46 protein-coding genes, 3 pseudogenes and 1 riboswitch are annotated in these 57671 nt (G+C 70.1%); of the genes and pseudogenes, 36 read left to right on the forward strand and 13 right to left on the reverse strand.

Translation table 11 applies throughout. From position 1 onward, the window contains the following. Positions 1-172: 172 nt before the first annotated feature. The 5 genes and pseudogenes from ABIA32_RS22555 to ABIA32_RS22575 form a co-directional block, all read left to right on the forward strand. A pseudogene (locus ABIA32_RS22555) lies at positions 173-238 on the forward strand (hypothetical protein); the annotation flags it as partial. A gap of 297 nt (positions 239-535) precedes the next feature. Continuing rightward, a complete protein-coding gene (locus ABIA32_RS22560) occupies positions 536-1156 on the forward strand; it encodes a hypothetical protein (RefSeq protein ID WP_370098370.1) in 621 nt (206 codons plus the stop codon). Between the two features lie 188 nt (positions 1157-1344). Further along, positions 1345-1797, forward strand: coding sequence for a hypothetical protein (locus ABIA32_RS22565; protein ID WP_370098373.1), 453 nt, complete (start codon positions 1345-1347; stop codon positions 1795-1797). A 727-nt stretch (positions 1798-2524) separates the two neighbouring features. Continuing rightward, a pseudogene (locus tag ABIA32_RS22570) lies at positions 2525-2650 on the forward strand (recombinase family protein); the annotation flags it as partial. Between the two features lie 19 nt (positions 2651-2669). After that, positions 2670-2924: a recombinase family protein gene (locus ABIA32_RS22575; RefSeq protein WP_370098712.1), complete on the forward strand. Its 255-nt coding sequence runs from the start codon at positions 2670-2672 to the stop codon at positions 2922-2924. A 406-nt stretch (positions 2925-3330) separates the two neighbouring features. On the opposite strand, the gene ABIA32_RS22580 is transcribed toward ABIA32_RS22575, so the two are convergent. From ABIA32_RS22580 to gcvT, 4 genes are all read right to left on the reverse strand, one after another. Further along, positions 3331-4698 (reverse strand): L-serine ammonia-lyase, encoded by a 1368-nt coding sequence (locus ABIA32_RS22580; protein ID WP_370098376.1) that lies wholly within the window; start codon positions 4696-4698, stop codon positions 3331-3333. Positions 4699-4859: 161 nt separating this feature from the next. Continuing rightward, positions 4860-6128 carry a serine hydroxymethyltransferase gene (gene glyA / locus ABIA32_RS22585; RefSeq protein ID WP_370098379.1) on the reverse strand — a complete coding sequence of 423 codons (1269 nt, stop codon included), beginning with the start codon at positions 6126-6128 and terminating at the stop codon, positions 4860-4862. 48 nt (positions 6129-6176) lie between these two features. Continuing rightward, entirely contained in the window at positions 6177-6554 is a 378-nt protein-coding gene (gcvH, locus tag ABIA32_RS22590) for a glycine cleavage system protein GcvH (RefSeq protein ID WP_370098382.1), read from the reverse strand. A gap of 86 nt (positions 6555-6640) precedes the next feature. Next, positions 6641-7759, reverse strand: a complete 1119-nt coding sequence (gene gcvT, locus ABIA32_RS22595; protein WP_370098385.1) for a glycine cleavage system aminomethyltransferase GcvT — start codon at positions 7757-7759, stop codon at positions 6641-6643. A gap of 149 nt (positions 7760-7908) precedes the next feature. After that, positions 7909-8017, reverse strand: a riboswitch (glycine riboswitch). Between the two features lie 75 nt (positions 8018-8092). On the opposite strand from gcvT, the gene ABIA32_RS22600 reads away from it, so the two are divergent. The 8 genes from ABIA32_RS22600 to ABIA32_RS22635 all read left to right on the forward strand — a co-directional run bounded on the left by ABIA32_RS22600 (position 8093) and on the right by ABIA32_RS22635 (position 17140). Further along, positions 8093-8848, forward strand: coding sequence for an enhanced serine sensitivity protein SseB C-terminal domain-containing protein (locus tag ABIA32_RS22600; RefSeq protein WP_370098388.1), 756 nt, complete (start codon positions 8093-8095; stop codon positions 8846-8848). Positions 8849-9037: 189 nt separating this feature from the next. Next, a complete protein-coding gene (locus ABIA32_RS22605; RefSeq protein ID WP_370098391.1) occupies positions 9038-9769 on the forward strand; it encodes an enhanced serine sensitivity protein SseB C-terminal domain-containing protein in 732 nt (243 codons plus the stop codon). 507 nt (positions 9770-10276) lie between these two features. After that, complete coding sequence (locus tag ABIA32_RS22610; RefSeq protein ID WP_370098393.1) at positions 10277-11269, forward strand: ABC transporter permease; 993 nt, start codon at positions 10277-10279, stop codon at positions 11267-11269. A gap of 111 nt (positions 11270-11380) precedes the next feature. Continuing rightward, positions 11381-13147, forward strand: a complete 1767-nt coding sequence (locus ABIA32_RS22615; RefSeq protein WP_370098396.1) for an ABC transporter substrate-binding protein — start codon at positions 11381-11383, stop codon at positions 13145-13147. 110 nt (positions 13148-13257) lie between these two features. Continuing rightward, the gene (locus ABIA32_RS22620) at positions 13258-14259 is read left to right on the forward strand and encodes an ABC transporter permease (protein ID WP_370098398.1); all 1002 of its coding nucleotides are present in this window, start codon (positions 13258-13260) and stop codon (positions 14257-14259) included. Beyond that, positions 14256-15362 (forward strand): ABC transporter ATP-binding protein, encoded by a 1107-nt coding sequence (locus ABIA32_RS22625; protein ID WP_370098401.1) that lies wholly within the window; start codon positions 14256-14258, stop codon positions 15360-15362. Before ABIA32_RS22620 ends, ABIA32_RS22625 begins: the two co-directional genes overlap by 4 nt. A 30-nt stretch (positions 15363-15392) precedes the next feature. Continuing rightward, positions 15393-16430: an ABC transporter ATP-binding protein gene (locus tag ABIA32_RS22630; protein ID WP_370098404.1), complete on the forward strand. Its 1038-nt coding sequence runs from the start codon at positions 15393-15395 to the stop codon at positions 16428-16430. 50 nt (positions 16431-16480) lie between these two features. Next, positions 16481-17140 (forward strand): trimeric intracellular cation channel family protein, encoded by a 660-nt coding sequence (locus ABIA32_RS22635; RefSeq protein WP_370098407.1) that lies wholly within the window; start codon positions 16481-16483, stop codon positions 17138-17140. A 169-nt stretch (positions 17141-17309) separates the two neighbouring features. Here ABIA32_RS22635 and ABIA32_RS22640 read toward each other — a convergent pair whose 3' ends face one another. After that, the gene (locus tag ABIA32_RS22640; protein ID WP_370098410.1) at positions 17310-18053 is read right to left on the reverse strand and encodes an IclR family transcriptional regulator; all 744 of its coding nucleotides are present in this window, start codon (positions 18051-18053) and stop codon (positions 17310-17312) included. A 167-nt stretch (positions 18054-18220) separates the two neighbouring features. Here ABIA32_RS22640 and ABIA32_RS22645 point away from each other — a divergent pair, with 167 nt between their 5' ends. From ABIA32_RS22645 to ABIA32_RS22655, 3 genes are all read left to right on the forward strand, one after another. Beyond that, positions 18221-19399: a cysteine desulfurase family protein gene (locus ABIA32_RS22645; protein ID WP_370098413.1), complete on the forward strand. Its 1179-nt coding sequence runs from the start codon at positions 18221-18223 to the stop codon at positions 19397-19399. Positions 19400-19623: 224 nt separating this feature from the next. Next, positions 19624-20781, forward strand: coding sequence for a tRNA 2-thiouridine(34) synthase MnmA (gene mnmA / locus ABIA32_RS22650; RefSeq protein ID WP_370098415.1), 1158 nt, complete (start codon positions 19624-19626; stop codon positions 20779-20781). Between the two features lie 10 nt (positions 20782-20791). Next, positions 20792-21322 (forward strand): TIGR00730 family Rossman fold protein, encoded by a 531-nt coding sequence (locus ABIA32_RS22655; RefSeq protein ID WP_370098418.1) that lies wholly within the window; start codon positions 20792-20794, stop codon positions 21320-21322. Here the strand turns inward: ABIA32_RS22655 and ABIA32_RS22660 are convergent. Continuing rightward, positions 21301-23061 (reverse strand): NAD-binding protein, encoded by a 1761-nt coding sequence (locus ABIA32_RS22660; protein ID WP_370098420.1) that lies wholly within the window; start codon positions 23059-23061, stop codon positions 21301-21303. The genes ABIA32_RS22655 and ABIA32_RS22660 overlap by 22 nt on opposite strands. A 77-nt stretch (positions 23062-23138) precedes the next feature. On the opposite strand from ABIA32_RS22660, the gene ABIA32_RS22665 reads away from it, so the two are divergent. The 16 genes and pseudogenes from ABIA32_RS22665 (at position 23139) to serA (ending at position 46114) form a co-directional block, all read left to right on the forward strand. Continuing rightward, on the forward strand, positions 23139-23828 hold the full coding sequence (locus tag ABIA32_RS22665; protein WP_370098423.1) for an SDR family oxidoreductase: 690 nt from the start codon (positions 23139-23141) through the stop codon (positions 23826-23828). Further along, a complete protein-coding gene (locus ABIA32_RS22670) occupies positions 23825-24841 on the forward strand; it encodes a methionine synthase (protein WP_370098424.1) in 1017 nt (338 codons plus the stop codon). The genes ABIA32_RS22665 and ABIA32_RS22670 overlap by 4 nt, the downstream gene beginning before the upstream one ends. A gap of 20 nt (positions 24842-24861) precedes the next feature. Next, a complete protein-coding gene (gene ligA, locus ABIA32_RS22675) occupies positions 24862-27027 on the forward strand; it encodes an NAD-dependent DNA ligase LigA (RefSeq protein WP_370098427.1) in 2166 nt (721 codons plus the stop codon). A gap of 228 nt (positions 27028-27255) precedes the next feature. Next, positions 27256-28758, forward strand: a pseudogene (locus ABIA32_RS22680) (putative bifunctional diguanylate cyclase/phosphodiesterase); the annotation flags it as partial. 283 nt (positions 28759-29041) lie between these two features. Next, on the forward strand, positions 29042-29338 hold the full coding sequence (gatC, locus tag ABIA32_RS22685) for an Asp-tRNA(Asn)/Glu-tRNA(Gln) amidotransferase subunit GatC (protein WP_037607666.1): 297 nt from the start codon (positions 29042-29044) through the stop codon (positions 29336-29338). Between the two features lie 5 nt (positions 29339-29343). Beyond that, on the forward strand, positions 29344-30837 hold the full coding sequence (gatA, locus tag ABIA32_RS22690; RefSeq protein ID WP_370098430.1) for an Asp-tRNA(Asn)/Glu-tRNA(Gln) amidotransferase subunit GatA: 1494 nt from the start codon (positions 29344-29346) through the stop codon (positions 30835-30837). Next, positions 30834-31082, forward strand: a complete 249-nt coding sequence (locus tag ABIA32_RS22695) for a hypothetical protein (protein ID WP_370098433.1) — start codon at positions 30834-30836, stop codon at positions 31080-31082. The genes gatA and ABIA32_RS22695 overlap by 4 nt, the downstream gene beginning before the upstream one ends. Positions 31083-31116: 34 nt before the next feature. After that, positions 31117-32628 carry an Asp-tRNA(Asn)/Glu-tRNA(Gln) amidotransferase subunit GatB gene (gene gatB / locus ABIA32_RS22700; RefSeq protein WP_370098436.1) on the forward strand — a complete coding sequence of 504 codons (1512 nt, stop codon included), beginning with the start codon at positions 31117-31119 and terminating at the stop codon, positions 32626-32628. Positions 32629-32864: 236 nt separating this feature from the next. Continuing rightward, a complete protein-coding gene (locus ABIA32_RS22705) occupies positions 32865-33038 on the forward strand; it encodes a hypothetical protein (RefSeq protein WP_370098438.1) in 174 nt (57 codons plus the stop codon). A 31-nt stretch (positions 33039-33069) separates the two neighbouring features. Then, positions 33070-36102, forward strand: a complete 3033-nt coding sequence (locus tag ABIA32_RS22710; protein WP_370098441.1) for an AAA family ATPase — start codon at positions 33070-33072, stop codon at positions 36100-36102. 282 nt (positions 36103-36384) lie between these two features. After that, entirely contained in the window at positions 36385-37296 is a 912-nt protein-coding gene (locus tag ABIA32_RS22715; protein WP_370098444.1) for a 2-hydroxyacid dehydrogenase, read from the forward strand. 237 nt (positions 37297-37533) lie between these two features. After that, positions 37534-40446: a putative bifunctional diguanylate cyclase/phosphodiesterase gene (locus ABIA32_RS22720; RefSeq protein ID WP_370098447.1), complete on the forward strand. Its 2913-nt coding sequence runs from the start codon at positions 37534-37536 to the stop codon at positions 40444-40446. A 252-nt stretch (positions 40447-40698) separates the two neighbouring features. Beyond that, positions 40699-42534: an acetolactate synthase large subunit gene (locus ABIA32_RS22725; RefSeq protein ID WP_370098450.1), complete on the forward strand. Its 1836-nt coding sequence runs from the start codon at positions 40699-40701 to the stop codon at positions 42532-42534. Positions 42535-42550: 16 nt separating this feature from the next. After that, positions 42551-43075, forward strand: a complete 525-nt coding sequence (gene ilvN, locus ABIA32_RS22730; protein ID WP_037607658.1) for an acetolactate synthase small subunit — start codon at positions 42551-42553, stop codon at positions 43073-43075. A 189-nt stretch (positions 43076-43264) separates the two neighbouring features. Further along, on the forward strand, positions 43265-44263 hold the full coding sequence (gene ilvC, locus ABIA32_RS22735; protein ID WP_370098454.1) for a ketol-acid reductoisomerase: 999 nt from the start codon (positions 43265-43267) through the stop codon (positions 44261-44263). A 258-nt stretch (positions 44264-44521) separates the two neighbouring features. After that, positions 44522-46114 carry a phosphoglycerate dehydrogenase gene (serA, locus tag ABIA32_RS22740; RefSeq protein WP_370098457.1) on the forward strand — a complete coding sequence of 531 codons (1593 nt, stop codon included), beginning with the start codon at positions 44522-44524 and terminating at the stop codon, positions 46112-46114. Positions 46115-46252: 138 nt separating this feature from the next. Here the strand turns inward: serA and ABIA32_RS22745 are convergent, their stop codons facing one another. Continuing rightward, entirely contained in the window at positions 46253-46876 is a 624-nt protein-coding gene (locus ABIA32_RS22745; protein WP_370098460.1) for a DUF2461 domain-containing protein, read from the reverse strand. A 215-nt stretch (positions 46877-47091) separates the two neighbouring features. On the opposite strand from ABIA32_RS22745, the gene ABIA32_RS22750 reads away from it, so the two are divergent. From ABIA32_RS22750 to cimA, 4 genes are all read left to right on the forward strand, one after another. After that, the gene (locus ABIA32_RS22750) at positions 47092-47250 is read left to right on the forward strand and encodes a hypothetical protein (RefSeq protein ID WP_370098463.1); all 159 of its coding nucleotides are present in this window, start codon (positions 47092-47094) and stop codon (positions 47248-47250) included. Between the two features lie 79 nt (positions 47251-47329). Then, positions 47330-48376, forward strand: coding sequence for a 3-isopropylmalate dehydrogenase (locus tag ABIA32_RS22755; RefSeq protein WP_370098466.1), 1047 nt, complete (start codon positions 47330-47332; stop codon positions 48374-48376). 182 nt (positions 48377-48558) lie between these two features. Then, a complete protein-coding gene (locus ABIA32_RS22760) occupies positions 48559-49656 on the forward strand; it encodes a branched-chain amino acid aminotransferase (RefSeq protein WP_370098469.1) in 1098 nt (365 codons plus the stop codon). A gap of 233 nt (positions 49657-49889) precedes the next feature. Next, entirely contained in the window at positions 49890-51482 is a 1593-nt protein-coding gene (cimA, locus tag ABIA32_RS22765; RefSeq protein ID WP_370098472.1) for a citramalate synthase, read from the forward strand. 82 nt (positions 51483-51564) lie between these two features. On the opposite strand, the gene ABIA32_RS22770 is transcribed toward cimA, so the two are convergent. The 6 genes from ABIA32_RS22770 to ABIA32_RS22795 form a co-directional block, all read right to left on the reverse strand. After that, positions 51565-52167: an ATP/GTP-binding protein gene (locus tag ABIA32_RS22770; RefSeq protein ID WP_084714710.1), complete on the reverse strand. Its 603-nt coding sequence runs from the start codon at positions 52165-52167 to the stop codon at positions 51565-51567. Continuing rightward, complete coding sequence (locus tag ABIA32_RS22775; protein WP_370098475.1) at positions 52148-52732, reverse strand: DUF742 domain-containing protein; 585 nt, start codon at positions 52730-52732, stop codon at positions 52148-52150. Before ABIA32_RS22775 ends, ABIA32_RS22770 begins: the two co-directional genes overlap by 20 nt. A gap of 67 nt (positions 52733-52799) precedes the next feature. Continuing rightward, entirely contained in the window at positions 52800-53213 is a 414-nt protein-coding gene (locus ABIA32_RS22780) for a roadblock/LC7 domain-containing protein (protein ID WP_037610761.1), read from the reverse strand. A 15-nt stretch (positions 53214-53228) separates the two neighbouring features. Then, on the reverse strand, positions 53229-56429 hold the full coding sequence (locus ABIA32_RS22785) for a nitrate- and nitrite sensing domain-containing protein (RefSeq protein ID WP_370098478.1): 3201 nt from the start codon (positions 56427-56429) through the stop codon (positions 53229-53231). Positions 56430-56729: 300 nt separating this feature from the next. Continuing rightward, the gene (locus ABIA32_RS22790; protein WP_370098480.1) at positions 56730-57314 is read right to left on the reverse strand and encodes an ATP/GTP-binding protein; all 585 of its coding nucleotides are present in this window, start codon (positions 57312-57314) and stop codon (positions 56730-56732) included. Beyond that, positions 57295-57669 carry a DUF742 domain-containing protein gene (locus ABIA32_RS22795; RefSeq protein ID WP_370098483.1) on the reverse strand — a complete coding sequence of 125 codons (375 nt, stop codon included), beginning with the start codon at positions 57667-57669 and terminating at the stop codon, positions 57295-57297. Before ABIA32_RS22795 ends, ABIA32_RS22790 begins: the two co-directional genes overlap by 20 nt. Between the last annotated feature and the right edge of the window lie 2 nt (positions 57670-57671).

A 57671-nucleotide genomic window follows, 5' to 3' on the forward strand; every position in this document is an offset into this window, starting at 1 on the left:
CGGATCCCGCGAATCCGACCCCATCAGGGGACGCTTGCCCACGGCCATCGGAAACTCCTTCGAGTGGTCTCACCCACCACATCCCTGACAGTCCCCCTGGGTCGACGGCCGCGGCTACCTCAACCAGCCCGCCGACCCCGCCACCAGCTACAGCCTCCTCGGGGCCCGCAACTTCGACCCCACCACCGGCCGCTTCCTCCAAGCCGACCCGCTTCTCGAAGCAGCCGACCCCAACCAGCTCGGTGGCTACACCTACGCTGCCAACGACCCCGTCAACGGCGCCGACCCCAACGGCCTCCGCGACGACCAGTGTGCTCAATCCGGCTGGTCCTGCTCTGGAAACACCATCACCGAGCCGACCGGCCAAATCGACAACGTCCACACCGGACAGATCCTCGGCCACACCTCCCCGCCCCATACCTGTGGCGTCGGCAGCTGCGACCCCAGTGAATGGGGCGACAGCAGCGGATTCGCCGGACGCCACCACATCTGGGACAACGCCACGAACCAGCGCTGGGACGCCTACTGGGCCCAGGTGGCTCTCGCAGCTAAGCAAACCGCCGAGGCGACCTATCGCGCTCAGCAGAATTCGATGGCAGCGCAGCAGGCGCGCGAGCTGCGCCAGGCCCTCACCAGTTACAACCCCTACCTCCAGGACCCGACCTGTGGTGTGAGCCATGCCCCATGCAGCGGCATCAGTGGTGTGGCATGGGGCGGAGCAATTGCCCAGGGAACGATGTCGGCATTCGGATCGGGCATTCCTCAAAGGAGGCCGGGGCCGTATGGCTATACGCTCGCCAGCGATGGGACCAAGGTGCCCGTGGGGCAGACGCTCAGGAATGTGAAATTTGGCCAGTATGCAGGTGTGGCAGACAAGTTCGCGACGCCTCTCACGATCCTCGGCGCTGGAGCATCGGCCTATGGCGGATATCTGTCCGCTCAGGACAACGGTGAATCCACGGGTGACGCCATTGCTACTGGTGCGTCCGAAGGCGTGGGTGACACCGTGATCGGAGTGGCCACGGTCGCTAATACGGCAGCCATTGGTTTCATGGTGGCTGGGCCTGCGGGTGCGGCCGCCGGAGCCCTGGTTGGGATCGGTATTTCAATCTTCGCTGACAACTCCTTTAATGACGCGATTTCGGGTTGGTTCTGACTGAGGCTCGGGTTCAGCGACAGATGACTGAAAGCTGGACCCCTCAACAGATGATTCCCGGCTGGATTTCCTCATAGTCCGCGATGCTGCGGCCAGGTCGACCTGGCCGCAGCACCACAGCCACCCCTCGGGGCCCTCCAGTTCGGGCCGCGCCCCTGTTGTCTGCTTTGCTGAGTTAGGATGCCATCATGGACGAGCTCATGCTGACCCTCACGGCTGCAGAGCGCCGGGAGTACCGTCAGATTATGGCGATCGCGCTCGGCGTATTGTGCCTTCTTGGATTGTTGATCGGTCGATCTTTCGGCTCATTTGCGGTTGCCGCGTACGCCATCGTTTTTGTCGTGCTAATCGCGTTGGCCTGGTCTGCCAATGAAGGATGGACGCGTATTGGCAAGCGTGGAATTGTTGTAAAGCGGGCACTTCTTCCTGGTCGCACTATTTCATGGGATGAGGTGGCATCTGTATATGTCAAGCGAACGGAAGTTCCGTTTTTTGGATCGACCAGTACTATAAGGATCAGGATGGTCAGCGGCAGGCAAGTCCGGCTTCTTGGGGTCGAGCGAAGCCTGCGGAGGCCGGACGTCCATTTTGATGAGAAGTTCGCACAAATTTGCAGATTGCGTGACGCATCGACCGACTGAAGGCGCTGACGAGCAAGTGCGGAAGTCACGCTCTTCCGGCCGTGGTCCCCTCGGGGGACTTCCCGCTCGACGTGGACAGTCAGAGGGGGGAGTGGGGGCATCTGGTTGGGCGTGCTCTGGAAGGAGAGGGACGCGGCGAAGGCGGCCGGGGCGCCTGGGGTGGTGCCGCCGAGCGCTGGTTTGTCCCACGGACAGGCATCGCGGCCCTGGAGCTCAGCACGCTGCCGGACGTCGGCGTCGCCGTCGCTCCGGGCAGTAGCAGCGACGGACTCGCGTGTGCCTGGACCCTGGGGCGGGGCGGTGTCCTCGCGTCTGTCTTTCTCCCCGAGCACGGAGCAGATGTCCGGGTTGCAGGCGCCGACTACGGCGACGCTCTGGCGGCCCGCGAGCAGTTCGCCAAGGCCACGGGCGCGCTCACGTACGACGTCGACGAAGACCCGCTCATCGCTGCAGGCGCCGGTACGGTGCTGGGCGCATGGCGTCACCGCGCACCGCCGGATCACTCCGACACCGCAGGACTTCGAGCGGATCCTCGACCTCGCCGTCGACCTCACCCCCACCGTCGAGCAGCTGCCGCCGGACGCCTTCCTCCTCGACGTCGCGGGAGCGCTACGGTTCTTCGGCCGGGGACCGGCCGACCTGGCGGCCCGGCTGTCACGTGCGCGCGCTCGCCCTGCACGACCTCGACCTGACCATCGGCGCCGCCACCAACCCCCTGCTCGCCCGCATGGCCTGCCACCAGGGCGTCGCCCGCGAAGGCGACCAGCTCGTCGGCACCGCGCTCGACCGTTTCGGCCGCTCCCTGGGGAACCTCATCGAGCTCTCGAAGGAGCTGCAGGAGCGCCGGGTCGGCATCGTCGTCCTGGACCGCCATCGACACCACCACGGCCGTCGGGCGCATGTTCTTCCAGATCCTCGGTGCGATCGCCGAATTCGAGCACGCCCTCATGTCCGAGCGCACCATGGACGGCCTGGCCGCCGCCCGGGGCCGGACCGGCGGCCAGATCCTGAAGCATCGGGAGGAACGGGGGCGTGACGCGTCGGCGGCTGGCCGGACGGTCGCTACTCGCAAGGGTCCGTGGCGTGGGGGAAGGCCGGTAGGTGGCGGCGCCGCAGAGCGGTCTTGAGCGCGCAGGCGGATGTATCGGTACCCGGCCTGGAGCGGGTGAGGTGCTTGATCAGCTTGGGGGTGGGCAGTGCCGGGGGGCCAAAGGCTGGGTGGCGGCGTCAACGGGCGCGCAAGCAAGGAGCAGAAGCCGCAGCAGATCACTCAACGTGACATGCTGCGGCATCTGTCGAAGCCTTGCCGCTTGGCTGGGCCGGTCGACGCTCCCCAAGGACGAGCCCTACCCCCGGGTAGCGGTGGACGGACGGCAGGCCCAGGCCAGAGGCTGTGCGACCCGTGTTTCGCCAGGGACTTTTCAGGGACTTTCTGCTTCGTCCGAGGGACTTTTCAGGGACTTTTCGCGGTGCAAACAGGGAAGGCCCTGACAGCCCTGAAAGAGGCAAAGCCGCAGATCAGAGTGTGTTTCGTCAGCACTCGATCACGTTGACCGCGAGTCCTCCGCGACTCGTCTCCTTGTATTTGATCTTCATATCCGCGCCGGTCTCCTTCATCGTCTTGATCGCCTTGTCCAGCGAGACGTGGTGTCGCCCGTCGCCGCGCAGCGCCATGCGCGCAGCGGTGACGGCCTTGACGGCCGCCATGCCGTTGCGTTCGATGCACGGGATCTGGACCAGGCCGCCGACCGGGTCGCAGGTGAGGCCGAGGTTGTGCTCGATGCCGATCTCCGCCGCGTTCTCGACCTGTTCCGGCGTGCCGCCGAGGACCTCGGCCAGGCCGCCCGCGGCCATGGAGCAGGCGGAGCCGACCTCTCCCTGGCAGCCGACCTCGGCGCCGGAGATGGAGGCGTTCTCCTTGAAGAGCATGCCGACCGCGCCCGCGGTCAGCAGGAAGCGGACGATGCCGTCCTCGTCCGCGCTGGGGATGAAGTTCAGGAAGTAGTGCAGGACCGCCGGGATGATCCCCGCCGCGCCGTTGGTCGGCGCGGTCACCACGCGGCCGCCGGCCGCGTTCTCCTCGTTGACCGCCATCGCGTAGAGGGTGACCCACTCCATCGCGTTCGCCGGACCGATGCCCTCGACGCGCAGCGCCCGTGCGCCGCTCGCCGCGCGGCGGCGGACCTTGAGGCCGCCGGGGAGGATGCCCTCGTGGTTCATGCCGTTGCGGACGCACTCCTGCATCACGGACCAGATCTCCAGCAGCCCGGTGCGGATCTCCGCCTCGGTCCGCCAGGCCTTCTCGTTCTCCAGCATCAGCGAGGAGATGGAGAGGCCGGTCTCGTTCGTGAGCCGGAGCAGCTCGGCGCCGGTGCGGAAGGGGTACTTCAGCACGGTGTCGTCGGGCACCACCCGGTCCGCGCCGATCGCGTCCTCGTCGACGACGAAGCCGCCGCCGACCGAGTAGTAGGTCTTCTCCAGCAGCGGGGTCCTGGCCGCGTCGTAGGCGCAGAGCGTCATGCCGTTCGCGTGGTACGGCAGCGAGCGGCGGCGGTGCAGGACCAGCTCGCTGTCCGGGTCGAAGGCGATCTCCTGCGTGCCGAGCAGGGAGAGCCGCTTGGTGGCCTTGATCCGCGCGACGTCGAGATCCGCCTGCTCGATGTCGACCGTCCGCGGCGAGTTGCCCGCCAGGCCGAGCAACACGGCCTTCGGGGTGCCGTGGCCGTGGCCGGTCGCGCCGAGCGAGCCGAAGAGCTCGGCCCGCACCGAGTGGACGTCGGCCAGCAGGCCCTCCGACTTCAGCCGGCGCGCGAACATGCGGGCCGCCCGCATCGGGCCGACCGTGTGGGAGCTGGACGGGCCGATGCCGATGGAGAAGAGGTCGAAGACGCTGATGGCCACGAGGACGCCCTTGTCTTGTGGTGAGGGACGAACGGAGGAAGACACGCCGGGGCACCGCGCGCCACCGTCTGGTTCCAGTGTGCGCGGTGCCCCGCCGTTATGAGATGCCCCGCCGTTATGGAAGGACAGGCAGGCCCGGAAACTTCCGGGCCCCGGAAGACCTACAGGTCCGGGTAGAGCGGGTGCTTCGCCGCCAGCGCGCTGACGCGCGCCGCGAGCTCGGCGGACTTGGCGTCGTCGAAGGACGGCTTCAGCGCCTCGGCGATGATGTCGGCGACCTCGCGGAAGTCCTCCGCCTGGAAGCCACGAGTGGCCAGCGCCGGAGCGCCGATGCGCAGGCCGGAGGTGACCATCGGCGGGCGCGGGTCGAAGGGGACCGCGTTGCGGTTCACCGTGATGCCGACCGCGTGCAGGCGGTCCTCGGCCTGCTGGCCGTCCAGCTCGGACTTGCGCAGGTCCACCAGGACCAGGTGCACGTCCGTGCCGCCGGAGAGGACGGAGACGCCGGCCTCGACCGCGTCCGACTGGAGCAGCCGGTCGGCGAGGATCTTGGCGCCCTCGAGGGTGCGGCGCTGGCGGTCCTTGAACTCCTCCGTGGCGGCGACCTTGAAGGCCACGGCCTTGGCGGCGATCACGTGCTCCAGCGGACCACCCTGCTGGCCGGGGAAGACCGCGGAGTTGATCTTCTTGGCGTACTCGGCCTTGGACAGGATCACGCCGCCGCGGGGACCGCCGAGGGTCTTGTGCGTCGTCGTGGTGACCACGTCCGCGTAGGGCACCGGGGAGGGGTGCAGCCCGGCGGCGACCAGGCCGGCGAAGTGGGCCATGTCGACCATGAGCAGCGCGCCGACCTCGTCCGCGATCCGGCGGAACGCGGCGAAGTCCAGCTGACGCGGGTAGGCGGACCAGCCGGCGATGATCAGCTTGGGCTGGTGCTCCTTGGCCAGGCGCTCGACCTCGTCCATGTCGACCAGGTTCGTCTCGGCGTCGACGTGGTAGGCGACCACGTTGTAGAGCTTGCCGGAGAAGTTGATCTTCATGCCGTGGGTCAGGTGGCCGCCGTGGGCCAGGTCCAGACCGAGGATCGTGTCCCCGGGCTTGATCAGCGCGAACATCGCGGCGGCGTTGGCCTGGGCGCCGGAGTGCGGCTGGACGTTGGCGTGCTCGGCGCCGAACAGCGCCTTGATCCGGTCGATCGCGAGCTGCTCGACGACGTCGACGTACTCGCAGCCGCCGTAGTAGCGGCGGCCGGGGTAGCCCTCGGCGTACTTGTTGGTGAGCACCGAACCCTGGGCCTCGAGCACCGCCACCGGGGCGAAGTTCTCGGAGGCGATCATCTCCAGGGTGGACTGCTGCCGGTGCAGCTCGGCGTCCACCGCGGCGGCGACCTCGGGGTCGAGGCTGTGCAGGGACTGGTTGAGGACAGTCATGGCGTGTGTGTGATCCCTCGGCTCGTCAGTCGTTCGGCTCGTCGTTCGTCAGCCGCCGGTGTGGGCGGTGTACTCGTCGGCGCTGAGCAGACCCTCGGGCTCGCCGTCCAGGCGGATCTTGAAAAGCCAGCCGTCCGTGAACGGCGCGGAGTTGACCAGGGCCGGGTCGTCGATGACGGCCTGGTTGACCTCGACGACCTCGCCGGCGGCGGGGGTGTAGAGGTCGCTCACGGACTTGGTCGACTCCAGCTCGCCACAGGTGTCGCCGGCAGCGATCTGCGCGCCGACCTCGGGCAGCTGGACGTAGACCACGTCACCGAGCGCGTCGGCGGCGAAGGCGGTGATGCCCACGGTCGCGACGCCGCCCTCGGCGGCCGTCAGCCACTCGTGTTCCTTGCTGTACGTGAGGTGCTGGGGGTTGCTCATGACGCGATTCTCCCGGATGAGGTGTGGGTACGGCGAAACGGGGGTCGGCGACCCCAAGAGAATTCTGGTGACAGAACGAGCGAGCGCTAGCGGGCGCGCTTGTAGAACGGCAGAGCGATGACCTCGACCGGCTCGTGTGTGCCGCGGACGTCCACGGCGACGCTGCTGCCGGGCGTGGCGTGGGCGGCGTCGACGTAGGCCATGGCGATCGGCTTGCCCAGGGTCGGCGAGGGCGCACCGGAGGTGATCACGCCGATGACCGTGCCCTCGGCGTCCACCACGTTCATCTCGGCGCGCGGCACCCGGCGGCCGGGGGAGACCAGGCCGACCAGGACGCGCGGGGGGGTTGCGGCGGCCTGCTCGGCGGCCTTCTCCAGCGCGGCGCGGCCGACGAACTCGCCGTCGTTGGTCGTCTTGTCGAATCGCACGACGCGGCCGAGGCCGGCGTCGAAGGGGGTCAGCGAGGTGTTCAGCTCGTGCCCGTACAGCGGCATCCCGGCCTCGAGGCGCAGGGTGTCGCGGCAGGAGAGGCCGCAGGGGATCAGGCCGAAGGAGGCGCCGGCCTCGGTCAGCGCGGCCCAGATCGCCTCCGCGTCGCCGGGGGCGACGAAGAGCTCGAAACCGTCCTCGCCGGTGTAGCCCGTCCGGGCGAGCAGCGCGGGGCGGCCGGCCACGGTGGCGGGGAGGGCGGTGTAGTACTTCAGGCCCGGCAGGTCGGCGTCGGTGAGCGAGCCGAGGATGGCGGGGGAGTCGGGGCCCTGGACGGCGATCAGCGCGTAGGCGTCGCGGTCGTCACGCACGACGGCGTTGAAGCCTTCCGCGCGGGCGGTCAGCTCATCCAGCACCAGCTGCGCGTTGGAGGCGTTGGCGACGACCATGAACTCGGCGTCGCCGGTGCGGTAGACGATCAGGTCGTCCAGGATGCCGCCGTCCGGGGCGCAGATCATGGTGTAGCGGGCCTTGTTCACCGCGAGCGCGGAGACGAAGCCGACCAGCGCGTGGTCCAGCAGCTCGCCTGCCTGCGGGCCGGTGACCGTGATCTCGCCCATGTGGGAGAGGTCGAAGAGGCCGGCCTTGGTGCGGACGGCCAGGTGCTCCTCGCGCTCACTGCCGTAGCGCAGCGGCATGTCCCAGCCGGCGAAGTCGGTCATGGTGGCGCCGAGGGAGCGATGGACGGCGTCCAGCGCGGTCAGGCGGAGAGACATAGCGGGATCTCCAAGCAATCTGGGCATGCTGCGGCAGGGACCCTCCCCGTCTGTCGCTGCAACCTGAGAGCTTCACCGTGCCTACGGGCACGGCTTGCACCGTGGGTGGACCCGGCCGGTCGGATGGCTGGGTCGCTTTCCAGAACTGCCTCGCCCGTGCGGTGTTGTGCCTGAGAGATTCGGGGGAGGACTTGCTCCTTCGGCGCCGGCGAGCACATGTTCGTACAGTGTGTCGCCGAGCTCTCCCGCGCGGGTTCGATCGGCCTCTATGCGATTGTGGGTGGGCTCATCATGGCATGACGCCGGAGCTGTGGCGAACAGGTGGAGGAGAGCGTGCAGGAGTACCCGGGCATCCCGCAGCAGGGGCAGCAGCGGCCGGGCGTCTGGCCGGAGAACGAGCTGGAGCTCGCGCTGGCGGCGTCCGTCGGCGACCCGGGCGCGACGCCGCGGGTGATGGAGGTGCTGGGCCGCAGCTACGTCTGGGTCCCCATGCCGGCCGGCCCGAGCCGCGACGGAGTCACCCTCGACCTGCCCACGACGGAGCTGGCCGGCCAGCCCTTCGTCCCGGTCTTCAGCTCGGAGGCGCAGCTGCGCGCGGTGGCCGGCCCGGAGATGCCGTACGCGATCGCGCCGGTCCACGAGCTGGCCCGCGGCCTGCCGCAGGGCGTCGGCCTGGCGGTCAACCCCGAGGGCGCGGTGGGCCTCCCGGTCCCGGCGGCCGGCGTCCCCGACCTCTGCGGCGACCCGACGGAGGAGGGCGTCCGCGCGACGGCGTGGGAGCCGGAACCGCATGAGGACCCGTACGAGTTCCTGGCCGCGGCGGCGGGTGAACTGGCGGCACTGCCGGTCGTCCTGACGGCACGTCGGGCCTACGTCCAGGTGGAGAGCGACACCCCGAAGCTGTTCGTGGGCGTCCAACTCGCCCGCTACGACGCGGGGGACCACGAGGCGGTGGGTCTGGCGCTGGGCCGCGCGCTGGGCCAGGCGCCGCTCCCCTTCGAGGTCTCCCTCGTCCTCCTCGACGCGGTCGCCCAGGACCCCACGGCGCAATGGATGCTCCAGACAGTCGCCCCCTTCTTCGCACGCTGACGTTGCACCTCCCTCAGGGGCGCGGGGAACTGCGCGAGTACCCACGCTGTGCGGATGGCCCTGCTCGTTCGGCCTGCCAGCTGCGTGGGTGGCCTGTCGCGCAGTTCCTCGCGCCCCTGGAGGTAGTGCAGCTACCTCGTCTGCCCCACGGCTAGGCTGCTCGGCGACGGATCGTGAGGGGGCGGAACGATGATCGAAGCGGCACTGCGGGAGCTCGCGCCCGGCCGTTACGACCGGTACGAGGCGCTGCTGCAAGAGATCGCCGCAGGCGATCTCTTCATGCTGTTGTGGCACGGCGTCCCCGGCAGCCCCGATGTCCAGTACGGCAACCTCGAGGTCAACGGCTACGGCTACGCCCCCTGCGTCACCTCCGCCGAGCAGCTCGCCGCGTCCGGGTGGACGCGGCGGCACCAGGTCGTGCCGGGGGCCGAGGTCGCCGCCGCGCTGTACCGCGAGCGGTGGGGTCTCTGGTTGAACCCTCATGTCGCGGGCGGCGGCGTCGGCATCCCGTGGGCGGATCTGCGCCGGATCGCGGGCGGTCTCGACCGGCTGCCGGCCGGCCCGCTCTCGCTCACCACCGTCGACGCGCCGCCGAGCAGCGTGCCCGAGAGCGTCGGCAGCCCCGCTGCGACCGCCGCGTTCTTCCGTCAACTCCACACCGCTGCAGGCGAAACGCCCGCTGTGCTGTCTTTGCGACGAGCTTGGGTGGAACCGTCCTTCGGTGAGCCATATGTCGTGCTTGGTCTGGAGATGACCGATTCGTCCGAGCAGTCCGTCGACGCCGTCCGGCGGATGATGCAGCGCGCGCTCGTCGCCGCACCCGACGGGCTCGCCGTGTCCACCGTCGCGCTCGCCGATCCCTATGACCAGGTCGCGGCCTGGCTCTCGGCACGGGTTCCGACCTGCTACGAACGGCTCTGACACTTCCCGGAGTGGTGGCATGCGGCCGCCTGACCAGCGGAAATCTGATCTACACGCGTCGACGCCCTGCGGCCCTTGGGTGCCGAGGAGCCGATGAATCGACGTATTCGCAGGTTGCGGCTTTGCATCGATGCAGGTCACGGTTAGGAAACCATTCACTGGCGGGTCTTTCGGACTTATGCGCCCTTGATGAAGAGTTCTGCAACAAGCCGGGCGGCCATGTGCCGTTCTCGCTTGTCGTCCCCGTCGGACACCTCGGTCGCACCCGACCCGAACGCCCCGCCGGACGACGACCGCACGTGGAACCACCGCACGTGCACCCATGCACTGACGCACCATCAGTTTTCGGGCATTGTGCCCAGCACATCAGCATTCCGCACTCAGCACTTGGCACCACTAGTGAACTGCGACCGTGTCCGCGGGCTCGCTCTCCTATCCCGGAGCGTGTCCAGGCAGGTCGACCGGGCACCGTGTGCCGGTCACCACCGGCTTGGGGGTCTTCTCCATATGACTGCGCCACTCCACGACTCCGGGACCGCGACACTGGAGGTTCCAGCTGACCCCACGGTCGCTCCCGCGAAGATCATCGGCCGCTCACCCGGGCGTATCGCCTGGGAGCGACTGAAGAAGGACAAGCTCGCCCTTCTGGGCGGTGCCGTGGTGGTCCTCCTGATCATGGTTGCCGTCCTCGCGCCGGTGATCACGTCGCTGTTCGGACACCCGCCGAACGAGTTCCACTCGGACCAGATCAACCCTGATCTGCAGGTCCCCAAGGGTGCGTTCGGTGGAATCAGCAGCGACTACCTGCTGGGTGTGCAGCCGGTGTCGGGGCGCGACATCTTCAGCCGCATCGTCTACGGTGCGCAGATCTCGCTGCTGGTCGCCTTCGGTGCGGCTCTGCTCGCAGTCGTGATCGGCGTGGTGCTCGGTACCGCGGCGGGATACTTCGGCGGCTGGTTCGACGCCGCTGTCAGCCGGACCATGGACGTTCTGCTCGCCTTCCCGCAGCTGCTCTTCTCCATCGCCCTGGTGTCGGTCCTTCCCGACAAGGTCTTCGGTGTCAGTGGAAGCTGGGTTCGCGTAGGCGTGCTGATCTTTGTGATCGGCTTCTTCGGCTGGCCGTATATCGGACGTATCGTCCGCGGTCAGGCCCTCTCCCTGCGTGAGCGCGAATTCGTCGAGGCGGCCCGCAGTCTGGGCGCCGGCCGGGTGCGAATCCTGTTCAAGGAGCTGCTGCCCAACCTGCTCCCGCCGATCCTGGTCTACTCCACGCTGATGATCCCGTCCAACATCCTCAACGAGGCCGCGCTCAGCTTCCTCGGTGTCGGTGTCCGGCCGCCCACCCCGTCCTGGGGCGAGATGCTCTCGGACGCGACGCAGTACTACCAGGTGGATCCCACCTACATGGTGGTCCCCGGCCTCGCCATCTTCATCACCGTCCTTGCCTTCAACCTCTTCGGTGACGGGCTGCGGGACGCCCTTGACCCCAAGGGGAATTGAGAATGCCTGCGCCTGTGCGCAGCTCCCAAGCGGTGGAGAGCCGCGACTCGTCCACCTGACTGTCCAAGATCCCTTTCCCGGACCTTGGTATCTCTCGGAGGTTGAACCGTAGTGAATACGCGTAAGAAGGCCGTAGCGGCCGTCGGCCTCGTCGGGGTCATGGCCCTGACCGCGGCCTGTGGAGGTAGCTCCAAGCCCACCACCGGTGGCACCACTGGTGCTGCGAAGTCGAGCTTCAACGGCTCGGTCACCCAGGTGCTCAACCCTTCGGACAAGAAGGGCGGCACGCTCAACCTCTGGGCGAACCAGGACGCCGACTCCCTCGACCCGGCGATCGGTTACTACGCCTGGGTCTGGGACATGCAGCGCCTCTACGCCCGCACGCTGGTGGCCTACCCCTCGGCCCCGGGCGCTGCCGGCCTCAAGCTGCAGCCCGACCTGGCGACGGCCATGCCGACCGTGAGCGCGGACGGCCTGACCTACACCTTCACGCTGAAGAAGGGCATCAAGTTCGACGACGGCACCCCGGTGACGTCGAAGGACATCAAGTACGGCATCGAGCGCATCTTCGCGCCCGAGCTCGCCGGCGGCCCGAGCGCCTACCTGACCGGTGTGCTGGACCAGGGTCAGAAGTACCCCGGCCCGTACAAGGACACCGACCCGAACAAGCTGGGTCTGAAGTCGGTGACCACGCCGGACGACAGCACCATCACCTTCAAGCTGGCGGCGCCGTCCTCCGACTTCCTGTACTTCCTGTCGATGGGCACCGCCTCGCCGATCGAGAAGTCCAAGGACACCGGCGTCAACTACGCCAAGATGCCCGGCTCCACCGGCCCGTACAAGATCTCCCAGTACGTGCCGAACAAGATCATCGCGTTCGTCCGGAACCCCAACTGGGACCAGTCGACCGACACGATCCGTAAGGCGCTGCCGGACGCGATCAACGTCAACATCACCAGCAACGCCGACGACGTCGACAGCCGCCTGCTCGCGGGCACCGGTGACCTCGACCCCGGCCAGGTCGGCGTGCAGACCACCGCGCAGACCAAGATCCTGACCAACCCGGCGCTCAAGGCGAACACGGACGACGCCCCCAACGGCTTCATCCGCTACATCTCGATGCAGACCCAGGTTGCGCCGTTCAACAACGTCCACTGCCGCAAGGCCGTGGAGTACGCCGCCAACAGCACCGACCTGCAGACGGCGCGTGGCGGCTCCTACGCCGGTCAGATCGCCACCAACATGCTGCCCCCGAACATCCTGGGTCACGACAACTACGACCCGTACAACCTGGCTGCGGGCAAGTCCCAGCTGGACAAGGCCAAGTCGGAGCTCGCGCTCTGCGGTCAGCCGAACGGCTTCAGCACCACCATCGCGGTGCGTAACAACAAGCCGAAGGAGAAGAAGGAGGCTGAGGCGCTGCAGGCGGCCCTCGCTCCGCTCAAGATCAACCTGACGCTCGACCTGTACGACGGCGCCAACTACAACGCTGTCATCGGCTCCCCGGCCAACGTGCACAAGAAGGGCTACGGCCTGATCGTGTTCGGTTGGGGCGCGGACTACCCGACGGCCCCCGGCTTCCTGGGTGTCCTGGTCGACGGCCGCATCATCCCGGCCTCGGGCAACAACAACTACCCCGAGCTGAACGACCCGGCGATCAACGCTCTGATCGACGACGCCAAGAAGCAGACCGACCCCAACGCTGTTGCGGCGGACTACACCAAGATCAACCACATGGTCATGGACCAGGCCGTCTACCTGCCGGTTGTCTACGACCAGGCGCTCAACTACCGCAACCCCCGCCTGACCAACGTCGTCTTCGAGCAGGCGTTCGGCATGCTCGACTTCCAGGCGCTGGGCGTTTCCGACGGCAAGTGACGCCGTCTCACCTGTAAACACAGCTAGACCGAAGGGCAGGTGAAGGCGGGGCTGTGGTCGGCCGCCGCTCCCTACAGGGAGGGCGGCCGGCCACCGGCCAGCCGAGCGCAGTGCTCCTGTATATCTTCCGACGACTCGTGAACGTGGTCGTCATGCTGCTGGTGATCTCACTGGTCACCTTTGGCATCTTCTTCATGGTGCCGAAACTCACCGGTAGCGACCCCGCGTTGCTCTATGTCGGCAAGAACTCAAGCCCAACGGCACTGCACGACATCAAGGTCAAGTTGGGTCTGGACAAGCCGCTGTACGAGCAGTACGGCATGTACCTCAAGGGCATCGTCGCCGGTCGGGACTTCAACAACGGTCCCAGCGTGTCGCACTGCCCCGCCCCCTGCCTGGGCTATTCGTTCAAGAACCAGGAACCGGTCTGGGGCACGCTGACCACAGCGCTGCCACAGACCGCGTCCCTGGCCGCCGGCGCCTCAGTCATCTGGCTGGTGCTCGGCGTCGGGACCGGCATCCTGTCGGCCCTGCGCAAGCGCAGCGTGCTCGACCGCGTCACCATGGTCACCGCGCTGGCGGGTGTGTCGCTGCCGATCTACTTCACCGGTCTGCTGACCGCGGCGATCTTCGTTTACAACCTGCACTGGCTACCAGATCTCGGGTACGTCAACTTCACCGACGATCCCGTGGGTTGGGCGAAGCAGCTGATTCTCCCCTGGATCACGCTGGCCTTCCTCTACGCGGCGACCTATGCGCGACTGACCCGTGCCACCATGCTCGACGTCATGGGCGAGGACTACATCCGTACCGCCCGGGCCAAGGGTCTGACGGAGGGTGTCGTGGTCCGCAAGCACGCACTGCGCTCCACCCTGACGCCGATCCTCACCGTCTTCGGTATGGACCTCGGCGGACTGATCGGTGGCGCGATCCTCACGGAGAACGTCTTCAACCTTCGCGGTCTGGGCTACGAGGCGCTGAACGGCATCAACAGCGAGGATCTGCCGCTCATCATGGGCGTCACGCTGTTCGCGGCCTTCTTCATCGTGATGGCCAACCTGATCGTCGACCTGCTGTACGCGGTCGTTGACCCCCGAGTGAGGCTCGCATGACCCCCCGTAAGACCGAGCCCACCGAGGAGTCGACCGGCGTGGCCGAGTCGGCCGTGTCCCAGGTCGCCCCCTCCGCGTTCCTCTCGGTCCGCGACCTCCGGGTGCACTTCCCCACCGACGACGGTGTCGTCAAGTCCGTCGACGGCCTCAGCTTCGACCTGGAGCGCGGCAAGACCCTCGGCATCGTGGGCGAGTCCGGCTCCGGCAAGTCGGTGACCTCCCTGTCGATCATGGGGCTGCACCGCAACGTCGGGAAGAAGCGTGGCCCGAGCATCAGCGGCCAGGTCTGGCTCGACGGCCAGGAGCTGATCAGCGCCGGTCCGGAAGAGGTGCGCAAGCTCCGCGGTCGGCAGATGGCGATGATCTTCCAGGACCCGCTGACGGCCATGCACCCGTACTTCACGGTCGGCCAGCAGATCGTCGAGGGCTACCGCCAGCACAACCCGCAGGTCAACAAGAAGGCCGCGCGGGAGCATGCGATCGCGCTGCTGGACCGTGTCGGCATTCCGCAGCCGGACAAGCGGGTCGACCAGCACCCGCACGAGTTCTCCGGCGGTATGCGGCAGCGCGCGATGATCGCGATGGCGCTGGCCAACGACCCGTCGCTGCTGATCGCGGACGAGCCGACCACCGCGCTCGACGTGACCGTGCAGGCGCAGATCCTGGACCTGATCCGGGACCTGCAGAAGGAGTTCGGCTCCTCGGTCATCATCATCACGCACGACCTCGGCGTCGTCGCCGAGCTCGCTGACGACATCCTGGTGATGTACGGCGGCAAGTGCGTGGAGAAGGGTCCGGCGGACAAGATCTTCACCGAGCCGGAGCACCCGTACACCTGGGGCCTGCTCGGCTCGATGCCTCGCATCGACCGCGAGCTGCAGGAGCGGCTCATCCCGGTCCAGGGCAACCCGCCGTCGCTGATCAACCTGCCGGGTGGCTGCTCGTTCCACCCGCGCTGCCCCTTCGCGGACCGCACCGACGGCAAGTCGCAGTCCGAGACGCCGCAGCTGACCAGCGTGGGCGAGAACCACCTGGCGGCCTGCCACATGTCCCTGGAGGCCCGTCAGCAGATCTTCACCGAGGAGATCGCTCCCCGGCTCTAGCCGGTAGCAAGTCGAGGAGACGAAGAAACAATGAGTGAAGAAAGCTCGACGGCGACCGTCCCGGCGCCCGCGACTCCCCCCGCCATGGAGGGGGAAGCGCTGCTGAGGGTGACCGACCTGGTCAAGCACTTCCCGATCAGGAAGGGCCTGCTGCAGCGTCAGGCCGGCGCCGTGCAGGCCGTGGACGGCCTCATCTTCGACGTCCGTCAGGGCGAGACCCTGGGCGTGGTGGGCGAGTCCGGCTGTGGCAAGTCGACCATGGGCCGGCTGATCACCCGCCTGCTGGAGCCGACCGCCGGCAAGGTGGAGTTCGAGGGCGTGGACATCACGCACCTCAACACCGCGAAGATGCGCCCGCTCCGGCGGGACATCCAGATGATCTTCCAGGATCCGTACTCCTCGCTGAACCCGAGGCACACGATCGGGACGATCGTCGGCGCACCGTTCCGACTGCAGAAGATCCAGACCGAGAACGGCATCAAGGCCGCGGTCCAGGATCTGCTGGAGCTGTGCGGGCTGAGCCCGGAGCACTACAACCGCTACCCGCACGAGTTCTCCGGCGGCCAGCGCCAGCGCATCGGCATCGCTCGCGCGCTCGCGCTGCGGCCGAAGATGATCGTCGCGGACGAGCCGGTCTCGGCGCTGGACGTGTCGATCCAGGCGCAGGTCGTCAACCTCCTCGACGACCTGCAGAAGGAGCTGGGCCTCACCTACGTGGTGATCGCCCACGACCTGTCCGTGGTGCGTCACGTGTCGGACCGCGTCGCGGTGATGTACCTGGGCAAGATCGTCGAGATCGCGGACCGGGACTCCCTCTACGCCTCGCCGATGCACCCGTACACCAACGCGCTGATGTCCGCGGTGCCGGTGCCGGACCCGACGCGCAAGGAGCAGCGCGAGCGCATTCTCCTCACCGGAGACGTGCCCTCGCCGGTCAACCCGCCCTCGGGCTGCCGCTTCCGCACCCGCTGCTGGAAGGCGACGGAGCTGTGTGCGGCTGAGGAGCCGCCGCTGGTGGCGCTGAAGACCGGTCACCAGGTGGCCTGTCACTTCCCTGAGAACGCCTGAGCGTTCTCCGCTTTGCGAGGTCACCCCGTATTCCACGATAGAAATGCGGGGTGACCTCGCAGATTTTCTCCCCGGGGGTCGAGCATGTGCTCGACCTCTCCGGCATTTTCGTCTTCGCCCTCTCCGGCAGCCTGCTCGCGGTGCGGAAGAACTTCGACGTCTTCGGCATGGCCGTGCTCGCGGAGGCGACGGCGCTGGGCGGCGGGGTCCTGCGAGACGAACTGATCGGCGCGATCCCGCCGGCGGCGTTCACGGACATCGGCTACTTCATGACGCCGTTGGTCGCCACGCTGGTTGTCTTCTTCATGCACCCCGAGGTCGCCCGCATCAACCGCACGGTGCAGACGCTGGACGCGCTGGGCCTGGGTCTTTTCTGCGTGACCGGTACGGCGAAGGCGCACGACTACGGTCTGGGCGTGGTGGCCTCGATCGCACTGGGGATGATCACGGCGGCGGGCGGCGGCGTGATCCGTGACCTGCTGGCGATGGAGACCCCGTCCCTGCTGCGCTGGGACCGCTCGCTGTACGCCGTCCCCGCGCTGGTCGGCGCGGGTCTCACGGCGGCGCTGATCGCCGCCGGCGCGCTGGACGCGGTGACCGGCAGCGCGGCGGCGCTGATGGCCTTCGGCCTGCGGATGCTGGCCATCAAGTACGACTGGCGCGCGCCGAGGGCGTGGCACCGGGGGAGTTCCAGCGAGGGCGAGCAATAGTTGCACCCTCCGGGGGCGCGAGGCTCTGCTCGCTGAACTGCGTGCGCGACAAGCCACTGATGTGGTGGGTCGCCGAACGCGCAGGGCCATCCGCACAGGGTGGTTGTTCGTGCGCGCAGTGAATCAAGCAGAGCCTCGCGCCCCCAGACAGTGCAGCTGACTCGCTTGCCTAGGTGCGGCCGCCGTACTCTCTTGAGATCGCGTCCGCCGTGGCCGTCAGGTCGGGGACCAAGCGCCGCAGCGCCGCCAGCGGGGCCACCACCGTCGGGGTGGAGATGGAGCACGCTGCGATCACGCGGCCGTCGATGCCGCGGATCGGGACCGCCACGCAGTTGACGCTCTCCTCGTACTCGCTGCGGTCCATCGCCCAGCCCTGCTCGCGGACCGTCTCCAGCTCGGCCAACAGCGCCGCCGCCGTCCGAAGTGAGCGCGGGGTGTACGCCGGGTACTCCAGTCGCTGCGCCAGCTCCGACCGGCGCGCCGGCGGCAGGCCCGCCAGCAGGACCTTGCCCACCGCGGACGCGGTCAGCGGCGCGCGCTTGCCGATGCGCGAGTACATCCGCACCGGGTACCTGCTCTCCAGCTTGTCGACGTAGGTCGCCTCGCCGTCCTCGTACACCGCGAGGTGCACCGTGTGTCCGCAGCGGTCGTTCAGCGCGGCGAGGTGGGGAGCGGCCACGCCGCGGACGTCGATGCTCTCCAGGGCCAGCTGGGCCAGCGAGAAGAGCCCGCCGCCGAGGCGGTAGCGGTAGTCCGCCTGGCGGTGCACGAAGCCGTGCTCCTCCAGCGTGCGGAGCAGCCGCAGCGCCGTGGACTTGTGCACGCCGAGGCGCGCGGCGGCCTGTTCGAGCGAGGTCGGTCCGTCGGCGAGGGAGGCGAGCACCGTCAGTGCCCTGTCGACCGACTGCGACATGTCCCACCAGCCTCCGACGCTGCACCCCCGACAGTTGCACGGATCATAAGGACGCCGTTGCACGGGCTGCAATGGATGATGCGCATTCGGAATGTGCGGGTGCGGAATGTGCGGGATCTGAGGGGGCGGGAGAGCGGGCGCGCGCGTGGCCCTAGACTTGTCCCGCCATGCCCTACCTCGACCACGCCGCCACGACTCCGATGCTGCCGGAGGCGGTCCAGGCGATGACCGCGCAGTTCGGTCACACCGGCAACGCCTCATCCCTGCACGCGGCGGGCCGCCGCGCCCGCCGGGTGATCGAGGAGTCCCGGGAGACCCTGGCCGCCGCGCTCGGCGCCCGTCCCAGCGAGATCGTCTTCACCGGCGGCGGCACGGAGTCGGACAACCTCGCCGTGAAGGGCCTCTACTGGGCCCGCCGCGACGCCGATCCGGCGCGCCGCCGGATTCTCTGCAGCCCGGTGGAGCACCACGCGGTCCTCGACGCGGTGCACTGGCTGGAGCAGCACGAGGGCGCGGTCGTGGAGTGGCTGCCGGTCGATGCGCTGGGCCGGGTCCACGCGGTGGCGCTGCGTGCGGCGATCGAGGCGAATCCTGCGGATGTCGCGCTGGTCACCGTGATGTGGGCCAACAACGAGGTCGGCACCATCCAGCCGGTGCGGGAACTGTCGGCGGTGGCACGGGAGTTCGGCGTGCCGATGCACGCCGACGCGGTGCAGGCCTTCGGGCAGGTTCCGCTCTCCTTCGAGGACTCCGGCCTGGACGCGATGACCGTGACCGGCCACAAGATCGGCGGCCCCTACGGCGTCGGCGCGCTGGTGCTGTCGCGCGGCGCGACGCCGGTTCCGCTGCTGCACGGGGGCGGCCAGGAGCGGGACGTCCGCTCGGGCACGCTGGACGTGCCGGCGGCGGCGGGCTTCGCCGCGGCGGCGGCGATCGCGGCGGAACGCCGGCCGGTCGCGGCGGCGGAGTTGGCGGCGCTGCGGGACATGCTGATCGCGGAGGTCCAGGCGGCGGTACCGGACGCGGTCCTCAACGGCGATCCGGCGGGGGAGGGACGGCTGAGCGCCAACGCGCACTTCTCCTTCCCGGGCTGCGAGGGCGACGCGCTGCTGATGCTGCTCGACGCGCGCGGCATCGAGTGCTCGACGGGTTCGGCCTGCTCGGCGGGCGTCCCGCAGCCGAGCCACGTCCTGCTCGCGATGGGCGCGGAGCCCGCGCTGGCGCGGGCGTCCCTGCGGTTCTCTCTGGGCCACACTTCGACTCCGTCGGACGTGAAGGCCCTGTCCGAGGCGATCGCCCCCGTGGTGGAACGCGCCCGCCTCGCGGGCATGACCGCGAAGCGGTAGTTGCACCACGCTGGGGACGCGAGGTCTCAGTAGGCGAGCAAGCTGCACTATCCAGGGGCGCGGGGCTCTGCTTGATCAACTGCGCGCGCGAACAACCACCCTGTGCGGATGGCCCTGCGCGTTCGGTGCCCTACGTGCGTGAGTGGCTTGTCGCGCACGCGGTTCATCGAGCAGAGCCTCGCGCCCCTGAGGTGTTGCCGGGTGCCCGTATTCTGGTAACCACTATGTCTGACTTCCCCGGTGCCCCCGACTCCTCCGCCTCCGCCCTGCCCGGTGGACGCCTCCGCGTCCTCGCGGCCATGTCCGGCGGCGTGGACTCCGCCGTCGCCGCCGCGCGGGCGGTGGAGGACGGGCATGAGGTCACCGGCGTGCATCTCGCGCTCGCGAGCAACCCGCAGTCGTTCCGGACCGGCGCCCGCGGCTGCTGCACGTTGGAGGACTCGCGGGACGCGCGCCGCGCCGCCGATGTGATCGGGATCCCGTTCTACGTCTGGGACCTCGCCGAGCGGTTCCGTGAGGACGTCATCGACGACTTCGTCGCCGAGTACGCCGCCGGGCGGACGCCCAACCCCTGCCTGCGCTGCAACGAGAAGATCAAGTTCGCCGCGCTGCTCGACAAGGCCGTCGCCCTCGGCTTCGACGCCGTCTGCACCGGGCACTACGCTCGGATCATCGACGAGCCGGCCCGTGGGCGGACGCTCCACCGCGCCGTCGATCCGGCCAAGGACCAGTCCTACGTGCTGGGCGTGCTCGACGCCGACCAGCTCGCGCACGCCATGTTCCCGCTGGGGGACACCCCCAAGGGGCAGGTCCGCGTCGAGGCGGAGCAGCGCGGCCTCGCGGTCGCGAAGAAGCCGGACAGCCACGACATCTGCTTCATCGCCGACGGCGACACCCAGGGCTTCCTGGCGCAGCGCCTCGGCTCGGCCACCGGCGAGATCGTGGACGTCGACGGCACCGTCGTCGGCGAGCACAGCGGCGCCTTCGGCTTCACCATCGGGCAGCGCAAGGGCCTGCGGATCGGCCGCCCGGCGGCCGACGGCAAGCCGCGCTACGTGCTGGACATCTCGCCCGTCGACAACCGGGTGACCGTCGGCCCGGTCGAGGCGCTGGACATCGCCGCGCTCAGCGGCGTCAAGCCGCGCTGGTGCGGCGAGCAGACGCCGGTCGGCACCGGCCGCTACCACGCGCAGCTGCGCGCCCACGGTGAGCCCGTGCCGGTCACGGCGGAGATCGACGCGGACGGGGGCCTGCGGGTCGTCCTGGACGAGCCGGTCCGCGGCATCGCGCCGGGGCAGGCGGTCGTCCTCTACGACGGCACCCGCGTCGTCGGCTCGGCGACAATCGCGACGACTGAGCGCTCCGTTCACCAGCAGGCCTGATAATCGTCCGGTGAACATCACCGTCTTCTGCTCCGCGTTCTCGCTCGACGAGCGCTACACCGTCCCCGCCCGCGACTTCGCCCGCACCCTGGGCGAGCGGGGCCACACGCTGGTCTGGGGCGGCTCGCACGCCGGACTCATGGGCGTGATCGCCGACGAGGCGAAGGCCGCGGGCGCGAAGCTGGTCGGGATCTCCGTCGAGCTGCTCGCGCACAAGGCGTACCGGGGCGCGGACGAGCTGGTCAGTACCAAGGACCTCGCCGAGCGCAAGGCGCAGCTGCTGCAGCGCGCGGACGCGGTCGTCGTGCTGGTCGGCGGTCTGGGCACGCTGGACGAGGTGACCGAGGTGCTGGAGCTCAAGAAGCACGGGCTGCACGACAAGCCCGTCGTGCTGCTCGACACCGACGGCTTCTACGACGGCATGCGCACTCAGCTCCGGCGGATGGAGCGGGAGGGCTTCCTGCCCCGTCCGCTCGACGAGCTGGTGCGCTTCGCCGCGGACGGCGTCGAGGCCCTGCGCTACGCCGAGGGCGAGGCCTGAGCAGGAAGGTGGGGTGCCGTCGCCGCGTCCGTGCGACGCAGCAGGCGGCCCAGGCCGGCCCGGGTGGCCACCACGATGACGCGGTCGCCGGGGCGCAACTCCCGCTGCGGTGACAGCTCCCAGTCCAGCCCGCCACCGCGCCCCCGGGACGAGTACGCGACGATGCGCCAGGCGCCCGGCTCGAAGGCAGCGGCGACCGTGCGGCCGACGAGCTCGTCCCCCTCCTCCACGTCGACGTCCGCGAGCAGCAGGATCTCCCGCCGCGCGGGGATCGCGGCCAGGACCTGACGGCCCATCATCGCCGCCGCGAAGGCGGGCGCGGCGAGGTAGGACACGCTTCGGCTGCGGGTCCGCGCCTCCGGATGCGCCTCACGCAGCGCCTTGTAGACCGTTTTGGAGAAGGGCTCGTCGAAGAGCCGCAGCACCACGCGCAGATCGGGCCGGCGCTCGCGGGCGAACAGCACCGCCTGCAGGTTGGCGCTGTCGTTGCTGGTCAGCGCCATCAGCGCGGCGGCACGGTCGGCACGGGCGGCGCGGAAGACCGAGTCCCTGGTGAAATCCCCCTGGACGACGGGAACGCCGCGCGCCCGCACCGCCGCCAGCCCGGGAACTCCCGGATTGCGCTCGACGACCACGACCGGCACCCGCATGTCCGCCAGCCGGTTCACCACCGTGCTGCCGACCTTGCCGAGCCCGATCACCACGACGTGGTCGTTCAGGGTCCGCCGCACCCGCCGGGCGCCGGCGGCCGGACGCACCGCGCCGACGCTGTCCAGCACCACGGCGGCGACCAGGCCGAGCACCAGCATGCCGGTGAACATGGTGACGACCTGCAGGATCTGCCGCGGCAAAGGCTGTCCGAAGGCCGCGTTGCCCGCCGAGCTGAGGTCCAGCAGCACCAGATAGAGCGACAGGCCGAGGTTGGTGCCGGTCAACTGCCAGGTGAGTACGGTCAGCAGCGCCACCAGCGCCGCGAGCGCGGCTGCGGCGACCTGGAGTTTGCGCGAGAAGAAGGAGCGCGCCACGGCCATCACCCGGCGGTGGTCCCAGGCGCGTTCGCGCGGCGGCGTCGGGGCGTCGCGGTGGTGCAGCAGCCGGACGACGGTGGTCTTCTCGTCGCCGGACGCGATCTCGTTCTCGCCCGGCAGCAGCGTGCCGCTCGACTCGGTGAGCACCGCGATCGGCACGCCCTCGCCCGGCGGCAGCTTCCGCGTGTCGGGCGGCAGCACCTCGGTGACGACGGTGCAGGTGCCGCCGTTCACCGGGATCACCTGCTCGTGGCTCGGCAGCGCCGAGGAGACGAGAGCGGGTGCCGCCGTGTCGGAGGCGGAGGCGACCGACGTCGGCGCGGACTCGCGGTCGAGCAGGCGGCGCAGCCGCTTGCCCAGGGCGTTGTTGTGGACGCGCAGCGCCAGCCGCACGGTCGGGTTGACCACGCGCGCGGTGAGCGCGGCGGCGGTCACGGCCTGGTCGTCGTCGAGGACCAAGGCGAGCGCGGCGGCGGTCTCGATCCCTGCGAGGCGCAGCGTCGCCTCGTCCGGCCGACGGCCGCCGATCACCCGGATCGGGCCCTCGTCCTGGTGCAGCGCGAGCAGTTGCGGGCCATGGTCCTGCCGGGGCTCCGGCACGATGACAACGACGCTCTCCTTGTAGAGCTTGGCCAGATCCTCGGCCAGTCGCTGGGTCAACGCGTCGTTGCCGACCACGATCATGCGGCCGTCGTGTTCTGCCTCGGGCACCTGTCCCCCTGGTGTCTGCGTGCGCATGACCATGGTGGCGCACGGACCGCCTGCTCGGGCGTGGTACTGATGAACCCATGGGTACGCATGTGATCACCGGAGCGGGCTCCGGCATCGGCGCGGCGGTCGCCGCGAAGCTGACCGAGCGCGGCGAGGAGCTGTGGCTGCTGGCGCGGGACGCGCGCCGCGCGGCGGAGCTGCGCGAGCGGTTCCCCGCCGCGCAGACGCTGGTCGGTGACCTGGGACAGCCGGAGCGGCTGAGCTGGGCGCTGGGCCATCAGCAGCAGCCGGACCGGATCGACTCGCTGCTGCACATCGCGGGCATGGTCGAGCTGGGCACGGTCGGGGACATGGGGGTGAAGGTCTGGCAGGACACGCTGGCGGTGAACCTGCTCGCGCCGGCGGAGCTGACCCGCCTCTTCCTGCCGACGGTCCGCATGACGCGCGGGCACGTCGTCTTCGTCAACTCGGGCGCGGGGCTGCGGGCGGGCGCGGAGTGGGGCGTCTACGCGGCGTCGAAGTTCGGCCTGAAGGCGCTTGCCGACTCGCTGCGCGAGGAGGAGCACGGCAACGGCGTGCGGGTGACCACCGTCTACCCGGGCCGGACGGCCACCCCGATGCAGGTCAAGGTGCACGCACAGGAGGGCCGCGCGTACGAGGCGGACGCCTGGATCGCGCCGGAGTCGGTCGCCACGGCCGTGCTGACCGCCATCGACCTGCCGCGCGACGCGGAGATCACCGACCTGACGGTGCGGCCGGGCCGATGAGCGCGCGCGAGTTCCCCTTTCCTCTTCTTTCCGGTCCCGGCGCGACCGGCATCGGCTCGATGCCCGGCACGGACGCGCGCGAGACGGCGAGGACCGTCACCGGCTCGCTGGAGTCCCTGCCGCACCTGGCCGAACTCCCGGCGCGCGGGCCGGGCGCGGACATGATCGGCCGCAGCCTGGGCCTGCTGGTCGAGCTCTTCGCCCGGGTGGAGCCTTCGGGCTGGCGCTTCGGCGACCATCCCGGGCGGGACACGAAGCGGGCCTACTCCTGGCTCGGCGAGGACCTGGACGCGCTGGAGGAGTTCACCCAGGGCCGGACCGGCCCGGTCAAGGTCCAGGCCGTCGGCCCGTGGACGCTGGCGGCCGCGGTCGAACTCCAGCGCGGCGAGAAGGCGCTGGCCGACCGGGGCGCGGTGCGCGACGTCGCCGCCTCGCTGACGGAGGGCCTGCGGCTGCACCTGGCCGAGGTCCGCCGCCGGATCCCCGGCGCGCAGGTGCTGCTGCAGCTGGACGAGCCCTCGCTGCCGGCGGTGCTGGCCGGTCAGGTGAAGACGGCGAGCGGTTGGCAGCGGCTGCGCGCGGTGGACAAGCTCGTGGCGGAGGAGGTCCTGCGCGGCCTGATCGGCGCGCTGGACGTGCCGGTCGTGGTGCACAGCTGCGCGCCGGACGTGCCGATCGAACTGCTGCGCCGCGCGGGCGCGTCGGCGGTCTCGCTGGACGCATCGCTGCTGACGGAACGTGACGACGACGCGATCGGCGAAGGGGTGGAGGGCGGGACCGTCTTTCTGCTCGGTGTCGTGCCTTCCAGCGACCAAAAATTGTCAGACCCGGCCGGTAGTGTCAGTGGTGTGAGGACGTTGTGGCGGCGGTTGGGCCTGGCCCCGGCGCTGCTGTCGCGTTCCGTCGTGATCACCCCGACCTGTGGCCTGGCCGGGGCGTCCCCGGCGTTTGCGCGAAAGGCGTTGTCACACAGCGTCATTGCGGCGCAGAGCCTGGCGGACAATCCTGAATGATCTGACAAAGGGGTGGACCGGTGTCTTTGGACGAGGACCGCGTACGGCACGCGCAGCTTGCCCAGGAGATCGAGGAGCACCGGTACCGGTACTACAACGAGGACGCGCCGACGATCAGCGACGGCGAGTTCGATCTCCTCATGCGCGAGCTGGAGGGGATCGAGGAGCGGCGCCCCGAGCTGCGCACGGCCGACTCGCCGACCCAGATGGTCGGCGGGGAGACGACGGCCGACTTCGCCAAGGTCGAGCACCTGGAGCGGATGCTCAGCCTGGACAACGCGTTCACCGACGAGGAGCTCGACGCCTGGGCCGAGCGGGTCGAGCGCGATCTCGCCGGGCAGGAGTTCCACTACCTGTGCGAGCTGAAGATCGACGGCCTGGCCGTCAACCTGACCTACGAGCACGGGGTGCTGGTCCGCGCCGCGACGCGGGGCACCGGCCGGGTCGGCGACGACATCACCGCCAACGTGCGCACCATCAAGGAGATCCCGCATCGCCTGGCGGGGGAGAACCCGCCGGAGCTGGTGGAGGTCCGCGGCGAGGTCTACTTCCCGATCGAGGACTTCGAGGCGCTCAACATCGCCCGCGTCGCGGCGGGTGAGGACCCGTACGCCAACCCGCGCAACTCGGCGGCGGGCTCGCTGCGGCAGAAGGATCCGGCGGTCACCGCCTCCCGTCCGCTGCACATGATCGTCCACGGGATCGGCGCCCGGCGCGGCTTCGACATCGACTGCCAGTCACACGCCTACGAGCTGCTGCACGGCTGGGGCCTGCCGACGGCCCGCCACAACGCCGTGGTCGGCACCCTGGCCGAGGTCAAGGAGTTCATCGCGCGCTTCGGCGAGCAGCGCCACAGCGTCGAGCACGAGATCGACGGCGTGGTCATCAAGGTGGACGAGATCGCCCTCCAGGGCCGCCTGGGCTCCACCTCACGCGCGCCGCGCTGGGCCATCGCCTGGAAGTACCCGCCGGAGGAGGTCAACGCCAAGCTGGACCGGATCCTCGTCGGCATCGGCCGCACCGGCCGGGCCACGCCCTACGCGGTGCTGGAGAAGCCGGTCAAGGTCGCCGGCTCGATGGTGCAGTACGCGACGCTGCACAACCAGGACGTGGTCAAGGCGAAGGGCGTCCTGCTCGGCGACACGATCGTGATCCGCAAGGCGGGCGACGTCATCCCCGAGATCCTCGGCCCCGTCGTAGCGCTGCGCGACGGCACCGAGCGTCCCTTCGTGATGCCCACGCACTGCCACGAGTGCGGCACCGAGCTGCGTCCGATGACGGAGGGCGACAAGGACCTGCGCTGCCCCAACGCCCGCTACTGCCCGGCCCAGCTGCGCGAGCGCGTCGCGTTCCTGGGCGGCCGGGAGTGCCTGGACGTCGACGGCTTCGGCTACGTGGCGGCCATCGCCCTCACCCAGCCGCTGGAGCCCGCCACCCCGCCGCTGGCGAACGAGGGCGACCTCTTCGGCCTCACGGTCGAGGAGCTGCTGCCCATCAAGGCGCTCGTCCGCGACCCGAAGACCGGCCTCCCGAAGATCGACGAGGAGACGGGCGAGCAGAAGGTCGTCAGCTTCTTCGCCAATCTCAAGGGCGAGCCGAAGAAGACCACCACCCAGCTGCTCGACAACCTCCAGCTCGCCAAGGGGCAGCCGCTCTGGCGCGTACTCAACGGCCTCTCCATCCGGCGCGTCGGCCCGGTCGCCGCGCAGGCGCTGGCCCGCGAGTTCCGTGACCTGGATCGGATCGCGAGTGCCAGTGAAGAGGAGCTCGCGGCTGTGGAGGGGGTCGGCCCTGGCATCGCCAAGGCTGTCGTCGACTGGTTCGCCGAGGACTGGCACCGGGAGATCATCGAGAAGTGGCGCGCCGCCGGCGTCCGCTTCGTCGACGAGACGGCCGAGGAGGAGTCCGGCCCGCGTCCGTTGGAGGGGCTGACCGTCGTGGTCACGGGCACGCTCGCGGACCACACCCGAGACGGCGCCAAGGACGCGCTCCAGACGCGTGGCGCGAAGGTGACGGGCTCGGTGTCGAAGAAGACCGACTTCGTTGTCGTCGGTGACAATCCGGGGTCCAAGTACGACAAGGCCGTGCAGCTGAAGCTCGCGATCCTGGATGACGCCGGCTTCGCCGTGCTGCTGGCCGAGGGGCCGGACGCGGCGCGGGCCGTCGCGCTGCCGGTCGAAGAGTGAACGCATGACGGGTCGTCACGTCACCTAACGCAAACCTGTGGCGGGACATTGACGGTTAATCCGGACAATGTCCCGCCGCCAAGGACACCACTCGGTCACAGCGGGTCCGATTGCCACTCCGATCCGGGGCAGCCGCCCTACGCTGGAGCCAGCCCGGTCCAGTCGGTCCACACGGGCTGACGGGGAAGCAAGAGGAACTGCCTCATGGAGCGCACCACTCGGCCGGGGCCGGGAGTGGGGTCGGGGCCCGAGCGTGCCGGGTTCGCGGTCCGGGCTGCGATCTTCCTCGGCGTGGCCCTCGCCGGCGCCGCGCCGCTGGTGCCGCTCGCCCAGGTCGTCGGCCTGCACGCGCCACAGCTGCTGCCGCTCTTCGTCGTGCCGATCGCCGTGCTCTTCGCCGCCTGGTGGTTCGGGCGGGCGCGGCTGCGCGAAGGCGTCACCGACCAGCTGACCGGCCTGCCGAACCGCACCGGCCTGCACCTGGCCGCCGCGCAGGCGCGCACGCGACAGGCGCTGGTCCTGATCGACCTCGACCGCTTCCGCTCGCTCAACGACACCCTCGGCCACCTCGCCGGGGACCGGCTCCTGGTCCAGGTCGCCGAGCGGCTGCAGACGCTGGTCGCCGGTACGGGCGCGCTGGTGGCGCGCCTCGGCGGGGACGAGTTCGCCGTGCTGGTGCCCGAGCCGCCGCAGGAGCCGGGCGCGCTGCTGCGGCTGGCCCGTGGCTTCGCGGCGGAGGTCGCCGCGCCGATCCAGTTCGGCGGCCTGCAACTGGTGCTGGAGTCCAGCGCCGGCGTCGCCGTGCTGCCCGACCACGCGCCGGACGCCGAGTCGCTCTTCCGCCGGGCCGACATCGCCATGGTCCACGCCCAGCGCAGCAGGGCCGGCGTCGCGCTCTACCAGCCGGGGCAGGAGGAGGACACGCCGCTCCGTCTCGGCCTGCTCGGCGATCTGCGCCGGGCGCTGGACCTGGGCGAGGTGGAGATCCACTACCAGCCCAAGGTGGCCTTCGACGGCAGCGTGGTCGGCCTGGAGGCGCTGGTGCGCTGGTCCCGGGCCGGACGCGGGCCGGTCAGCCCGGAGGAGTTCGTCGGGCTCGCCGAGTCCAGCGGCCTGATGCCGCAGCTCACGGACTACGTGCTGGAGGCCGCCGTCACCCAGCTCGCACGCTGGCGCGAGCAGGGCATCGAGGTGCAGGTCGCCGTCAACGTCTCGCCGCGCGACGTGCTGCGGCCCGGCTTCGCCACCTGCGTCGCCGAGCGGCTCGCCCGGCACGGCGTCCCGGCCGACTCGCTCCAGCTGGAGATCACCGAGCGGCTGCTGCTGGAGGACGGCGCGCGCGCCGCCGAGACGCTGGAGGAGTTGCGCGGCCACGGCGTCGGCATGTCGTTGGACGACTTCGGCACGGGCTACTCCTCGCTGGTCAGGCTGCGCCGGCTCCCGGTCGGCGAGCTCAAGATCGACCGGTCCTTCGTCAGCCGCATGGTCGCCGACGACCACGACGCCGCGGTGGTGCGCTGCAGCGTGCAGCTCGCGCACTCGCTCGGCCTGACCGTCGTCGCCGAGGGCGTCGAGGACGACGAGACCTGGGAGCGGCTGCATCGGATGGGCTGCGACGCGGTCCAGGGCTGGCTGGTCTCCGCGGCGCTCCCGGCCGACCAGGCCACGGCGTGGCTGCGCGTGCACGCGATCGAGCGCCGCGACCTGCGTACCAAGTGGTCCCGGCAGTAGCGGTTGCACCTCCAGGGGCGCGGGGCTCTGCTCGCTTGAATGCGTGCGCGAGACACCACCCTGTGCGGATGGCCCTGCGCGTTCGGCCTGCCAGCTTGGTGGGTGGCTTGTCGCGCACGCAGTTCATCAGCAGAGCCTCGCGCCCCTGATGTGCAACTCGCTCTGCAGAGAAAACGCCCGCGCATCCTGCGTCCCCGCGTCCGTAGGATGGAGCCCGGCCCCGCTGTCAATAGACTGGGGCGACTCGAATCGCTTCACTACTCACTCACCAGAGGATCGCTGCATGCCTGGCATTACGCGCGAGGAGGTCGCCCACCTCGCCCGGCTGTCGCGGCTGGAGCTCAAGAGCGAAGAACTCGACCACTTCGCCGAGCAGCTGAACGACATCGTCGACGCGGTCGCCCGCGTCAGCGAGATCGCCGCCGAAGACGTCCCGCCGACCTCGCACCCGCTGCCGCTGACCAACGTCATGCGCGCCGACGAGGTGCGTCCGTCGCTCAACCCCGACGAGGTGCTCGCCTGCGCCCCGGCCGCGGAGGAGCAGCGCTTCCGCGTTCCCCAGATCCTCGGGGAGGACTGAGCGATATGACCGACCTGATCCGCAACACCGCGGCCGAGACCGCGCACGCGATCGCCTCCGGTGAGGTCTCCGCCGTCGAGGTCGCCCAGGCCCACCTGGACCGCATCGGCGCCGTCGACGAGAAGGTGCATGCCTTCCTCCACGTCGACACCGAGGGCGCGCTCGCCGCCGCCCGCGCCGTGGACGAGAAGCGCGCCAAGGGCGAGGAGCTCGGCCCGCTGGCCGGCGTCCCGCTCGCGCTGAAGGACGTCTTCACCACCCGGGGCATCCCGACCACCGCCGGGTCCAAGATCCTCGAAGGCTGGATCCCGCCCTACGACGCGACGCTGACCCGTCGTCTCAAGGACGCGGGCGTGGTGATCCTCGGCAAGACCAACATGGACGAGTTCGCCATGGGGTCCTCCACCGAGAACTCCGCCTACGGCCCGACCGGCAACCCGTGGGACCTCTCCCGCATCCCCGGCGGCTCCGGTGGCGGTTCCGCCGCCGCGCTGGCCGCCTACGAGGCCCCGCTCGCGATCGGCACCGACACCGGCGGCTCGATCCGTCAGCCCGGCGCCGTCACCGGCACGGTCGGCGTCAAGCCGACCTACGGCAGCGTCTCCCGCTACGGGCTGATCGCCTTCTCCTCCTCCCTCGACCAGGGCGGCCCCTGCGCCCGTACGGTCCTGGACACCGCGCTGCTGCACGAGGCCATCGCCGGCTACGACCCGATGGACTCGACCTCGATCAACGCCCCCGTGCCGCCGGTCGTCGCCGCGGCCCGCCAGGCGGACGTCAAGGGCATGCGCGTCGGCGTGGTCAAGGAGTTCGGCGGCGAGGGCTACCAGCCGGGCGTGATGCAGCGCTTCCACGAGTCGGTGGAGCTGCTCCGCTCGCTGGGCGCCGAGATCGTCGAGGTCTCCTGCCCGTCCTTCACCTACGCGCTCCCGGCGTACTACCTCATCGCCCCCTCCGAGGCCAGCTCCAACCTGGCCCGCTTCGACGCCATGCGCTACGGCCTGCGCGTCGGCGACGACGGCTCGCGCTCGGCGGAGGAGGTCACCGCGCTGACCCGCGAGGCCGGCTTCGGCCCCGAGGTCAAGCGCCGGATCATGCTCGGCACCTACGCGCTCTCCTCGGGCTACTACGACGCCTACTACGGCTCGGCCCAGAAGGTGCGCACGCTGATCACCCGCGACTTCGACCGCGCCTTCGCGGACGTCGACGTGCTGGTCTCGCCGACCACCCCGACCACCGCCTTCCCGATCGGCGAGCGCGCCGACGACCCGATGGCGATGTACCTCGCGGACCTCTGCACCATTCCGTCGAACCTGGCCGGCAACGCGGCCATGTCGGTGCCCTGCGGCCTGGCGCCGGAGGACAATCTCCCGGTCGGCCTGCAGATCATCGCTCCCGCACTGGCCGACGACCGGCTCTACCGCGTCGGCGCGGCAGTCGAGGCGGCACTCAACGACAAGTGGGGACACCCCCTGCTGGAGGAGGCACCGGCACTATGAGCAAGCTCGAAACGGCCAAAGGCTTCAAGCACAGCAAGCCGGGCCTGATGCTGGGCATCGGCAGCAGCGCCTTCGGTGCCTTCGGCATCGTCAAGGACCTGAAGAAGGCCCGCGCCGAGGCCGACACGCTCAAGCTCATCAACGCCGCCGTCGGCGCCGTCGCCCTGCTCACCGGCACCCTGCTGCTCGTCCGCGAGCTGCGCCAGCTGGCCAGTAGCGACGTCCCCGACATCCTCGCCGACTGAGACCGACCGCAAGCCAACCCTGAAAGGACGCCGAGTGAGCGTCATTGACCTGGTCCCGTACGAGGAGGCCCTGGCCTCGTACGACCCGGTGATGGGCCTTGAGGTCCATGTCGAGCTGGGTACCAAGACCAAGATGTTCTGCGGCTGCTCGACCGCGCTGGGCGCCGAGCCGAACAGCCAGGTCTGCCCGACCTGTCTGGGCCTGCCGGGCTCGCTGCCGGTCGTCAACGCGATCGGCGTGGAGTCCGCGATCCGCATCGGCCTCGCGCTCAACTGCGAGATCGCCGAGTGGTGCCGCTTCGCCCGGAAGAACTACTTCTATCCGGACATGCCGAAGAACTTCCAGACCTCCCAGTACGACGAGCCGATCGCCTTCAACGGCTACCTGGACGTCCAGTTGGAGGACGGCGAGGTCTTCCGCGTGGAGATCGAGCGCGCCCACATGGAGGAGGACACCGGCAAGTCCACCCACGTCGGCGGCGCGACCGGCCGGATCCACGGTGCCTCGCACTCGCTGCTGGACTACAACCGGGCCGGCATCCCGCTCATCGAGATCGTCACCAAGCCGATCGTCGGCGCGGGCGAGCGCGCGCCCGAGGTGGCCAAGGCCTACGTCGCGGAGCTGCGCGAGCTGATCCGCGCGCTGGGCGTCTCCGAGGCCCGCATGGAGATGGGTCAGATGCGCTGCGACGTCAACCTGTCGCTGATGCGCAAGGACGCCGAGAAGTTCGGCACCCGCAGCGAGACGAAGAACGTCAACTCGCTGCGCAGCGTCGAGCGCGCCGCCCGCTTCGAGATCCAGCGGCACGCCGCGGTGCTCAACGAGGGCGGCACCATCGTCCAGGAGACCCGCCACTTCCACGAGGACAACGGCACCACCACCTCCGGGCGCATCAAGGAGGAGGCGGAGGACTACCGCTACTTCCCCGAGCCCGATCTGGTCCCCGTCGCGCCCTCGCGCGAGTGGGTCGAGCAGCTCCGCGGCGAGCTGCCGGAGCTGCCGCGGGTGCGGCGGCAGCGGCTGCAGGCCGACTGGGGCATCTCCGACAGCGAGATGCAGTCGGCGCTCAACGCCGGCGCCATCGAGCTGATCCTGGAGACGATCGCCGCCGGCGCTCCCGCCGACCAGGCCCGCAAGTGGTGGATGGGCGAGCTGGCCCGTCGCGCCAACGAGGACGGCGTCGACCTCGGCGAGCTGCCGATCACCCCGGCCCAGGTCGCGCGCGTCGCGGCGCTGGTCGGCAAGGGCAAGATCAACGACAAGCTGGCCCGTCAGGTCATCGAGGGCGTGCTGGCCGGCGAGGGCGAGCCGGACGCGGTCGTGGAGAAGCGCGGCCTGGCCGTCGTCTCCGACGACTCCGCGCTCGGTGCGGCCATCGACGCCGCGCTTGCGGCCCAGCCGGACGTCGCCGCCAAGATCCGCGACGGCAAGTTCGCCGCCGCGGGCGCGCTGGTGGGCGCCGTCATGAAGGCCACCCGCGGCCAGGCGGACGCCGCCAGGGTCAAGGAGCTGATCTTCGAGAAGCTCGGGGTGACCCCCGAGTAGGACCGAGTAGGACCGGCACGTAAGGCCAGTTCAGGCCTTACTTAGGCCATCCGGGCCGCCGTTCTGAGTGCTTAGGCGCACTCAGGGCGGCGGTTCGCTTTTTCTAAGCACCCCCAGGCGCCCAAGATCGGGCATGCGCCTCATGTGGGGGACCCCCCTGGGAGAGGAAATTAGAGGTTGTCAGGGAGACCAGCCAGGGAATCCCAGGGCAACACCACCCACAGGGGAGAGCCAAGATGTTCGAGTACCAGATGATCGTGAACCGTAACGCCGAGCTCGTCGCCCAGGCCGAGCAGTACCGTCTCGTCCGCGAGGCTCAGCGTGCCAACAAGGTCCGGAGGGCGGGTGAGTCGCCCCGGTCACGGGGACGGAGCTCCGTACGCCGGGCCCTGCACCTCGCCGCACGCTGAAATAGCTGCTGATCAGCGGGGGACGTATGCCATGCTGCCCAACGTGGAGCGGATATCGGTAAGTCCCGTGTTCATCGGACGAGGCTCGCAGATGGCAGCCCTGACGGAGGCGCTGAAGCGCGCCGACGAGGGGCAGCCGCAAGTCCTGCTCGTCGGGGGAGAGGCAGGAGTCGGCAAATCCAGGCTGCTGGAGGAATTCCAGTGCGCGGCCGGAGCTCGGGGGGTTCCGGTCGTGGTCGGGGGGTGCCTGGAGGTGGGGGCGGAGGGCTTGCCGTACGCGCCCTTCGCCACCATCCTGCGGCGGCTGCACCGGGCTCTCGGGGGAGAGCTCGAGGCGGCCGCCGTGGGCCGGGAGAGCAGCCTGGCCCGGCTGTTGCCGGACATGGGCGAAGCACTGCCCGAGGCCCACGACGAGTACGCCCGCGCGCGGCTCTTCGAGCACACCGCGCAGCTCTTCGAGCAGTTGACGACGGATCGGACCCTGGTCCTGGCCGTCGAGGACCTGCACTGGTCGGACCGGTCCACCCGGGAGCTCTTCGCGTACCTGATCCGCACTCTGCACCGGGCGCGGCTCGTACTGCTGGCCACCTACCGCAGCGACGACCTGCACCGCCGCCACCCGGTCCGGCCCTACCTGGCCGAACTGGAGCGGCTGCGCACCGTGCAGCGGCTCGAACTGCCGCGGCTGGAACAGCGCGAGGTGGCCCGTCAGGTGGCCGGCATCCTCAGCCCGGCCCGGCCGACCGCCGACCTGGTCCAGCAGATCTTCAAGCGCTCCGAGGGCAACCCCTTCTTCGTGGAGGAACTCGCCGTCTCGCACCAGCAGGGCTGCAGCACCCGGCTCACCGACACGCTGCGCGACCTGCTGCTCGTCAGGATCGAGGCGCTGCCCGAGGACACCCAGTCCCTGCTGCGGGTCCTGGCCCAGGGCGGCTCCCGCGTCGAGCACGGGCTGCTGGCCGCGGTCGTCGACGCGATCGGCACGCTCGACGAGGACGGGCTGATCGATGCGCTGCGCACCGCCGTCGGCGCCAACATCATCCAGCAGACCTCCGACGGCGACGGCTACCGCTTCCGGCACGCGCTGGTCCGCGAGGCCGTCAGCGACGACCTGATGCCCGGTGAGATCACGCGCATCAACCGCCGCTACGCGCTGGTCCTGGAGGCGGACCCGATGCTCATCTCCGCCGACCAGCGCTCCGCCCGCCTGGCCGGCTACTGGTACTGCGCCCACGACGCCGCCCGCGCCGTCCCCGCCGTGCTGCACGCCGGCCGCGAGGCGCGCCGCCGCAACGCCTTCGCCGAGCAACTGCGGATGCTGGACCGCGCACTGGAGCTCTGGGACGACGTCCCCGAGGACGTGCGGGACACCCTGCGCGACTACGACCACGCCGACGAGAGCTATCCGGCCTGTTCCTGCGAGCCGGGCTCGTCCCACGATGACTGCGGCGCGGTCCAGTTGGTCGACCTGCTCGCCGAGGCCACCGTCGCCGCCCGGCTCAGCGGCGAGACCGACCGAGGCTTGCGCTACACCAAGCGCGCGCTGCGCCTCATCGACGAGTCGAAGACGCCAGAACGGGCCGCCTGGTTCAAGCTGTCCCGCGCCCGCGCGCTCCGCTACGACGTGGGCGCGGCCCCGGAGAAGGATCTGGAGCGCGCACTGGAACTGCTGGAGGGCCGAAAGCCCTCGGCGGTCCTGGCGGAACTACTGCACCGCCAGGCCTGCGACGGGCTGCTCGGCGTCCCCACCCGCGAGCACCTCGACATCGCCCGGCGCTCCGCGGAGATCGCCGAGCAGGTGGGTGCGACCTCGCTGCGGCTGCACGCCAGACTGACCCTGGGGATGCTGCACTGCGCCTTCGGCGAGTTGGACGCCGGCGCTGCGCTGCTCGGCGAGCTGCTGGAGCAGGCCGAGGCCTCCGGCGACGTCGACCTGCGCTCCCGCGTCTACACCAACCTGGCCAGCCACCACGAGATCCAGGGCCGCTCCCGGCAGGCGGCGGAGGTGGCCAGGGCCGGGCTGGCGATGATCCGCGCCAACGGCATGACCGGCTACTCGGGCACGATCATCCTCGGCAACCTCGCCGAGCCGCTGATCTCCCTCGGCGAGCTCGACGAGGCCGAGCGGCTGCTGGCGGAGGAGCCCGACTGGTCCGGCCAGCGCGCCCACCGCGACTTCATGGAACGGCTGCGCGGCGAGGTCGCGCTGCTGCGCGGGGACGTCGCCGGCGCGGCCGAGCACCTGGCCGAGTGCCGGCGGACGGGCATGCTCTGGCAGCCGCAGAAGTTGGTCCCGACGGCGCTGCTGGGGCTGCGCATTGCGGTCGCCCAGGGCCGCTACGCGGAGGCGCGGGCGGAGCTGACGGCCGTCCTGGAGGGCGAGCGCGCGGAGGGCCATGACCGCGTCTGGTGGTCCCTGCTGGCCGCCGGCGCGGCGGTCGAGGCCGACGCGCGCCACCTGCCGACGATGGCGCCGGGCCGCGCCGAGGTGCTGACCCGCATCCGCGAGGCGGCCTCCGGCCTCACTACGGAACTCCCGCTGCTGGCAGGCTGGTCAGCGGTCCTGGACGCGGAGCTCGCCCGGGCCGAGGGCACGGCGACGACCGCGCAGTGGCGCCGCGCGACGGACGCGCTGGCGACGCTGGAGTGTCCCCACCCGCGCAACCTCGCCTGGTACCGCCTCGCGGAGGCGCTGGCCGCCGACGGCGACCGCACGGCGGCGAGCGCGGCGGCACGGGAGGCGGAGGCATTGGGTTGCCGCCAGGGCAACCAGCTGCTGTTGCACGACCTGAGGCTGCTGGCGGACCGTGCCCGGCTGTCGCTCTCGGAGGAGCCTGCGCAGGTCGTCGCAGACGACGACTCCTTCCACCTCACCCCGCGCGAACAGGACGTCCTGAAGCTGCTGGCCCTGGGCCGGACCAACCGCCAGATCGCGGAGGAGCTGTTCATCTCCCCGAAGACGGCGAGCGTCCACGTCTCCAACATCCTCGCCAAGCTGGATGTCACCGGCCGTGGGGAAGCTGCGGCGGTCGCTCACCGACTGCGGCTCGTTGCAACCAGCTAGCTGGGGGCGCGGGGCTCGGCTTGATTCACTGCGTGCGCGAGCAACCACCCTGTGCGGATGGCCCTGCACGTTCGTCCTTCCAGCTGCGTGGGTGGCTTGTCGCGCACGCAGTGAATCAAGCCGAGCCCCGCGCCCCTTGGGTGTTGCAGCTGGCCCTCCGTCGTCACCTGTCGCGCCCACGCGGCGGAGCCGCATATCGGCAGAGCCCCGCGCCCCTGGCGGTGCAACTGCCTGCGGCAGCGCACCCCAAGCCTCGCGCCCCCAGAGGGTTAAGGTCGCAGCATGAGTGCCCGCTATCTGCTTCCGTACGCCCCCGAAGACATTGGTGGGCTGCCCGCCGATCTCGATGTGATCGTCTGGGACGGTGACGGGCCGCAGCCCCCCGCGCAGGAACTCCAGGGCGTCGAGTTCTTCTGCCTGCCGTACATGCGCCATGGAGCGGCCCTGCCGCTACTGCCCTCGCTGCCTTCACTCAAGATCGTGCAGACCCTCACCGCCGGCATGGACGACGTCCTGCCGCACATCCCGCCGGGCGTCACCGCCTGCAACGCCCGTGGCCTGCACGACGCCAGCACCGCCGAGCTCGCCGTCACGCTGATCCTCGCCTCCCTCCGTGGCATCCCGTACTTCTCCCGGCTCCAAGCAGAGGGCCGGTGGAGTCAGGAGTTCCACGACTCCCTCGCCGACCGGCGCGTGCTCATCCTCGGTTACGGTTCGATCGGGCAGGCGCTCGCCGCGCGCCTGCTGCCGTTCGAGTGCGAGGTCGTGCCCCTCGCGCGCCGGGCGCGCCCCGGCGAGGGGGTGCACGCCGTCACTGAGCTGCCCGCGCTGCTGCCCACCGCCGACGTCGTCGTCCTGCTGACGCCGCTCACGCCGGAGACCCGGCATCTCGTCGACGCCGGGTTCCTCGCCCGGATGAAGGACGGCGCTCTGCTCGTCAACGTCGCACGCGGTCCCGTCGTCGACACCGAGGCCCTGCTCAAGGAGCTCTCCGCGGGCCGGCTCCGCGCCGCCCTCGACGTCACCGACCCCGAGCCGCTGCCGGCAGGGCACCCCCTCTGGCACGCGCCCGGCACGCTCATCACCCCGCACGTCGGCGGGCCCAGCTCCGCGTTCCTACCGCGCGCCAAGCGCCTGCTGCGCGGTCAGATCCTGCGCTACGAGCGCGGCGAGGAGCCGGCGAACAGAATCTGATTCGCGCCGCGAATCCGTGCGCCCCCGGCGTGCGCCCGGGACACCCCCTGCTTTTCCCCGCACACCGCCCGCTTTCGTCCGGATCGGGTACAGCTACACCGACGCTCGCCATTACTCTGAGTTGAGTGTGCATGTCTCTGAGTGACGACTGTGGTGTAGGTTCCCGACCGGGAGACCCGGTACGGAGTTGTCCGCCCCGCTGGTCCGAACGTACCCGGGGCCGGAGGGGGATTGCCCATGCTGAGCACTGACACGTTGCTGCCCGGTCCGTCCTGGACCGAGGAGCGCCTGACGGCCACGACGTCGGCGATGTCGGCGACGTCGCCCTTCGCCTTCGGCGAGAGCACCCGCTTCGGTCTCGACGCGGCCGGGGCGGAGGCCGCCGCCGCAGGCGTGCCCGCGCATGAGCCGCTGCGGCTGTCGCAAGCTGCCGCGAGGCTGCCGCGGATACTGGTCATGCTCGTCTGCCTGCTGTACCTGGCGGGTGCCGCCTACGGTTGGGGGACTGCCGCGCTCGCCCGCGTCATGGGCGACTTCGGCCTGGCCGGCGCCGCGCTGACCGCCTCGGCCTCCTGTTTCGTCTACGGATCCGTCTCGGGCGGGCGGAGCCGGCCCGCCTGGCTCTGCTTCGGTCTCAGCTCGCTCATGGTCGGGGTCGGCAACGGTATCTGGGGGTGGTACGAGTGCGTCCTCGGCCGCAGCCTGCCGTCGCCCTCGATCGCCGACTACGCCTTCCTCTTCTTCGCCCCGCCCGCCATCCTCGGGCTGCTGCTGCTGGCCAACCGACCCCGCAACGCCGCCGGCTGGCTCTGCCTCGGGCTCGACGGCTGGCTGATCGCCGGTTCGCTGCTGACCCTCAGCTGGAGCCTGGCGCTGGCCCGCACCGCTGCCGGGGACCAGCACAGTCCGCTGCGGCTGGCCGTCGGGCTGGCCTACCCGCTGCTCGACATCCTGCTGATCAGCATGGTTCTCGGGCTGCGCTTCCGGCGGCCGGGCAGCAACCGTGCGGCCGTGCACACAGCCATAGTGGGACTCGCGCTGACGGTGCTCTGCGACGCCGTCTTCACCAGCCAGTCCTTCAAGGACGCCTACCACTCCGGCGAACTCCTCGACGCCGGTTGGTTCTGCGGCTCGATGCTGCTCGCCTGGGCCCCCTGGGCCGGGTCCGGCCGCGAGGCGTCCGACGGCGACCACGCGGCCGGCCCGGCCGGCCCGGCCGCCCCGGTCGCCGCCGCGCGCCGACCGCGCGTCGCGTCCACCTTCAGCGCGTTGACGCCCTACGCCGCCACCGGCGTCTGCACGGTCGGGCTGCTCTACAACGCGCTGGGCCAGCATCATCTGGACCGCTTCGTGCTGATCGTCAGCTGCACGGTCGTGATGGCGCTGATCCTGCGTCAGGGCATCATGCTGCTCGACAACCTCTCCCTCGCCCAGAAGCTGAGCCACCAGGAGCACCACTTCCGCTCCCTGGTCCAGGGGTCCAGCGACGTCATCATGATCGCCGACCCGGACGGCGTGCTCCGCTACGTCAGCCCGGCCGCCACCGGCGTCTACGGCAGGCCCGCCGAGGAACTGGTCGGCACCCGGCTGCCGGAGATGGTCCATCCGGACGACCTCGGCCACGTGCTCTGGGAGGTGCAGCGCTACCTCGCCAAGGCCCCGGCCCATGGGACGACAGCGGAGCCGACCGCGCGGATCGAGTGCCGGGTCCGCTCGGGCGCGGGGGAGTGGCTGGACGTCGAGTCCACCGTCAACCGCTACCGCGACGGGCTGATCTTCAACTGCCGCGACGTCTCCGAACGCGTGCGGCTCCAGGCCCAGTTGGAGCACAACGCGTTCCACGACGCGCTCACCGACCTGCCCAACCGGGCCCTCTTCCTGCAGCGCAGCCGGGCCGCGCTCGGCAGCAGGCCGGGGGAACGGCCGGAGGTCGCGGTGCTCTTCGTCGACCTCGACGGCTTCAAGGCCGTCAACGACACCGCCGGACACCAGGTCGGTGACGAGCTGCTGGTCCAGGCCGCGCGGCGGCTCCAGGACGCCGTCCGCGCCGGGGACACCGTCGCCCGGCTCGGCGGCGACGAGTTCGCGGTACTGCTGGTCGGCGAGGTGGACCGGGAGCAGGTCTTCGGCATCGCCGAGCGGCTGCGCGCCGCCGTGGCCGCGCCGTTCTGCGTCGGCAACGAGGAACACGCGGTCGCGGCCAGCATCGGCATCGCCTTCGCCGATCCGAACGCCGCCCCCGAGGCCGCCGCCGACCTGCTGCGCAGCGCCGACCTGGCCATGTACCAGGCCAAGAAGCACGGCAAGGACCGCGTCCACGAGTACTCCCCCGAGCTCCGCACCGAGCTGCGCCGCCGCACCGAGCTGGACCAGCGGCTGCGCGTCGCCGTCCGCGAGGGGCAGTTCACGCTGCTGCACCAGCCGGTCGTGGACCTGGGCAGCGGCGTCGTCTCGGCGCTCTCCGCCCAGGCGCGCTGGCGTTCGGCCCAGGGGCTGCTGCTGACCCCCGCCGAGTTCCTGCGCGCTTCCGGCGGCGGCGAGCGGGTGGTGCGCTTCGCGCGCTGGATGGTCGAGCAGGCCGTCCAGCAGGCGGCCGAGCGCGGCGGCGGCCTGCCCGTCGCGGTACGGCTCTCGACGCGGGTCCTGGCGGCCCCGGGGTTCTACGAGACGGTCGACGCGGCGCTGCGCCGCACTGGTCTCGCGCCGTCCAGGCTGCTGGTCGAGCTGACCGACAGCGGCAACAGCGTGGCCGACGGCCGCCCGCAGGGCTTCGACGAGCTGGTGCGGCATCTCGGCAGGCTCAAGGAGCTCGGCGTCGGCCTGGTCCTGGACGGGCTCGGCGGTGGCGCCACCCCGCTCAGCGGGCTGCGCCGACTGCCCGTGGACGCGCTCAAACTGGAGCGTGGTGTGGTGGACGGCCTACTGGAGTCGGCCTTCCTGCGGACCCTCGCGTCCTCGGTGCTGCGCATCGGCCACGAGCTCGGTCTGGACACCGTCGCCGAGGGAGTGGACAGTGTTGAGCAGGCAGAACTGCTCCGCCAGCTGGGCTGCGCCAGGGGCCAGGGGCAGCACTACGCGGGCGCCCTGGACGAGCGCGAACTAGCGGTTCTGCTGGCGGATACACGGACGTCCGAGGACTATTCCGCATGATGAGACACGTTTCGCTTCGGCTTGACACCCCCGGGGGCGTCGGAGGAAGGTCGACAACATGCGCACCCGAATTCTCGTACTTGGCGGGCGCGTCGGCTGAGCCGGGATTCCCCTCCCGAGCTGACCAGGCCGACGCGCTACCCCTCGCATGCCCCCGTGGGCACGAGGGGTTTTTTGTTGCCGCAAGGCAGCACGCAGCGCCTTGAAGTACCCCTCCGAGAACTCCGAAGCAGTCCGAGAAGGAATCAGCAGATGACTGAGCAGGCAGCAGCGCCCGTCCCGCAGCACGCGGGCCCAGAACCCATGACCGGTGCCCAGTCGCTCATCCGCTCCCTCGAGGCGGTCGGCGCGGAGACGGTCTTCGGGATCCCGGGAGGCGCGATCCTCCCGGCCTACGACCCGTTGATGGACTCCACAAAGGTCCGCCACATCCTGGTCCGCCACGAGCAGGGCGCGGGACACGCGGCGACGGGTTACGCGCAGGCGACCGGCAAGGTCGGCGTCTGCATGGCGACCTCCGGCCCCGGCGCGACCAACCTGGTGACGCCGATCGCCGACGCCTACATGGACTCGGTGCCGATCGTCGCGATCACCGGCCAGGTCGCGTCGAAGGCGATCGGGACGGACGCCTTCCAGGAGGCGGACATCTGCGGCATCACCATGCCGATCACCAAGCACAACTTCCTGGTGACCGACGCCGCGGACATCCCGCGCGTCATCGCCGAGGCCTTCCACATCGCCGCGACCGGGCGACCGGGGCCGGTGCTGGTGGACATCGCCAAGGACGCGCTGCAGGCGCGGACGGTCTTCCGCTGGCCGGTCGAGACCCAGCTGCCGGGCTACCGCCCGGTCACCAAGCCGCACGCCAAGCAGATCCGCGAGGCGGCCAAGCTGCTGGCCACCTCCAAGCGCCCGGTCCTGTACGTCGGCGGCGGCGTGCTGAAGGCGCAAGCCACGACCGAGCTGCGGATCCTGGCCGAGCTGACGGGCGCTCCGGTCGTCACCACGCTGATGGCGCTCGGCGCCTTCCCCGACAGCCACGACCAGCACCTGGGCATGCCCGGCATGCACGGTTCGGTCGCGGCGGTCACCGCGCTGCAGAAGGCGGACCTGCTCTTCGCGCTCGGCACCCGCTTCGACGACCGGGTCACCGGCCGCCTGGACACCTTCGCGCCCTTCGCGAAGATCGTCCACGCGGACATCGACCCGGCCGAGATCGGCAAGAACCGCGCGGCGGACGTCCCGATCGTGGGCGACGCCCGCGAGATCATCGCTGACCTGATCGTCGCGGTGCAGCAGGAGCAGTCGGCCGCGCAGGCGGCCGGCGAGGCCCGCTTCGAGTACGGCGCGTGGTGGGAGCAGCTGAACGCCTGGCGCAAGACCTACCCGGTCGGCTACGACCCGGCCCCGGAGGGCATGCTCAGCCCGCAGCAGGTGATCGAGCGGATCGGCCAGAAGGTCGGCCCGGACGCGATCTACGCGGCGGGCGTGGGCCAGCACCAGATGTGGGCCAGCCAGTTCATCAACTTCGAGAAGCCGGCCACCTGGCTGAACTCCGGCGGCGCGGGGACGATGGGCTACGCGGTCCCGGCGGCGATGGGCGCGAAGGCCGGCTGCCCGGACGCCACGGTCTGGGCGATCGACGGCGACGGCTGCTTCCAGATGACCAACCAGGAGCTGGTCACCTGCGCGCTGAACAACATCCCGATCAAGGTCGCGATCATCAACAACGGCTCTCTGGGCATGGTCCGCCAGTGGCAGACGCTCTTCTACAACCAGCGCTACTCCAACACCGTCCTGCACGACGGCCCGGAGAACGACGGCCGCGGCCCGGCGGCGGGCACCCGGATCCCGGACTTCGTCAAGCTGTCCGAGGCGATGGGCTGCTACGCGCTGCGCTGCGAGCGTCCCGAGGACCTGGACGCGGTGATCGACAAGGCGATGGCGCTGAACGACGCGCCGGTCGTGATCGACTTCATCGTGCACCAGGACGCGATGGTCTGGCCGATGGTCGCGGCAGGCACCAGCAATGACGAGATCCTGGCCGCGCGCGATGTCCGTCCGGACTTCGGCGACGAGAACGACTGAGGGGTTCACACACATCATGTCCAAGCACACCCTCTCCGTCCTGGTCGAGAACAAGCCGGGCGTCCTCGCCCGGATCGCGGCGCTGTTCTCGCGGCGCGGCTTCAACATCGACTCGCTGGCCGTCGGCCCGACCGAGCACCCGGACATCTCCCGGATGACGATCGTGGTCAACGTGGAGGACCTGCCGCTGGAGCAGGTCACCAAGCAGCTGAACAAGCTGATCAACGTGATAAAGATCGTCGAGCTGGACCCGTCGGCGGCGGTCCGCCGCGAGCTGATGCTGGTCAAGGTCCGCGCCGACGCGGAGACGCGCTCGCAGGTGACGGAGATCGTCCAGCTCTTCCGCGCGAAGACGGTCGACGTCTCCCCCGACGCGGTCACCATCGAGGCGACGGGCAGCGGCGACAAGCTGGAGGCGATGCTGAAGATGCTGGAGCCGTACGGGGTCAAGGAACTCGTGCAGTCCGGCATGGTTGCGATCGGACGCGGAGCGCGCTCCATTACCGACAGGTCGCTCCGCGCGGTTGAGCGCAGCGCCTAGCCAGGGGCGCGAGGAACTGCGCGCTCAGCCCTCTACGGAGCTGCACGGTTTCTCGCGCAGTTCCCCGCACCCCTGGCATGTGCAACAACCTCTGAGACGCTAATCTCACTGTTTGAGACTCCACCGTTCGCGATTTCGCATCGGCGTACGGTGTCCCCAAGGAATCCACCCCGCAAGGAGAAGCCAGCGATGGCCGAGCTGTTCTACGACGACGACGCCGATCTGTCCATCATCCAGGGCCGCAAGGTCGCCATCCTCGGTTACGGCAGCCAGGGCCACGCGCACGCGCTCTCCCTGCGTGACTCCGGCGTGGACGTCCGCGTCGGCCTGCTGCCCGAGTCCAAGTCCCGCGCCAAGGCGCAGGAGCAGGGTCTGCGGGTCGTCACGCCTGCCGAGGCCGCCGCCGAGGCCGACGTCATCATGATCCTGGTGCCGGACCCCATCCAGGCCGACGTGTACAAGGAGGTCGTGGAGCCCAACCTCAAGGCGGGCGACGCGCTCTTCTTCGGTCACGGCCTGAACATCCGCTTCGGCTTCATCAAGCCCCCGGCCGACGTCGACGTCTGCATGGTCGCCCCGAAGGGCCCGGGCCACCTGGTCCGTCGCCAGTACGAGGAAGGCCGCGGCGTTCCCTGCATCGTCGCCGTCGAGCAGGACGCGACCGGCAAGGGCCTGGAGCTCGCGCTCTCCTACGCGAAGGGCATCGGCGGCACCCGCGCCGGCGTCATCAAGACGACCTTCACCGAGGAGACCGAGACCGACCTCTTCGGCGAGCAGGCCGTCCTCTGCGGTGGCACCGCCGCCCTGGTCAAGGCCGGCTTCGAGACCCTGGTCGAGGCGGGCTACCAGCCCGAGATCGCCTACTTCGAGTGCCTCCACGAGCTGAAGCTCATCGTCGACCTCATGTACGAGGGCGGCCTGGAGAAGATGCGCTGGTCCGTCTCCGAGACGGCCGAGTGGGGCGACTACGTCACCGGCCCGCGCATCATCAACGACAACACCAAGGCCGAGATGAAGAAGGTCCTCGGCGAGATCCAGGACGGCACCTTCGCCAACACCTGGATCGCCGAGTACAAGGCCGGTCTGCCCCGGTACAACGAGTACAAGAAGGCCGACAGCGAGCACCTGCTGGAGACCACCGGCAAGAAGCTGCGCAAGCTGATGAGCTGGGTCGACGAGGAGGCGTAAGCCGCTTCGTCAGCGGGGGCGTCCAGAAGGACGCCCCCGCTGCTTTGTACGGATCGTAAGGTCCCCTGCGGGTGATTCCGCCGCAAGGGCGATCGGCAGGCGCAGTCCCGCCGATAGACTCACATCCTGCGCGTCAGGCTCACAGCGTCGTGCGTCTCCAACGCGGCATGCCACCGTCCCCTTCATGCCGTCCACGCATCGCGGGTGCCACCCTCATTCGCGACGGCTGGGGAGAACCGGACAGTAAGGACCACTGTCGTGAGCAGCAAGCCTGTAGTTCTGATCGCTGAAGAGCTGTCGCCTGCCACCGTCGACGCGCTCGGCCCCGACTTCGAGATCCGCCACTGCGACGGCGCCGACCGCGGTCAGCTGCTGTCCGCCATCGCCGACGTGGACGCGATCCTGATCCGCTCCGCCACCAAGGTGGACGCCGAGGCCATCGCGGCCGCCCGCAAGCTCAAGGTCGTCGCCCGCGCCGGCGTCGGTCTCGACAACGTGGACGTGCCCTCCGCCACCAAGGCGGGCGTGATGGTCGTCAACGCGCCGACCTCCAACATCGTCACCGCCGCCGAGCTGGCCTGTGGCCTGCTGCTTTCGACGGCGCGTCACATCCCGGCCGCCAACTCCGCGTTGAAGAACGGCGAGTGGAAGCGCAGCAAGTACACCGGCGTCGAGCTGGCGGAGAAGACCCTCGGCGTCGTCGGCCTCGGCCGCATCGGCGTCCTGGTCGCGCAGCGCATGTCGGCCTTCGGCATGAAGATCGTCGCCTACGACCCCTACATCCAGGCCGCCCGCGCGGCCCAGATGGGCGTCAAGCTGCTCCCGCTGGACGAGCTGCTCGAGGTCGCCGACTTCATCACCGTGCACCTGCCGAAGACCCCGGAGACGGTGGGCCTGATCGGCCACGAGGCGCTGCACAAGGTCAAGCCGACCGTCCGCATCGTCAACGCCGCCCGTGGTGGCATCGTCGACGAGGAGGCGCTCGCCGCCGCCCTCAAGGAGGGCCGGGTCGCCGGCGCGGGCCTGGACGTCTTCGTCAAGGAGCCCTGCACCGACTCCCCGCTCTTCGCCTTCGACAACGTCGTGGCGACCCCGCACCTCGGCGCCTCGACGGACGAGGCGCAGGAGAAGGCCGGCATCTCCGTCGCCCGCAGCGTGCGCCTGGCGCTGGCCGGTGAGCTGGTCCCGGACGCGGTGAACGTCCAGGGCGGCGTCATCGCCGAGGACGTCCGTCCCGGCCTGCCGCTGGCGGAGAAGCTGGGCCGGATCTTCACCGCGCTGGCGGGCGAGGTCGCGGTCCGCCTCGACGTCGAGGTGCGCGGCGAGATCACCCAGCACGACGTGAAGGTGCTGGAGCTGAGCGCCCTCAAGGGCGTCTTCGAGGACGTCGTGGCCGAGACGGTCTCCTACGTCAACGCCCCGCTGTTCGCGCAGGAGCGCGGCCTCGAGGTGCGCCTGACGACGATGAGCGAGAGCCCCGAGTACCGCAACGTCATCACCGTGCGCGGCACGCTGACCGACGGCCGCGAGATCTCGGTGGCGGGCACGCTGACGGGCCCGAAGCGCCTGCAGAAGATCGTCGGCATCGACGACTTCGATGTGGACGTCGCCCTGACGGACCACATGGGCTTCTTCCGCTACGAGGACCGTCCGGGCGTGGTCGGCACGCTGGGTCGCCTTCTCGGCGACGCGGGCATCAACATCGCCGGCATGCAGGTCTCCCGCGACGAGGAGGCCGGCGACGCGCTGGTCTCCCTGACGGTCGACAGCGAGATCCCCCAGGGCCTGCTGACGGAGATCGCCGCGGAGATCGGCGCGAAGTTCGCGCGCTCGGTCAACCTTTCGGCGTAACGGAAGCATCGTCAGGGGCGCGAGGAACTGCGCGACAAGCCACCCAGGTGGTGACTCGCTCAGCGAGCAGGGCCATCCGCACAGGGTGGTTCCTCGCGCAGTTCCTCGCGCGCCTGGTAGTGCAGCTACCTCGCCTGCCTATGGGTTCACGTAGTCCGACAGCCACTTGTTCAGGGGCCTCGTCGCCTTCAGGAACTCCAGGACGCGCTTCTTCGCCTCCGGCGTGCCCAGCCACGGTTCCACCGGCCACTGCCGCCACGCGGCCAGGTTCTTCGCGCGGAGCAGCTCGATACGCGGGTGGTCCTTCGGGTACCCCCGCGGCGCACTCTTCAAGCGGTCGTGGGACATGATCTCGATGTCCGCCTGGGCCAGCTTCGCGACCAGCGATTCCAGCGCCTTGCCCGGCTTCTCGTCCGCCACCGACTCGCGGTAGCGGGCCAGCTGTTCCGGTGTCATCTGGTAGCAGCCGGTGCCCGCGCCCAGGCCGTCCGCCGAGAGCTGGACGTAGCCGCCGCCCTCCAGGACCGCGCCGATGTGCGTCTTGTACGGCGACTTGTCCGCCGAGAAGCGGATGTCGCGGTTGGGGCGGAAGATCTTGCCCTCGCCGTGCGTGCCGGCCAGCTCCTCCAGCAGGGCCGCCATCGGCTCGCGGACGCAGCGCTCGTAGACGTCCTTGTGGGACGTCCAGTAGTCCTTCGTGTTGTCGGCCTCCAGGCCCTCGTAGAACTCAAGGGCCTCTGCGGGCCAGCCTTGGAAGCTCATGATCCGAGGTTAGAGCCTGTCCGAGTGAGGCGCGCGTCTCGGATAGTAGGAAATCCAAGTATCTCTGCAGACAGTCGCAGTCTCCTGTCGTACCGTGAGGAAAGCAGTAGTCGGATGGTCTGCCGTATCCACGGCCGTTCCGGCTCGGCCCCAGCACAGGCGACCCCTGTCCGGCCCTCTCCCCAGATCGGACCGCACTTCCCAGGAGTCTCCCCATGCCTTCTCTGACGCAGAAGCCCCGCACCCGCCGCACCCCCCACAACAACTCCGAGCGCGCCCAGGCGGCAGCCGCCCTGCAGCGGTCGCTGGACCGGCGTGACAACGGCGGGTCCACCGGCCATCAGGACGCCGCAGGCGTGACGCCGTCCTGGTAGTGAGCCTCCGTGACGCCGCGTACGTCCGTATCGCGGACATCGGATGTCAGCTGCTGGACACCGGAGTAAGGTCGGCCGCATGTCTCGCACTCTCCGCCTCGCAGTGATCCCTGGTGACGGTATCGGCCAGGAGGTCGTGGCCGAAGGACTCAAGGTCCTCACCTCCGCTCTTCCTGCCGACATCAAGGTGGAGACCACCGAGTACGACCTCGGCGCGCGTCGCTACCACGCGACCGGCGAGACCCTGCCGGACAGCGTGCTCGAGGAGCTGAAGGGCGCCGACGCGATCCTGCTCGGCGCCATCGGCGACCCGTCCGTGCCCTCCGGCGTGCTGGAGCGCGGGCTGCTGCTGAAGCTGCGCTTCGCCTTCGACCACCACGTGAACCTGCGTCCGGGCAAGCTCTTCCCCGGCGTGCAGTCTCCCCTGGCGGGCAACCCGGACATCGACTTCGTCGTCGTCCGCGAGGGCACCGAGGGCCCGTACGTCGGCAACGGCGGCTCGCTGCGCACCGGCACCGAGCAGGAGATCGCCACCGAGGTCAGCCTGAACACGGCCTTCGGCATCGAGCGCGTCGTCCGCGACGCCTTCGCCCGGGCCCAGGCGCGCCCCCGCAAGAAGCTCACCCTGGTCCACAAGAACAACGTGCTGGTCTACGCCGGCCACCTGTGGAAGCGCGTCTTCGACCAGGTCGCCGCCGAGTACCCCGAGGTCACCACCGACTACCTGCACGTCGACGCGGCGACGATCTTCTTCGTCACCCAGCCCGAGCGCTTCGACGTCATCGTCACCGACAACCTCTTCGGTGACATCCTCACGGACCTCGCCGCGGCCGTCACCGGCGGCATCGGCCTGGCCGCGTCGGGCAACATCAACCCCAGCGGCTCCTTCCCGTCCATGTTCGAGCCGGTCCACGGCTCGGCCCCGGACATCGCCGGGCAGGGCAAGGCCGACCCGACCGCCACCGTGCTGTCGGTCGCCATGCTGCTGAGCCACCTCGGTCACGCCGAGGAGGCCGCGAAGATCGAGGCCGCCGTCGCCGCCGACCTCGCGGAGCGCGCGTCCCTGACCGCGCCCCGCTCCACCTCGGAGATCGGCGACGCGCTCGCCGCCCGAGTAGCCGGCTGACCGCCGGCCCTCGCACCACCCCGCACCGGGCCGGCGACGGCCCGGTGCTGTGCTTTCACCGTTGCTGCGCCCGTCACAGGCGCACTGGCTGTCGCTGTTGCCCCGATTAGTGCGACCATCGACCGTGGGAACCCACCCAGGTCGAGTTCCCGCCATGACGACACGGTGAAGGACAAACGTCGATGACCTCCCTCTCTATCGAGCTCAAGCCCTCGGCTCACCCGCTTTCCGACGCCGAGCGCGAGGCCCGGTTGGCTTCTCCCGGCTTCGGCCGCTTCTTCACCGACAACATGGTGACCATCCGCTGGACCGAGGGCCGCGGCTGGCACGACGCGCAGTTGGTGCCCTACGGCCCGCTGGAGATCGACCCGGCCAACATGACGCTGCACTACGGCCAGTCGATCTTCGAGGGTCTCAAGGCCTACCGGACCGCCGACGGCACGATCCAGACCTTCCGCCCGGAGGCCAACGCCCGCCGCTTCCAGGCCTCCGCCCGCCGCCTGGCCATGCCGGAGCTGCCCGAGGAGCTCTTCGTGGCCGCCGTCGAGGCCCTGGTGACCCAGGACCAGGCGTGGGTGCCCAGCCAGGAGGAGGCCAGCCTCTACCTGCGTCCGTTCATGTTCGCCACCGAGGTCGGCCTGGGCGTGCGCCCGGCCAACGAGTACCTCTTCATGCTGATCGCCTCCCCGGCCGGCGCGTACTTCCCCGGCGGGGTCAAGCCGGTCTCGGTCTGGATCTCCGAGGAGTACGTCCGCGCGGCGCCCGGCGGCACCGGCGCGGCCAAGTGCGCGGGCAACTACGCCGCCTCGCTGGTCGCCCAGGCCCAGGCCGCCGAGAAGGGCTGCGACCAGGTCGTCTGGTTGGACGCCGTGGAGCGCCGCTGGATCGAGGAGATGGGCGGCATGAACCTCTACTTCGTCTTCGGCGAGGGCGCGGACGCCCGCATCGTCACCCCGGAGCTCTCCGGCTCGCTGCTGCCCGGCATCACCCGCGACTCGCTGCTCAGCATCGCCGCGGACCTGGGCCACGCGACCGAGGAGCGGAAGATCTCCACCGACGAGTGGCGCGACGGCAACGCCGCCGGCACCCTGACCGAGGTCTTCGCCTGCGGCACCGCCGCCGTGATCACCCCGGTCGGCTCCGTGAAGTCGGCCCGCGGCGACTGGCAGGTCGGCGACGGCACGCCCGGCCCGGTCACCATGAAGCTGCGCGAGACGCTGCTCGCCCTGCAGACCGGCCGCCGCGAGGACACCCACGGCTGGATGCACCCGATCGTCTGAGGCTCAGGCGCTGGGCCGTGCATCTTGAGATACGAGATGCACGGCCCACCCGTCGGAATCTGTGCCAGACTGCGAGCGTGCCCACGTTCGCACTGATTATTAGCTGCAGCGCGTCGGTCTGAGTTCCCGAGCGGAACCGACCAGCGTGCAGACCTCTCGCATCCGCGGGGGGTCTTTTGCGTTAAGTAGCACAGCCGTTCAGCGAGCAGCCACCGACTCAGGAGACCACGGCCATGACTGCCAGTCCCAGCGACGAATTCCACGTCTTCGACACCACCCTGCGCGACGGCGCGCAGCGCGAAGGCATCAACCTCACCGTCGCCGACAAGCTCACCATCGCGCGTCACCTGGACGAGTTCGGCGTGGGTTTCATCGAGGGCGGCTGGCCCGGCGCGAACCCGCGGGACACCGAATTCTTCGCCCGCGCGGCGACGGAGCTGAAGCTGGAGAACGCCCAGCTGGTCGCCTTCGGCTCGACCCGGCGGGCCGGCGGCGTCGCCGAGGAGGACGCGCAGCTGCGTGCGCTCGTCGCCTCCGGGGCGCCGGTGGTGACCCTGGTGGCCAAGTCCCACGACCGCCACGTGGACCTGGCGCTGCGCACCACGCTGGAGGAGAACCTGGCCATGGTCCGCGACAGCGTCGCGTACCTGCGGGCCCAGGGGCGGCGGGTCTTCATCGACTGCGAGCACTTCTTCGACGGCTGGAAGGCCAACCGCGAGTACGCGCTGTCGGTCGTCCGGGCCGCGCACGAGGCGGGCGCGGACGTCGTGGTGCTGTGCGACACCAACGGCGGCATGCTGCCCGCCGGTGTTCGGGACATCGTCGCGGACGTGCTGGCCGAGACCGGCGCGCGGCTGGGCATCCACGCACAGGATGACACCGGTTGCGCGGTCGCCAACACCCTTGCCGCGGTGGACGCGGGCGCGACCCACGTCCAGTGCACGGCCAACGGCTACGGCGAGCGGGTCGGCAACGCGAATCTCTTCCCGGTGGTCGGCGCGCTGGAGCTGAAGTACGACCGGCGGGTCCTGCCGGAGGGCAAGCTGGCGGAGATGACCCGGATCTCGCACGCGATCGCCGAGGTCGTCAACCTCGCCCCCTCCACGCACCAGCCGTACGTCGGCGTCTCGGCCTTCGCCCACAAGGCCGGCCTGCACGCCTCGGCGATCAAGGTGGACCCCGACCTCTACCAGCACACCGACCCGGCCCTGGTGGGCAACAGCATGCGCATGCTGGTCTCGGACATGGCGGGACGCGCCTCGGTCGAACTCAAGGGCAAGGAGCTGGGGTACGACCTGTCCGCGGACCGCGAGCTGGTGGGCCGGGTCGTCGACAAGGTCAAGGAGAAGGAGCTCGCCGGCTACACGTACGAGGCGGCGGACGCCTCGTTCGAGCTGCTGCTCCGCGCGGAGGCGAAGGGGAGCGAGGAGCGGTTCTTCACTCTCGAGTCCTGGCGCGCGATCGCCGAGCAGCGGGCGGACGGCTCGGCGGCGAACGAGGCGACGGTGAAGCTCTGGGCCAAGGGCGAACGCATCATCGCCACGGGCGAGGGCAACGGCCCCGTCGACGCGCTGGACGCGGCCCTGCGGGCCGCGGTGGGCCGCTTCTACCCGCAGCTGGCGAAGCTGGAACTGACGGACTACAAGGTCCGCATTCTTGAAGGCCAGCACGGCACGGGTTCCCAGACCCGCGTCCTGATCGAGACCACGGACGGCGAATCGACGTGGTCGACGGTGGGCGTGGCGGAGAACGTCGTCGCCGCGAGCTGGCAGGCCCTGGACGACGCCTACACCTTCGGCCTCCTGCGCGCAGGCCTGACGCCGTGATGACGTAAGGGGCGCGAGGCTCTGCTGATGTGCGGCTCCGCCGCACATCAGCAGAGCCTCGCGCCCCTAAAGGTGTTGCAACTTAGCGCAGGCGCGCAAGCAGGGCGTGCTCGACCAAGGTGATCAGCGCGGACTTCGCGCTGTCGCGGCGGCGGGCGTCCGTGGTGATGATCGGCGTGTCGTGGCCGAGTTGGAGCGCCTCCCGGACCTCGTCCGGGGTGTGGGACTGGTTGCCGTCGAACGCGTTGACCGCCACGATGAACGGCAGGCCGCTGTTCTCGAAGTAGTCGATGGCGGGGAAGCAGTCCGCCAGTCGGCGGGTGTCGACCAGGACCACCGCGCCGATCGCGCCGCGGACCAGGTCGTCCCACATGAACCAGAAGCGGTCCTGTCCGGGCGTGCCGAACAGGTACAGGATCAGGTCCTCGTCCAGCGTGATGCGGCCAAAGTCCATCGCGACCGTCGTGGTCGTCTTGCCGCTCACGTGGCTGAGATCGTCGATACCGGCCGAGGCCGAGGTCATCACGGCCTCGGTACGCAGCGGGTTGATCTCGGAGACCGCGCCGACGAGGGTCGTCTTGCCCACGCCGAAGCCGCCCGCCACCACGATCTTCGCGGAGGTCGTGCTGCGGCCCCCGGTCGCGGCCGCGGCCGGGGCAGTCGGCCTAGAGCTTGCGTAGTCCACTGAGCACCCTTTCGAGCAGTGTCACATCAGGCGTTCCGCCGGATTCGCCCCCGGCGGCGGGCTGGTGGATCGCGACGAGGCCGGACTCGGCCAGGTCGGCGACAAGAATGCGGGCCACGCCCAGGGGCATGGAAAGCAGGGCCGAGATCTCCGCCACCGACTTGATGTCCGTGCAGAGGCTGCAGATCCGCTGGTGCTCGGGCAGCAGCGAACCGATCCGGTCCGGCGCGGCCGTCGTCGAGACCAGGGCCTCGATGGCCAGCTGGTAGCGCGGACGGGTCCGGCCGCCGGTCATCGCGTAGGGCCGGATCAGCGGCTCCTCGTCGTGCGGCGAGGGCTCCACGGGCTGCGTCGCACCGCCTCGCACCGGGGGCTGCCACTCCGGCTGCTGGTCCTGCCAGTAGCCGGACTGGCCGCCGCCCTGCGGGGACTGGTGCTGGGACTGCTCGTAACCGGGGTACCCAGGGGCGGGCGCGTAGCCGCCGCCGGGACCGCCGAACGCGTCGTGGCCTGATCCCGGATAGGCAGCGCCGTACTGGCCGTTCTGGTCCTCGGGCGGTGTCACGGTTCCTCCTCACAGTGGTACGAGTGGCGTGTGCGGCTCGCGTGGACGTCAGGTGGTTGACGCCGTGTCAGTGCAGCAGGCTGCCCTGGAGCTCGGCGCGGAGCGCCGGGGTCAGGACCGTGCCGGCGCGGTCGACCAGCAGGGCCATCTCGTAGCCGACCAGGCCGATGTCGCTGTCCGGGGACGCGAGCACGGCGAGGGACGAGCCGTCGGAGACGGCCATGATGAAGAGGAACCCGCGCTCCATCTCCACCACGGTCTGGGTGACCTTGCCGCCCTCGAAGATCCGGGACGCGCCCTGGGTCAGCGAGGTCAGCCCGGAGGCGACCGCGGCAAGCTGGTCAGCGCGGTCGCGGGGGAAGCCCTCGGACATCGCGAGCAGGAGGCCGTCGGCGGAGACCACCACGGTGTGCGACACCCCGGGGGTGTTGTCCACGAAGTTGGTGATCAACCAGTTGAGGTTCTGGGCCGCTTGGCTCATCTGGCTCATCTTTGATCAACGCTCCTGGGGATTGGTGCCGTACGGGCCAGAGCCCTGGTGGGGGGTGTCGCCCGCATTGTGTCCCTGCTGGATGCCGCGGCGCAGGTTGGTGAGCCGACCGCGGACCTCCTCGGGGGATCGGGACAGCTGGGGCGCTTGTGGCGTCATGTTCTGCTGGGCTGCTTCAGCCGGGTCCTGGATCTGGCCGGGGAGCAGGTTCTGTCGGGGCACGCGCCGCGGGAGGCCGGCGCCGGTGGTGCCACCGCCGACCGCCTCGCGGGGCGGCTGCGCCGCCGGCGCGGACGCCGGAAGCGCTGCCGCGGCACGGCCGTTGCCGGAAGGCATGACCGGCATCGAGCCGGTCGGCTGGCCGGTCTCACGGGCACCCGTGAACCAGTTGGGGTGCTCACCGGCCGCACGGCTGCCGATCGGCCCGCCGCCGAGCGCCGCACCCGGTCGCCGGGTGGGCAGGTCGTTGCCGCCCAGGCCGGGCTGCTGGGGGCCGGAGCCGTGGCTGGGCTCGGGCTCGTAGGCCGGGGCGCCGGTGCCGTAGTGCTCCATGCCCGGGGTCGACGCCGGAGTCAGGTACGTGTCCTCCGGGTATTCCGGTGTGAAGGTCTGGCGCTCGGCCACGCCCGCCTCGAAGTGCTGCGGGGTGTAGCGGCCGGGCTCGTAGCCCGCCTCGGGAGCCGGGTAGGACGAGGCCGGTCGGCCTGCCCCGAAGTCCTGGCCCGCGTTCGGGGCGTAGCCCTGCTGGAAGTCGGAGCCGGCGCCGTACTCGGGCGTGTACTCCGACCCGTAGCCGGGAGCGTAGTTCTGCTCCTGGTAACCCTGCTCGGCGAAACCCTGCTCCTGGTAGCCCTGGCCGGCGTAGCCGTCCGCGGCTTCGGGGCCGGCCTCCAGCGCAGCCTGGCTCCGGCGCTGGCCGAGGCGCAGCGAGCGCTGCACGGCGTCCAGGGCCAGCGTCTGCTCGACGGGCTGCTCGGCTGCGCGCTCGTAGCGGCTGTCGTCGAAGCCCAGCTCGCTCGCGGTGCGCAGGCGCGACATCGCGTTGCCGTTGCCGCCGCCCGCCCCGCCGAAGGCCCCCGCCGCACCGAAGCCGGACGCGGCCTGCTGGCCGCCCGCCGCCTCGGGGTAGATCCGGGAGACAGTGAACTGCTCCTCGGGCTCGCCGACGCGGACCAGCTGCGTCAGCTGCTCGGGCATCATCACCAGCGAGGTCGTGCCCGCGGACTCGCCGGAGGGACGCAACTGGACTCGGACGCCGTGGCGCTCGGCCAGGCGGCCGACCACGAAGAGGCCCATCTGCCTGGAGACCGAGGCGTCCACGGTCGGCGGATCGGCCAGCTTCGCGTTGATCTCGGCGAAGTCCTCGGAGGTGAGGCCGATGCCCTTGTCGTGGATCTCCACGAGCACGCGCTGGTCGGGCAGTCGGGTCGCGGTGACCCGGACCTTGGTCTGCGGGCTGGAGAACGTGGTGGCGTTCTCCAGCAGCTCGGCCAGCAGGTGCACGAGGTCGGTGACGGCGGGGCCGATCACGTCGGCCTCGGGGATGCCGGCCAGCTCGATGCGCTCGTACTGCTCCACCTCGGAGGCGGCCGCGCGGAGCACGTCGACCAGCGGGATCGGCTCACCCCAGGACCGGCCGGCGTCCTCGCCGGCGAGGACCAGCAGGTTCTCGCCGTTGCGGCGCATACGGGTGGCCAGGTGGTCCAGCTTGAAGAGGTTCTCCAGCTGGTCCGGGTCGGCCTCGTTGTTCTCCAGGTCCGTGATCAGCGCCAGCTGGCGCTCGATCAGGCCGTGCGAACGACGGGAGAGGTTGGTGAAGATCGCGTTGACGTTGCCCCGGAGCAGAGCCTGCTCGGCGGCGAGTCGGATGGCCTCGCGGTGGACGTCGTCGAAGGCACGGGCGACCTCGGCGATCTCGTCCTTGCCGGCGACGGGGATCGGGGCGACCGTGAGGTCCACCCGGCCCGGGTCGGTCTTGGAGAGCTGACGGACCAGGTCGGGCAGGCGGTCGTTGGCGATCTGCTGGGCGCCGTCGCGCAGGCGTCGCATGCTGCGGATCATCGAGCGGGCGATCAGCGCGGTCAGGATGCCGGCCAGCAGCAGCGCGCCCAACGCGATGGCGGCGTTCATGACGGCGTCGTTGCGGGCCTTGGTCGCATCGGCCGAGGCCTGCTGCACCGCGGTGTCGGTCAGCTTCTGCTCGACCGAGCGCATGGCGTTGAACTCGAGCGTCGTCTCGGCCATCCAGCTCTGGGCCGTGACGCCCTTCGCGGCGAGCTGCGACGTGGTGAGCAGGCCCGAGTTGATCAGCGGGACCGCGTCAGTGATTCCGAGGGGAACCACGAAGGGCTTGCCGGCGGCGGCGGCAGCGCCTGCCGCCTGCCTGACGGCCGCCTGGCCCTGCGCCTGGGCGTCGGCGAGGGCGTTGTCGAGGTCCTGCCGGAAGCCCGCGTCGGCGGCGTGCGTGAACTCGTTCTGCGCGACGCTCTGGAGGAAGAGGTAGCCGAAGGCCTTCACTCGCTGCTCTGCGTAGCCCTTGGCGTTGGCGCTGGTGGGCGTCGGCTGCAGCAGGATGTGGAGCACGATGGCGCGGTCGACCGAGACGGCGTCCTTTGCGAGGGTGATCGCGTAGATCGAACGGGCGTCGGAGTTGACGCTGCTGCCACCGCCGACGACGAGCTCGTTGTCGAGGGCCTGGAGCGCGGAGAGCAGCGCCGCGTAGCCCTCCTCGGTGGTGGTGCCGGGGACGCTGTACCTGGACGCGCGCAGCGCGGGCAGGCCCTCCAGCTCCTTGTAGGCCTGCTGGATACGCTCCTGCACGTGACCGACGTTGGGGGCGTTCGCGGCCAGGGCCATGAAGTTCGCTTTGGCCAGCTCGCTGGTGTGCCACAGCTGCTGCACCTCGGGGCGATTGCTCTGACCCTTGATCAGGTACTGCATCCCGCGGTCGCGCTCGAGGTCGAGGGCCTGCGCGAGTTCTGTGGCCGACTGGACCAGCTTCGCGACCTTCTCGGCGTCCTGCGCGCTGCGCCAGGTGGTGTAGGAGCTCTGCACCCTGAGGCCGGCGAAGGCCATGGCTGTCAGCACCGGCACCAGCAGGATGATGACCAGCTTGGTGGACAGCCGGCGATTGCTCAGAGAGAACCGACCCGCAGGCCGGACCTGGGGTGCGCTGCCGGCACCTGGAGCTGCCTCGTTGTGGCTCACTCGACTCAACCTCTCGGCCGGGGCGGCCTTGTCGTGCATCCGGGGGTCTCAACCGGCGGTGGCTGGCATTTCAGCACGGGCTCATGGCCTTGGCCAAACACCCGTGAAGCGCCGGATTCCTGGCGAAAAATGGGACATAAACTCCCACTGGCGGCGAATGCCCACGCTTGGTTCTGCGCTGCGTGTGCGCTCGCCTACCGGTGGTGAGAGCTGAGTGGGAAATGCGTGTCGAACTGTTATGGAATGTTCAACACTCGGTCGTCCCCAGCTCGGTGGCTGACGGGGTACCCGACCCGGCGGTTACCGGAGCCGGGCCAGCAGCGCGTGCTCGACGAGAGTGATCAGCGCGGACTTCGCGCTGTCACGCCGGCGGGCGTCGGTGCTGATGATCGGCGTGTCCGGCCCCAACTGCAGGGCCTCGCGCACCTCTTCGGGGTTGTGGGCCTGGTAGCCGTCGAAACCGTTGAGGGCCACGACGAAGGGCAGGCCGCTGTTCTCGAAGTAGTCGATGGCGGGGAAGCAGTCCGCCAGTCGGCGGGTGTCGACCAGGACCACCGCGCCGATCGCGCCGCGGACCAGGTCGTCCCACATGAACCAGAAGCGGTCCTGTCCGGGCGTGCCGAACAGGTACAGGATCAGGTCCGCGTCCAGCGTGATGCGGCCGAAGTCCATCGCGACCGTGGTCGTGGTCTTCCCGCTGATGTGCGTCAGGTCGTCGATCCCGGCCGAGGCCGAGGTCATCACGGCCTCGGTGCGCAGCGGGTTGATCTCGGAGACCGCGCCGACCAGGGTGGTCTTGCCCACGCCGAAGCCGCCCGCCACCACGATCTTCGCGGAGGTCGTGGCGCGGGTCGCCAGGGGCGGGCTAGAGCTTGCGTAGTCCACTGAGCACCCTTTCGAGCAGTGTGACGTCGGGCGCGCCGCCGGTTTCGGAGGCGGCCGCGGGCTGGTGGATGGCGACGAGGCCGGCCTCGGCCAGGTCGGCGACGAGGATGCGGGCCACACCCAGGGGCATGGGGCACAGGGCGGAGACCTCCGCCACCGACTTCACTTCGCGGCACAGGTCCACGATCCGCGCGTGCTCGGGAAGCAGCGTCCCCGAGCGGTAGGCCTGCGGCGTGCTGGTGACCAGCGCCTCGATGGCGAGCTGGTACCGCGGCCGGGTGCGCCCGCCGGTCATGGCGTAGGGGCGCACCAACGGCTGGCGTGCACCGCCTTGGCCTCCGAGCGGTGAAGTCATCT

It is taken from the genome of Streptacidiphilus sp. MAP12-20 (assembly GCF_041262525.1).
GTDB lineage: Bacteria > Actinomycetota > Actinomycetes > Streptomycetales > Streptomycetaceae > Streptacidiphilus.

Excerpts from the sequence above, each read along its gene's own strand:
- ABIA32_RS22565 (WP_370098373.1), top strand. The coding sequence starts at position 1,345 with ATGGACGAGCTCATGCTGACCCTCACGGCTGCAGAGCGCCGGGAGTAC.
- glyA (WP_370098379.1), bottom strand. The coding sequence starts at position 6,128 with ATGACTGTCCTCAACCAGTCCCTGCACAGCCTCGACCCCGAGGTCGCC.
- gcvH (WP_370098382.1), bottom strand. The coding sequence starts at position 6,554 with ATGAGCAACCCCCAGCACCTCACGTACAGCAAGGAACACGAGTGGCTG.
- gcvT (WP_370098385.1), bottom strand. The coding sequence starts at position 7,759 with ATGTCTCTCCGCCTGACCGCGCTGGACGCCGTCCATCGCTCCCTCGGC.
- ABIA32_RS22605 (WP_370098391.1), top strand. The coding sequence starts at position 9,038 with ATGATCGAAGCGGCACTGCGGGAGCTCGCGCCCGGCCGTTACGACCGG.
- ABIA32_RS22610 (WP_370098393.1), top strand. The coding sequence starts at position 10,277 with ATGACTGCGCCACTCCACGACTCCGGGACCGCGACACTGGAGGTTCCA.
- ABIA32_RS22625 (WP_370098401.1), top strand. The coding sequence starts at position 14,256 with ATGACCCCCCGTAAGACCGAGCCCACCGAGGAGTCGACCGGCGTGGCC.
- ABIA32_RS22630 (WP_370098404.1), top strand. The coding sequence starts at position 15,393 with ATGAGTGAAGAAAGCTCGACGGCGACCGTCCCGGCGCCCGCGACTCCC.
- ABIA32_RS22640 (WP_370098410.1), bottom strand. The coding sequence starts at position 18,053 with ATGTCGCAGTCGGTCGACAGGGCACTGACGGTGCTCGCCTCCCTCGCC.
- ABIA32_RS22645 (WP_370098413.1), top strand. The coding sequence starts at position 18,221 with ATGCCCTACCTCGACCACGCCGCCACGACTCCGATGCTGCCGGAGGCG.
- mnmA (WP_370098415.1), top strand. The coding sequence starts at position 19,624 with ATGTCTGACTTCCCCGGTGCCCCCGACTCCTCCGCCTCCGCCCTGCCC.
- ABIA32_RS22665 (WP_370098423.1), top strand. The coding sequence starts at position 23,139 with ATGGGTACGCATGTGATCACCGGAGCGGGCTCCGGCATCGGCGCGGCG.
- ABIA32_RS22670 (WP_370098424.1), top strand. The coding sequence starts at position 23,825 with ATGAGCGCGCGCGAGTTCCCCTTTCCTCTTCTTTCCGGTCCCGGCGCG.
- gatC (WP_037607666.1), top strand. The coding sequence starts at position 29,042 with ATGCCTGGCATTACGCGCGAGGAGGTCGCCCACCTCGCCCGGCTGTCG.
- gatA (WP_370098430.1), top strand. The coding sequence starts at position 29,344 with ATGACCGACCTGATCCGCAACACCGCGGCCGAGACCGCGCACGCGATC.
- ABIA32_RS22695 (WP_370098433.1), top strand. The coding sequence starts at position 30,834 with ATGAGCAAGCTCGAAACGGCCAAAGGCTTCAAGCACAGCAAGCCGGGC.
- ABIA32_RS22705 (WP_370098438.1), top strand. The coding sequence starts at position 32,865 with ATGTTCGAGTACCAGATGATCGTGAACCGTAACGCCGAGCTCGTCGCC.
- ABIA32_RS22710 (WP_370098441.1), top strand. The coding sequence starts at position 33,070 with ATGCTGCCCAACGTGGAGCGGATATCGGTAAGTCCCGTGTTCATCGGA.
- ABIA32_RS22715 (WP_370098444.1), top strand. The coding sequence starts at position 36,385 with ATGAGTGCCCGCTATCTGCTTCCGTACGCCCCCGAAGACATTGGTGGG.
- ABIA32_RS22720 (WP_370098447.1), top strand. The coding sequence starts at position 37,534 with ATGCTGAGCACTGACACGTTGCTGCCCGGTCCGTCCTGGACCGAGGAG.
- ABIA32_RS22725 (WP_370098450.1), top strand. The coding sequence starts at position 40,699 with ATGACTGAGCAGGCAGCAGCGCCCGTCCCGCAGCACGCGGGCCCAGAA.
- ilvN (WP_037607658.1), top strand. The coding sequence starts at position 42,551 with ATGTCCAAGCACACCCTCTCCGTCCTGGTCGAGAACAAGCCGGGCGTC.
- ilvC (WP_370098454.1), top strand. The coding sequence starts at position 43,265 with ATGGCCGAGCTGTTCTACGACGACGACGCCGATCTGTCCATCATCCAG.
- ABIA32_RS22745 (WP_370098460.1), bottom strand. The coding sequence starts at position 46,876 with ATGAGCTTCCAAGGCTGGCCCGCAGAGGCCCTTGAGTTCTACGAGGGC.
- ABIA32_RS22750 (WP_370098463.1), top strand. The coding sequence starts at position 47,092 with ATGCCTTCTCTGACGCAGAAGCCCCGCACCCGCCGCACCCCCCACAAC.
- ABIA32_RS22755 (WP_370098466.1), top strand. The coding sequence starts at position 47,330 with ATGTCTCGCACTCTCCGCCTCGCAGTGATCCCTGGTGACGGTATCGGC.
- ABIA32_RS22760 (WP_370098469.1), top strand. The coding sequence starts at position 48,559 with ATGACCTCCCTCTCTATCGAGCTCAAGCCCTCGGCTCACCCGCTTTCC.
- cimA (WP_370098472.1), top strand. The coding sequence starts at position 49,890 with ATGACTGCCAGTCCCAGCGACGAATTCCACGTCTTCGACACCACCCTG.
- ABIA32_RS22780 (WP_037610761.1), bottom strand. The coding sequence starts at position 53,213 with ATGAGCCAAGCGGCCCAGAACCTCAACTGGTTGATCACCAACTTCGTG.
- ABIA32_RS22795 (WP_370098483.1), bottom strand. The coding sequence starts at position 57,669 with ATGACTTCACCGCTCGGAGGCCAAGGCGGTGCACGCCAGCCGTTGGTG.